Source organism: Pseudomonas sp. FA-1, assembly GCF_056856075.1.
Genome location: NZ_JBWXTH010000007.1, coordinates 228,671 through 285,647, shown reverse-complemented (window position 1 = coordinate 285,647; position 56,977 = coordinate 228,671). Strand labels below are relative to the sequence as shown.

The following is a 56,977-nucleotide window of genomic DNA, read 5'->3' as shown; positions in this document are numbered from 1 at the left end:
TGATCGGCCTGTTGCTGCGCGGCGTGCTGGAACCGGTACCGGGGCTGGGCAACTACGAACAGCTGTTCGCCAACTCGGCCTATACGCGGGTGTTGCTCAACACTTTTTCCGTGGCCGGCCTGGTGACCGTGATCAGCGTGCTGCTGGGCTTTCCACTGGCCTGGGCGATCACCCTGGTGCCACGAGGCTGGGGCCGCTGGTTGCTGAACATCGTGCTGTTGTCGATGTGGACCAGCCTGCTGGCCCGCACCTACTCCTGGCTGGTGCTGCTGCAGGCCTCGGGGGTGATCAACAAGGTGCTGATGGCGCTCGGCATCATCGATGCGCCGCTGGAGATGGTGCACAACCTCACCGGCGTGGTGATCGGCATGAGCTACATCATGATCCCGTTCATCGTGCTGCCGCTGCAGGCGACCATGCAGGCCATCGACCCGATGGTGCTGCAAGCCGGCTCCATCTGCGGTGCCAGCCCCTGGACCAATTTCTGGAAAGTGTTCATCCCGCTGTGCCGCTCGGGGCTGTTCTCCGGTGCGCTGATGGTGTTCGTCATGTCGCTTGGTTACTACGTGACGCCCGCCCTGCTCGGCGGCGCGCAGAACATGATGTTGCCTGAATTCATCGTCCAGCAGGTGCAGTCGTTCCTCAACTGGGGCCTGGCCAGCGCCGCCGCCGCGTTGCTGGTGCTGATCACCCTGGTGCTCTTCTACTTCTACCTGAAGCTGCAGCCGGAATCCCCGGTCGGCAACGCGAGGTAAATGCCATGCTCCTGACTCCCAACGCCATGGGCCGACCGCTGCGCACTGGCCTGTACCTGACCACCGGGTTGATCGCGGCCTTCCTGCTGCTGCCGATCCTGTTCATCGTGCTGCTGTCGTTCGGCTCGTCCCAGTGGCTGGTATTCCCGCCTCCGGGCTGGACCTTCAAATGGTACGAACAGTTCTTCGCCAACCCCGAGTGGATGGACGCCGCTCTGGCCAGCCTCAAGGTCGCCGTGCTCACCACCGTGTGCGCCGTGCTGCTGGGCCTGCCCACAGCCTTCGCCCTGGTACGCGGGCGTTTCCCGGGCCGCGAGTTGCTCTATGGCCTGTTCACCCTGCCGATGATCGTGCCGCTGGTGATCATCGCCGTAGCGGTGTATGCCCTGTTCCTCAAGCTCGGCTACACCGGCACGCTGTTTTCCTTCGTGGTCAGCCACGTGATCGTCGCCCTGCCGTTCACCATCATCTCGATCATCAACTCGCTGAAGCTGTTCGACCAATCGATCGAGGACGCTGCGGTGATCTGCGGCGCCTCGCGCTTTCAGGCGATCTTCAAGGTGACCTTCCCGGCGATCCGCCCGGGGATGATCGCCGGCGGCCTGTTCGCCTTCCTGGTCTCCTGGGACGAGGTGGTGCTCAGCGTGATGATGGCCAGCCCCACCCTGCAGACCCTGCCCGTGAAGATGTGGACCACCTTGCGCCAGGACCTGACCCCGGTGATCGCCGTCGCCTCGACGTTGCTGATCGGCCTGTCGGTCCTGGTCATGGTCATCGCCGCCGCCTTGCGCCGGCGCAACGAAGTCAGCGCCTGAGCGCTCGGAGACAATAACAATGAGTGCAGTGATCAAAGATGCCGCGCCCGCCAAGACCCTGGTCAGCCTGCGCAACCTGAACAAGCACTACGGTGACTTTGCCGCCGTGGACAACATCACCCTGGACATCCAGGACGGCGAGTTCCTGACCTTCCTAGGCTCCAGCGGCTCGGGCAAGTCCACTACCTTGTCGATGCTGGCCGGCTTCGAGACCCCCAGCAGCGGCGAGATTCTGGTCGACGGCCAGTCGCTGGTGAAGGTACCGCCGCACAAACGCGACATCGGCATGGTGTTCCAGCGCTACTCGCTGTTCCCGCACCTGTCGGTACGCGACAACATCGCCTTTCCCCTGGCGATCCGCAAGCACAGCGCCGCCGAGACGGCCAAGCGGGTCGACGCCATGCTCAAGCTGGTGCAGCTCGAGCAGTTCGCCCATCGCCGCCCCGCGCAGCTTTCCGGTGGCCAGCAGCAGCGTGTGGCCATTGCCCGGGCGCTGGTGTACGAGCCACGCATCCTGCTGATGGACGAACCCCTCGGCGCCCTGGACAAGAAACTGCGCGAAGACCTGCAGGACGAGCTGCGCCAACTGCACCGGCGCCTGGGCATCACCATCGTCTACGTGACCCACGACCAGGAAGAAGCCATGCGCCTTTCCCAGCGCATCGCGATCTTCAGCCATGGCAAGATCGTCGGCCTGGGCAGCGGCTTCGACCTGTATCAGAACCCACCGAATGCCTTCGTCGCCTCGTTCCTGGGCAATTCCAACTTCCTTCGGGTCAAGGCCACCAGCAACGGCGCGGCCAGCTTCGAGGGGCAATCGTTGGCGATCCGCCTGACCGCCGGGCTGACGGTCGGCCAGGATGCGCTGATCATGGTGCGCCCGGAGAAGGCCCTGGCCCTGACGGCCGACCAGGCCACGCGCGAGGTATTGCCGGCGGGTTGGAACGAGGTCTCGGCCAAGGTGGCGGAAGTCCTGTTCCTCGGCGAAAGCCAGACCTGCCATGTGGTGACCGCAGGAGGCACGGAAATGACCGTAAAGGCCCTGTCGGCGGCGGGAATGGCGATGCAGCCTGGCGATAGCGTGAAGGTGCGCTGGGCAGTGGCCGACGCCTGCACCTACACCGAGTGGGCCGAAAGCGACTTGAACAAGGCCGCGGGCGCCCATTGATCACATCGCCCCATCGCGGGACAAGCCCGCTCCCACAGGGGCAGCGCATTTCTTGAAGCTTGCGCTGCATTTTGTGGGAGCGGGCTTGTCCCGCGATGGAGCGGTGAAAGCAACGGAAAAACCAACTGCCTACGCAGGCAACCGATACCGCTCGGCAAAGTATTGCCGGAAGAATTCCACCGCCACCCGCACCTTGGCCGAGCCGGCCAGGGGTGAGGTGTACACCGCCCAGATATCCGCTGCCTGCTGGTAACCCTCCAACACATGCACCAGGCGCCCGTCGGCGATGTTGTCGTGCACGTCCCACCATGAACGCAGCAGGATGCCCCGCCCATCCAGGCACCATTGGTGCGCCACCTCGCCATGGTTGCTCGACAACGCGCCGGTCACCCGTACGCTCTCTTCGCCATCAGGGCCCTCCAGGTGCCACACACCGAAGGGGTGGTCACGTTCCTTGATCACCAGGCAGTCATGGCTGGCCAGGTCCGCCAGGCTTTTCGGCGTACCGCGCCGTGCCAGGTACCGAGGGGCCGCGCACAGCACCCGGCGGTTGCGTGCCAGGGGCTTGGCGATCAGGTTCGGGGCGATGACGTTGCCGACCCGGATGTCCAGGTCCACTCCTTCGGCGATCAGGTCCACCAGGCGGTCGTGCACATCCAGGCGGATGTCAAGCTTCGGGTAGCGCGCCGCCAGCTCCGACAGCGCTGGCGCCACGAAGCGCCGGCCCAGACCCAGGCTGCTGGCGATACGCAGTTGCCCGGCAGGTTCGCGCTGGCCGGCATTGAGGTCGTCGTCCATACGCTGCAGGGCTTCGAAGATCTGCTGCGCCCATTGGTACACCCGCTCGCCCTCCTCGCTCACCGTCACCCGTCGGGTGGTGCGGTGCAACAGGCGTACGCCGAGGTTTTCCTCGAGCAGGCGGATGCGCTTGCTGACGAAGGCCGCAGACATCCCCCGCTCATCCGCCACCGCGGCGAAGCTGGCGCGGCGCGCCACCTGCAGGAAGATATCGAGGTCGTCCAGGTTCGGCAGATTATTCACGATTCGTGCACCAAGAATTGATGAATCACCGGATTATCTCCGGAACACGTCCTTATAGCATGGCCTGCATCCGTTACCCAGAACAGCGAGTGCGCCCCATGAGCAAGACCTTCAAAATCGCCGCCATCCCCGGAGACGGCATCGGCAACGAAGTCCTCCCCGAAGGCATCCGCGTGGTCGAAGCGGCCGCGCGCAAGCACGGCCTGAACCTTGAGATCGAATACTTCGAGTGGGCCAGCTGCGACTACTACCTGGCCCACGGCAAGATGATGCCCGACGACTGGTTCGAGCAGCTCAAGGGCTTCGACGCCCTGTACTTCGGCGCTGTCGGCTGGCCGGACAAGGTACCTGACCATATCTCCCTGTGGGGCTCGCTGCTCAAGTTCCGCCGCGACTTCGACCAGTACGTGAACATCCGCCCGGTGCGCCTGTTCCCTGGCGTACCCTGCCCGCTGGCAAACAAGGCCCCTGGCGACATCGACTTCGTGGTGATTCGCGAAAACACCGAGGGCGAGTACTCGTCCCTGGGCGGCCGTATGTTCGAGAACACCGAGAACGAGTTCGTGCTGCAGGAGTCGGTGTTCACCCGCCGCGGTGTCGACCGCATCCTCAAGTACGCCTTCGACGTGGCCCAGACTCGCGAACGCAAGCACGTGACCTCGGCGACCAAGTCCAACGGCATGGCCGTGAGCATGCCTTACTGGGACGAACGCACCGCCGCGATGGCCGCACACTACCCAGAGATCAGCTGGGACAAGCAGCACATCGACATCCTCTGCGCCCGCTTCGTGCTGCAACCGGAGCGCTTCGACGTGGTGGTCGCCTCCAACCTGTTCGGCGACATCCTCTCCGACCTGGGCCCAGCCTGCGCCGGCACCATCGGCATCGCGCCGTCGGCCAACCTCAACCCCGAGCGCAAGTTCCCGTCGCTGTTCGAACCGGTCCATGGTTCGGCACCGGACATCTACGGCAAGAACATCGCCAACCCGATCGCCATGATCTGGTCCGGCGCACTGATGCTCGAGTTCCTCGGCAAGGACGGCGACGACACCCGCTACCAGGCCGCCCACGACGACATCCTCAAGGCCATCGAGACAGTCATCGCCAACGGCGACACCACCCGCGACATGGGCGGCAGCCGTTCGACAAAGGAAGTAGGTCAGGCCATTGCCGAACTGCTGGGCGCTTAATCGATAAACCTGGGCCGACTGTCAAGATTGTCAGACAGTCGGCTTGCAGTACGTGACAATTCAATGCACACTTCGTTAACCAAAAGATATGCGTTAACTTTTGGTTAACGAATGAGGAAAAAGCTATACCTGACAAGGATTTCCCAAGCGCTTAGCATTCCAAACGCTCCAGGAGACAATTGATGTCCCACAAGAATAAAAAGATTGATGTATTCCTGATCACTGTGAGCCTGATCGCCGTACTGCTCACCGTCATCGGCCTTGCTGCCTTCCCCGTGCAATCGGAAAGCATGGCCAACCAGTTGTTCGAACTGTCCACCCGTACCTTCGGCACCAGCGTCCAGGTGCTGGTCTTCGGCAGCTCCCTGGCCGTGCTGTACCTGGCGTTCAGCAAGTACGGCAATATCCGCCTGGGCGCCGGCAAGCCCGAATATTCCACCGCGACCTGGGTGTTCATGTTCATCTGCGCCGGCATGGGTTCCTCGACCCTGTACTGGGGCGTCATGGAATGGGCTTACTACTACCAGACGCCCGGCCTGAACATCGCGCCGATGTCGGCCCAGGCGCTGGAATACAGCGTCAGCTACTCCTTCTTCCATTGGGGCATCAGCGCCTGGTCGATCTATGCCCTGGCGTCCCTTGCCATGGCCTACCACTTCCATGTACGCAAGAAGAGCGGCCTGAACCTGGCCTCGATCATCGAGGCAGTCACCGGCTTCAAGGCCACCGGCCCCATCGGCCGCACCGTGGACCTGATCTTCCTGTTGACCATGATGGGCGCGCTGACCGTTTCCCTGGCGCTGACCGCCTCCACCCTGACCCGCGGCCTGTCGGACCTTGCCGGCACCCCCAATACCTTCACCGTGCAACTGATGGTGATCGGTGCGGTGGCGCTGCTGTTCTCGCTCAGCTCCTACATCGGTATCGACGGCGGCCTGCAACGCCTGTCGAAGATGGTCTGCGTGGGCGCCCTGCTGTTCGCCGTGGTAGTGCTGCTGGTCGGCCCGACCCAGTTCACCGTCAACAACACCGCCAATGCCATTGGCCTGATGATCCAGCAATACGTACACATGAGCCTGTTCACCGACCCTGCCGGCGATGGTGCCTTCACCCGTAACTGGACCGTTTTCTACTGGCTGTGGTGGGTGTCCTATGCACCGGGCGTGGCCATGTTCGTCGCCCGCGTGTCGCGCGGCCGGCAGATCAAGGAAGTGGTGTTCGCCCTGCTGATGGGTGGCAGCTTCGGGTGCTGGTTCTTCTTCGGCGCCCTGGAAAGCTACAGCATGCACCAATTCATCAATGGCCAGATCGATGTACCGAAGTTGCTCAGCACCGTCGGTGGCGAAGCAGCGGTGACCGACCTGTTGCTGGCCTTGCCATGGGGCACGCTGTTCCTGGCGGTGTACCTGTTCATCATGGCGGTGTTCTGCGCCTCGCACATGGACGCGGCGGCCTATGCTGTGGCGGCTACCAGCACCCGCAATCTGCGCGAAGGCGAGGACCCGAGCCCGACCCTGCGCCTGTTCTGGTGCATCGTGCTGACCCTGGTGCCGCTGGCCATGCTGTTCGCCAAGGCATCGTTGTCGACCATGAAGACCGCGGTGGTGCTCACCGCCATCCCCTTCATGCTGATCCTGCTGGTGAAGATCTACGGCTTCTTCAAGTGGCTGGCCGCCGACTACGGCCAGGTTCCGGCCTACCGGATCGAGGAAGAGGCCGCGCGCCTGGCTGGCGAGGAGCCGGCCGAGCAAGCACCACGCAGCACCGCTGCCGTGCATTAAGGGAAGTACCGCCCCCTATCGCCGGCAAGCCGGCTCCCACAGGGCCTCGGCACCCGCCACTCCTGTGGGAAGCAGGTGTCCTGTGGAAACTGGCTTGCCAGCGATAGGGTCAGTGCAGGCAAGACGTCGTTGCCCATAAAGCAGCCTGCAAGTTCCAAATTTTTTTGCCCGAACTGTTAACTAACAGATACGCGTTAACCAATAAGTAAAACCGAGATAGAGCCATGAACGATTTCAAACGCCTGCCCGCCGATTTCTGCGCCAACCCTGAAGTAGCCTTCACCCTTCCGGCCAATTTCTACACCCAGGCCGCGGTGTTCGAGCACGAGAAGGAGGCGATCTTCGCCAAGAGCTGGATCTGCGTCGGTCACCGCAGCGAAGTCGCTGAAAAGAACGCCTACATCACCCGTGAGGTGATCGGTGAAAGCATCATCGTCGTGCGTGGTCGCGATGACGTGCTGCGGGCCTTCTACAACGTCTGCCCGCACCGTGGCCACCAGTTGCTCGAAGGCAGCGGCAAGGCCAAGAACGTGATCACCTGCCCATACCACGCCTGGACCTTCAAACTCGACGGCGAACTGGCGCACGCCCGCAACTGCGAGAACGTCGCCAACTTCGACAAGGAAAACTCCACCCTGGTGCAGCTGCGCGTCGAAGAGTACGCAGGCTTCATCTTCATCAACATGGACATGGACGCCGGCAGCGTCGAAGACCAGCTGCCAGGCCTGCAGAAGCGCATGCGCGAAGCCTGCGGCGTGATCGACGACCTGCACCTGGCCGCGCGCTTCGTCAGCGACACCCCGGCCAACTGGAAGTCGATCGTCGACAACTACCTGGAGTGCTACCACTGCGCCCCGGCCCACCCAGGCTTCTCCGACTCGGTGGACGTCGGCCAGTACAACCACAGCCTGCATGGCAACTGGACCCTGCAGTACGGCCTGGCCAAGCCTTCGGAGCAGTCGTTCAAGTTCGACGAGTCGGTCAAGGACCCGTCCTTCGCCGGCTTCTGGGCTTGGCCGTGCACCATGTTCAACGTGCCGCCAGGGGCGAATTTCATGACCGTGATCTATGAATTCCCGGTCGATGCCGAAACCACCCTGCAACACTATGACATCTACTTCCTGAACAAGGACCTCACCGAAGAGCAGCTCAAGCTGATCGACTGGTACCGCGAAGTCTTCCGCCCGGAAGACCTGCGCCTGGTGGAAAGCGTTCAGAAGGGCCTCAAATCCCGCGGCTACCGCGGCCAGGGCCGGATCATGGTCGACCAGCAGCGCAGCGGTGTGAGCGAACACGGTATCGCCCACTTCCACAACCTGATTGCCGTCGCCCACCTGGACTGATGCACCCGGCCGCCGGCCCAACGGGCGGCGGCCTTCGGAGAGCCTTGCGTGAAACTTCAAGACAACAAGCTGTTCCGCCAGCAGGCCTATATCGCCGGGCGCTGGTGCGATGCCGACGGCCAGCAGACCCTGGCGGTCAACGACCCGGCCAGTGGCGAGCTGCTCGGCCATGTACCGCTGATGGGCGCCGCCGAAGCCGTGCGCGCCATCGAAGCGGCCGAGGCGGCCCTGGCCGACTGGCGTGGCCGTACGGCCAAGGAACGGGCGAACATTCTGCGCCGCTGGTACGAATTGCTGCTCGAGCACGAGCAGGACCTCGCCCTGCTGATGACCCGCGAACAGGGCAAGCCGTTGCATGAGGCTCTGGGCGAGATCCGCTACGCCGCCTCCTTCGTCGAGTGGTTCGCCGAAGAAGGCAAGCGCGTCTATGGCGATGTGATCCCAAGCCCTGCCAACGACAAGCGCTTGCTGGTGATCAAGCAAGGCATCGGCGTGTGCACCGCGATCACCCCATGGAACTTCCCGGCGGCGATGATCACCCGCAAGGTCGCCCCGGCCCTGGCCGCCGGATGCACCATCGTGGTCAAGCCGGCCAACGAAACCCCGTTCAGTGCCCTGGCCCTGGTCGAGCTGGCCGAGCGCGCCGGCATCCCGGCCGGCGTGTTCAGCGTGGTCACCGGCGATGCCCCTGCCATCGGCGCGCAATTCACCGGCCACCCGAGCGTGCGCAAGCTCAGCTTCACCGGCTCCACGCCGGTGGGCCGCCTGCTCATGGGCCAATGCGCAGAAACCATCAAGAAGGTCAGCCTGGAGCTGGGCGGCAATGCGCCGTTCATCGTCTTCGATGACGCCGACATCGACGCTGCGGTCGACGGCGCGCTGATCGCCAAGTACCGCAACGCCGGGCAGACCTGCGTGTGCGTCAACCGTTTCTATGTGCACGACAGCGTCTACGAGCGTTTCGCCCAGCGCTTCGTCGAGCGCGTGCGCGCCCTGGCGGTCGGCCACGGCAATGCCGAAGGCACGCAGATCGGCCCGCTGATCAGCGACAAGGCCGTGGCCAAGGTGCGCAGCCTGATCGACGACGCCGTTGGCAAAGGTGCCAGCGTGCTGCTCGGTGGCAAGGCCCACGGGCTGGGCGGGCAGTTCTTCGAGCCGACCGTGCTGGCCGACATCGCCCCCGGCATGGAGCTGCTGCAGGAAGAGATCTTCGGCCCGGTGGCCGCGCTGGTGCGCTTCACCACCGACGACGAAGTGATCGCGCTGGCCAACGCCACCCAATATGGCCTGGCGGCGTACTTCTACAGCCGCGACCTGGCCCGCGTGTTCCGCGTGGCCGAGCGCCTGGAGTACGGCATGGTCGGCATCAACACCGGGCTGATCTCCAACGAGGTCGCACCCTTCGGTGGCGTCAAGCAATCGGGCCTGGGCCGCGAAGGCTCCAAGTACGGCATCGAGGACTATCTGGAAATCAAGTACCTGTGCCTCGCCGTTTGAGCGGGCCAGTATCCGTGCCACGCGGCAGGGCCTGCCGCGTGCGCTGCAAGTCGAGGTGAACCATGGCCAAGCAATACGAAATGTTCAAGGTGCGAGTCACCGACGTGGAACAGGCCACGCCGCTGATCAAGCGCTTCACCCTGGCCCGCGAAGACGGCACCGCCCTGCCCGCCTTCACCGGCGGCAGCCACGTCATCGTGCAGATGCAGTCGGCCTGCGGCAACCAGTTCAGCAACGCCTATTCGCTGATGAGCGACCCGCGCGACCTCTCCCGCTACCAGATCGGTGTGCGCTTGGAGGAGCAGTCCAAGGGCGGCTCGGCGTTCATGCACAACCAGGTCGAGGTGGGCAGCGAGCTGACTATCTCCACCCCCAACAATCTGTTCGCCCTCGACCCGTCGGCTGGCCGCCATGTGCTGATCGCCGGCGGCATCGGCATCACCCCGTTCCTGGCGCAGTTGCATGAACTCGAAGGCAGCGATACCCCCTACGAACTGCACTACGCCTTCCGCGCGCCGGAACATGGTGCCTTCCAGGCTGACCTGGAAAACGGTCCCCATGCGCCAAGCACCCGTTTCTACATCGACAGCCTGGACTGTAAGCTGGACCTGGCCGGCCTATGTACGGGCCTGGCCGATAATGCGCACCTGTACGTGTGCGGGCCCAAGCCGCTGATCGATGCGGTGATCGCCACTGCCGCCGCCGCAGGCATCCACGAATCGCGCGTACACTGGGAACAGTTCGCCGCTGCAGCACCTGCCGCCGGTGCCGCCTTCACCGTGGTACTGGCCAAGTCCGGCACGGAACTCCAGGTCGAGGAAGGCATGACCATCCTCCAGGCCATCGAGAAGTCCAAGGCTGCCAAGGTCGAATGCCTGTGCCGTGAAGGCGTATGCGGCACCTGCGAGACGGCCATTCTCGAAGGCGAGGCCGAGCATTTCGACCAGTATCTGAGCGATGAGGAAAAAGCCTCGCAGCAAACCATGATGCTGTGCGTGTCCCGCGCCCGCAGCGCCCGCCTGGTGCTCGACCTGTAACACCAACTGCGCCGGTGCTCGCCTACGGGCCGGCACCGCGCGCAGTGGTCTAGGCTGTACCTCTTGACCACAAGGAAAAGAGGCCCAAGCCCATGCTTTTGTCACGCCCGCCCTATGCCATGGCCCTGGCGCTGTGCATCGCCTGCTCCCCGGCGCTCGCCGCCGAATCCTCCCCCCAGTACCTGCTCACGCAGGCCCAGGCCGAGCAACCGGCCTACCTCGCCACCCTCAAGACCCTGGTGTCGGTCGATACCGGTACCGGTACGCAAGCCGGCCTGGCCCAGATCGGCGCCGAACTGGCCAAGCGCCTGAAGGCGCTAGGTGCCGAGGTGCACACCAGCCCGGCCAAGCCGTCGGTGGGCGACAACATCGTCGGGACGTTCAAAGGCAACGGCAGCAAGGATTTTCTGCTGATGGTGCACTACGACACGGTGTTCGGCCCAGGCACCGTGGCCAAGCGACCGTTCCGGGTGGAAGGCGAGCGCGCCTATGGCCCGGGCGTCGCCGATGCCAAGGGCGGCGTGGCGATGATCCTGCATGCGCTCAAGCTGCTGCAGGACCAGCAGTTCAAGGGCTATCGCACCCTCACCGTGCTGTTCAACCCGGACGAGGAAATGGGCTCGGCAGGCTCGAAACAGCTCATCGCACAGCTCGCCCGCGAGCATGACTATGTCTTTTCCTACGAGCCGCCAGACAAAGACGCGGTGACCGTCGCCACCAACGGCATCAACCGCCTCAAGCTCGAAGTGAAAGGGCGCTCCTCGCATGCCGGCTCCGCCCCCGAGCAAGGTCGCAACGCCTTGACCGAACTGGCTCACCAGCTCCTCCAGCTCAAGGAGCTGGGCGATGCCAGCAAAGGCACCACAGTGAACTGGACCCTGGCCAAGGCTGGCGAGAAAGCCAACATCATCCCGGCCCTGGCGAGCGCGGAAGCGGACATGCGCTATTCGGACCTCAGCGAAACCGAGCGGGTGGCGGCCGATGCCAAGCGTATCGCACAAAAACACCTGGTCGAGGACACCCAGGCCACCGTGACCCTGGAAAAAGGCCGCCCGCCCCTGGCCCGCAACGAAGGCTCCCGCCAGTTGGCCGAAACGGCCCGGGAGCTGTATAGCCAGATCGACCACACCCTCGAACCCATCGCCATGCGCTTCGGCACCGACGCCGGCTATGCCTATGTGCCCGGCAGCGCCAAGCCGGCGGTGCTGGAGACCATGGGCGTGGTCGGTGCCGGGTTGCACGCCGAGGACGAATACATCGAGCTCGCCAGCATCGCCCCACGGCTGTACCTGACAGTGGCGATGATCCGGCGCCTGGCGCAGTGAGGGGCGTTGCCTAGCCGCCCAATCGCCGGCAAGCCGGCGCCCACCGGGGCCAGCGCTGCTTCAGAGCACCGCCGTACCTGTGGGCGCTGGCTTGCCAGCGATAGGGCCGGTACAGCCATGACAAGAACAAATCGGCGAACAACACATGAACATCCTCTACGACGACCGCCTCGATGGCCCGTTGCCCACGGTCGACAAGGCCCAACTGCTGGCCGAACTGCACAACACCCTGCCGGACCTTCAGGTCCTCCACCGCACCGAAGACCTCAAACCCTACGAGTGCGACGGTCTCTCGGCCTACCGCACCGTCCCGCTGCTGGTGGTACTGCCCGAGCGCATCGAACAGGTCCAGGCCCTGCTGCGCCTGTGCCACCGGCGCGGCGTCCCCGTGGTGGCGCGCGGCGCCGGCACGGGGCTGTCCGGCGGGGCCTTGCCCTTGGCGCAAGGCATCCTGCTGGTGATGGCGCGCTTCAATCGCATCCTCGAGGTCAACCCGCAAGGCCGCTACGCCAGGGTCCAGCCCGGTGTGCGCAACCTGGCCATTTCCCAGGCCGCCGCCCTACATGGCCTGTACTACGCGCCAGACCCCTCGTCGCAGATCGCCTGCTCGATCGGCGGTAACGTCGCGGAAAACGCCGGTGGCGTGCATTGCCTGAAATACGGCCTGACAGTCCATAACCTGCTCAAGGTCGACATCCTCACCCTCGAAGGCGAACATCTGACCCTGGGCAGCGACGCCCTGGACAGCCCCGGCTTCGACCTGCTGGCCCTGTTCACCGGCTCGGAGGGCATGCTCGGCATCGTCATCGAAGTCACCGTCAAGCTGTTGCCCAAACCCCAGGTGGCGCGGGTGCTGCTGGCCAGCTTCGACAAGGTCGAGGACGCCGGCCGCGCAGTGGCCGGCATCCTCGACGCCGGCATCATCCCCGCAGGCTTGGAAATGATGGACAATCTGGCGATCCGCGCCGCCGAGGACTTCATCCACGCAGGCTACCCGGTGGAAGCCGCGGCCATTCTGTTATGCGAACTGGACGGCGTCGAAGCCGACGTGCAGGACGATTGCCAACGGGTCGATGCCGTGCTGCGCCAGGCCGGTGCCCGTGACGTGCGCCTGGCCTGCGACGAGGCCGAACGCGCACGTTTCTGGGCCGGGCGCAAGAACGCCTTCCCTGCGGTAGGGCGTATCTCGCCTGACTACTACTGCATGGACGGCACCATCCCCCGTCGAGAACTGCCCAGGGTGCTCGAGGGCATCGCCGCATTGTCCGAGGCCTATGGCCTGCGGGTGGCCAACGTGTTCCATGCCGGCGACGGCAACATGCACCCGTTGATCCTGTTCGATGCCAACCTGCCCGGCGAGCTGGAGCGCGCCGAAGCGCTCGGTGGCAAGATCCTGGAGCTGTGCGTGGCGGTGGGCGGCAGCATCACCGGCGAGCACGGTGTCGGACGCGAGAAGATCAACCAGATGTGCGTGCAATTCAATGACGACGAAATCACCCTGTTCCATGCGGTGAAGGCGGCATTCGACCCCAACGGCTTGCTCAACCCAGGCAAGAACATCCCCACCCTGCACCGCTGCGCCGAATTCGGTGCGATGCACGTGCATCACGGGCAACTGCCCTTCCCCGACCTGGAGCGCTTCTGATGGACCAGGATCGTGACCTGAGCGAAAGCCTGCTGGAGCAGGTCAACCAGGCCCTGGCGATGGACACCCCGTTGCGCATCCAGGGGAGCAACAGCAAGGCCATGCTCGGCCGCCCGGTCGCCGGGGAGATACTCGACACCCGCGGGCACCGCGGCATCGTCCATTACGACCCTACCGAACTGGTGATCAGCGCCCGCACCGGCACGCCATTGCGTCAGATCGAAGCAGCGCTGCACGAAGCTGGGCAGATGCTGCCGTGCGAGCCCCCTCACCTGGGCCCCGACGCCACCCTGGGTGGAATGGTCGCGGCAGGCTTGTCGGGCCCTCGTCGGCCCTGGGCCGGTTCGGTACGGGACTATGTGCTGGGCACCCGGGTGATCACCGGCCATGGCAAACTGCTGCGCTTTGGTGGCGAGGTGATGAAGAACGTCGCTGGCTATGATGTGTCCCGGCTGTTGGCGGGAAGTTTCGGTTGCCTGGGCCTGCTGACCGAGGTGTCGTTGAAGGTGCTGCCGCGACCCCGTCAGTGCCTGAGCCTGCGCCTGCAGATGACGGTACACCAGGCCCTGGCCGAGTTGGCCGAATGGGGCCAGCAGCCGCTGCCGATCAGTGCCGCCTGCCACGACGGCCAGGCACTCTACCTGCGCCTGGAGGGGGGTGAAGGGTCGGTGCTGTCGGCAAGCCAGCGCTTGGGAGGCGAGACGGTTGCGAGCCAGTTCTGGACAGACCTGCGCGAGCAGCGGCTGCCGTTCTTCGACCACCCCACCCCGTTGTGGCGGCTATCGCTGCCGACCATCACCGACGAACTCGACCTGCCTGGCCTGCAGTTGATCGATTGGGGCGGCGCGCAGCGCTGGTTGAAATCTTCGGCCCCCGCGACGCTGATCCGCGAGCAGGTCGCCAAGGTCGGCGGCCATGCCACTGCCTACGCCCCCGGCGACGACAGCATGTCGCCCTTGCCCCCGGCCTTGATGCGCTACCACCGCGCCCTCAAGCACCAACTCGACCCCCAGGGGATCTTCAACCCAGGGCGCCTGTACCCGGACCTGTGAGGCGAAACCATGCAAACCAACCTGAGCGATGCCGCCAAGCGCCTGGCCCGTGCCGACGAAGCCGAGCGCATCCTGCGCAGTTGCGTGCACTGTGGCTTCTGCACCGCGACCTGCCCCACCTACCAGTTGCTGGGCGACGAGCTGGACGGGCCACGCGGGCGCATCTACCTGATCAAGCAAGTGCTCGAAGGCATGCCGGCCAGCGCCAGCACACAGTTGCACCTGGACCGCTGTCTGAGCTGTCGCAACTGCGAAACCACCTGCCCTTCGGGCGTGAGGTACCACGACCTGCTGGACATCGGCCGCTCCGTGGTGGAGCAACAGGCCGCGCGCCCCTTGGGCGAACGCCTGCTGCGCCAGGGCCTGCGTGCCGTGGTACCGCGTCCTGCGCTGTTCGCAGCGCTCGTTCGCGCTGGGCAGGCTCTGCGCCCACTGCTACCAGCAACGGTCGAGGCAAAGTTGCCGAGCCAGGTGCCCCACCCCGGTGAACGACCGGCACCGCGCCATGCCCGCCGCGTATTGCTGCTCGAAGGCTGCGTTCAGCCGACCTTGTCACCCAACACCAATGCCGCCGCGGCACGCCTGCTGGACCGCCTGGGCATCAGTGTCGAGCCGGCCCGGGACGCCGGTTGCTGCGGCGCCGTGGATTATCACCTCAATGCCCAGGCACGAGGGCTGGCACGTGCCCGCCGCAACATCGACGCCTGGTGGCCGGCGATCGAAGCCGGTGTCGAGGCGATCGTGCAGACGGCCAGCGGCTGCGGGGCGTTCGTCCGCGATTACGGCCACTTGCTGGAAAACGACCCACGCTACGCCGCCAAGGCTGCCCGGGTCAGTGCCCTGGCCCGGGACCTGGTGGAAGTGATACAGGCCGAGCCGGTCGAGCGCCTGGGCGTGTGCGCCGAACAGCGTCTGGCCTTCCATTGCCCCTGCACGCTCCAGCATGCCCTGAAGCTCGGCGGCGCGGTGGAGCAGTTGCTGACCCGCCTGGGCTTCACCGTGACGCCGGTTCCCGACGGCCACCTGTGTTGCGGCTCGGCAGGGACCTATTCGCTGACCCAGCCCACCCTGGCGCGCCAGCTGCGAGACGAGCGCCTCACAGCCCTGGAAAGCGGCCACCCCGAGGTCATCGCCACCGCCAACATCGGCTGCCAGGCACACCTGGGCAGTGCCGGGCGCACACAGGTGCGCCATTGGATCGAAATCGTCGAGGCTGCCCTTTGAACGACCGCCCAGTCCCGCCATGTCAGCGTGAGGCAGTCCTTTGGGAGCAGAACGGGAGTAGACCGGCCTCTTGCACCCAGGCCCGCAAAACCCGAAGCTTCGATCATCCTGCACTCCGGACACCCCTATGGAACTGCACATCCGCCTGCAAGGCCGCAAAGGCCTGGCCGACCAGCTCTACCAACAGTTACGTGCCGGCATCGACAGCGGCCACCTGGCCGCCGGCACCCAGTTGCCCCCCACCCGCTTGCTCGCCGAACAGCTGGGCGTGTCACGCAAGACCGTGGCCGAAGCCTATTCGCGCCTGACCTACGACAACCTGCTCAGCGGCGTGGTCGGCCGCGGTACCTTCATCACCCCGCGCAAGCCGTTGCAGGCCAGCGACGCCCAGCCCATCCCCCTGGCTGCCGCCGATACGCTGCAACACTGGCAGCAGCGCGCCACGGTGCTGGCCGGGCAGGCCCAGGATGCGCCCTCGCGCCATGACTTCGTCGGCGGCGCCTCGAGCAAGGCGCAGTTCCCCTTCGACCAGTGGCGCAGCTGCCTGCAATACGCCCTGCGGCGCAGCCAACGTCACCCCCAGCGGCACTTCCCCGCCCAGGGCCTGCCGGAATTGCGCGAAGCCATCGCCCACCACATCGCCTTCGCCCGGGGCGTGCACTGCAGTGCAGCGGATGTACTGGTGTGCAACGGCGCCCAACAGGCCCTGGACCTGATCGCCCGGGTGCTGATCGAACCAGGCTGCCAGGTGGCCATGGAGGACCCCGGCTACCCCCCGGCGCGCCAGCTGTTCCTGGCCTTGGGCGCGCACGTGCAAGCGGTGCCGGTGGACGATGAAGGCATGTGCGTGGAAGAGATCGCCGATGGCACGCGGCTGATCTACGTGACGCCCTCGCACCAGTTTCCTTTGGGCATGCCCATGAGCGAGCGGCGCCGCACCGCCTTGCTGGCCCGCGCGGCCGAGCTTGGGGCCCTGATCATCGAAGACGACTACGACTGTGAATTCCGCTACCAGGGGCCTGCCAGCGATGCCTTGCAGCGGCTCGACCGACACGGCCTGGTGGCGTATGTCGGAACCTTCTCCAAGACCTTGCTACCGGAGCTGCGCCTGGGCTATGCCGTGCTGCCGCCAAGCGTGTTGCGAGCGGCCTGTGCAGCCAAGCACCTGACCGACTGGCACAGCCCGCCGCTGCAGCAATGGGCATTGGCGCGTTTCATCAGCGAGGGGCACCTGAATAAACACATCCGCCGCTGCCATGAGGTGTACAGCGCCCGTCGCGAACGGATCCTGGCACGCCTGGGCAGCGACCTGGCGCCCTGGCTGACCGCGGTGCCGGCCAACGCAGGCTTTCACCTCAGTGCGCTGGCAAGGCCCGGGGTAGACGTGGAGCTGCTGGTAACCCTGGCGCGCAAGGTCGAAGTGGGTCTCTATTCACTGGCCCCGTTCTTCAGCGAAGCCCCGGTGCGCCCGGGGCTGCTGTTCGGCTTCGGGGCCATTGAACTGCTGGACATCGACCCGGCGCTGGACCGTGTCCGCGATACCTTGCAGGGCCTCAGCTGACCGTCGCCTGCACCGTTTGCCCAGGGCGGGCAATGGCGCTGGCATAGCCCCGAGGGACGAAGCGCACGGTCACCAGCAACATCGCTACCACGGTGATGGCCAGCAATGTCCAGGAGGCCTGGAAGTCCCCGGTCACATCACGCAGCCAACCGGTGATGTACGGCACGACACCGGTGATGATGAAACCGATGCCCTGGACGAACGCTGCCAGGCTGCCCGCTTGCGCGGGGTCCTTCTTCAGGTGCTCGAGGGTCAAGGTCAGGCTCAGGCTGAAGCACGCTCCCAGGCCAAGGCCGATCATCGCCACCCAGACGCCCATGGCCAGGGTCGGTGCCAGCAGCAGGCCAAGGAAGCCCAGCAACTGGATCGACAACGCCAGCCACAGCCCTGGGCGACGGTCCGCCAGGCTACGTAGCAACAGCGGCAGGCCCAGGGCGCCGGTGACCTGAAAGATGGTCATCAGGCCCACCAGCTCACCACCGCCTTGGGCGGTGCCGCCATGCTCGATATGGTAGGCCGGCAACCAGGCCACCATGCTGGTGTAGCCACCGTTGATCAGGCCGAAGTAGCTGGCCAGTAGCCAGGCCCGACGGTTGCCGAACCAATGCCCACCGCCGCCGCCGGCCAGCTTCGGCGTGTTGTGCCGTGGCCTGAGCACCAGCCAGGCCAGCACCGCCAACACAGCGGGCAGTGCCCAGACGCCCAGGCCGGCCTGCCAGCGGCCACTGGCCTCGCTGATCGAAGGCCCGAGCACCGCGGCCAGGCCGCCTCCACTCATCAAGGCTGCCGAATACAAGCCCATGGTGGTCGCCAAGCGCGTGGGGAACCAACGGTTGACCAGGCCCGGCATCATGCCCTGGACGACAGCTACCCCCAGCCCGGCCAACACCGCACTGGCGATCAGCGCCCAGGCGCTGTCGAGCTGCAGGCGCCACAGGCACGCCAGGGCGATCGCCACCAGCCCCATGAGCATGCCGCCATGCTCGCTCAGCCAGCGGCGCAACCACGGTTGCAGCAAGGGGATCAGGCCCATGCACAGCACCGGCAGCGCCGTCAGCAGGGCAGCCTGCTGGTAGCCAAGGCCGGTACTGGCGCGCATGGGTTCCAGCAGCGGGCCGATACTGGTGAGGATCGGCCGCAGGTTCAGTGCCAACAGCAGCACCAACAACAGGTTCAGTGCGCCTCTCATGCCTGGTGCGCCTGCTTCCATTGAAGGTACAGGTCGGTCTCGCCGGCAGGCTTGAGCGGCTTCAGGGGCAGGCTCTGCTGCTGAGGCGGGCGCGCCATCTGTGCGTATACGGCCGCCGTGGACAGGCCGTAGGGCTCGCCTTCGTCGTTGTCATAGGCGAACCAGGCCCGTTCGATGCCGCACAGGTGCATGGCGGCCAGGCACATCGGGCATGGGTGGCCGCTGGCATAGATCTCGGCGCCCTCCAGGCGGGGTTGACCCAGGGCCTGGGCAGCCTTGCGGATCGCCTGCATTTCGGCGTGGGTGGTCGGGTCCTGGGTGCTGTGGATCTCATTGACGGCACGTGCCAGCACCTTGCCTTGGTACACCAGCACGGCACCGAACGGGCGACCGCCGGCCTGGATGTTGGCGCGGGCCAGGTCGAGGGCTTCGCGCATGAAACGTTCATCGGACATCGTTGGACTCTCCGGGTGCAAGACCCGGTCATTATCCCGCCTTGGCCAAGCGCGCCAAAATGAAGAGATTGGATGCAGTTCAGTGGCCACCTGAATGGATCGATTGGTCCCCTGGCAAAACCGAAGATTGGCTATCGGGCGATCCATGGCCACGGCGCTAAGGTATGTCCCAGTGGGAGCGGGCTCGTCCCGCGATCGGTTGCAGCGCGGCCGAGAACACTATCCACCCTCACACCGGAGTCCACCATGCACGACCGTATCGAATGGGCCAAGCACGCCCCGCAAGCCTACAAAGCCATGATCGGCCTGGAGCAGGCCCTGGCCAACAGCGGCCTGGAAACCTCGCTGCTCGAACTGATCCGCCTGCGCGCCTCGCAGATCAACGGCTGCGCCTATTGCGTCAACATGCACGCCAACGATGCACGCAAGGCCGGGGAAACCGAAGCCCGTCTGCAGACTCTCTGCGCCTGGCGCGAGACCCAGTACTTCACCCCACGCGAACGCGCAGCCCTGGCCTGGGTGGAAAGCCTCACCCGTCTGCCCGAGCGGGGCGCGCCACAGGCCGAGTACGAAGCCCTGCAAGCGCACTTCGAACCGGCAGAGGTAGCCAACCTGACCCTGGCCATCGCCACCATCAATGCCTGGAACCGCTTCGGCGTGGGCTTTGCCATGGTGCCGGCCTGATGGCGCGCGCCCGGGCGCATCAAGGCCGTTGCGCCTAACGCCCGGCCAATCGCGCCCGATAGCTGCCCGGGCTGTACCCGGTCCACTTCTTGAAGGCTCGATGAAAGGCGCTGGGCTCCTGGAAGCCGGCCTGCTCGGCGATCTCGGCAATGCTCAGTACCCCTTCGCGCAAGCGCTCGAAGGCCATGGCCCGACGCACCTCGTCCTTGATCTGCTGGTACGAGCGCCCTTCCCGCTCCAACTGGCGACGGAATGTGCTGGCGCTGATGCCTTGCTGTTCGGCCATGGCCTGCAGGGTCGGCCACTGGCCGTAGCGCCGGGCACGCAGGTGGCGATAGACCACCGCCGCCAGGCCGTTCTGGTTGCGAAAGCGGATCACCAGCCCCTGGGGTGCACTGCGCAGGAAAGTCTTCAGGGCGGCCAGGTCCTGCACCACTGGCAGGCGCAGGTAGGCGCTGTCGAACTCCACCTCGGTACGCCCGCTGCCCAGGCGCAGGTCAGGCCCCCATAGCAGGCTGTCGTCCTCCTGGGCCGGACGGGCCACCGCAAGCTCGGTACGGTCGATGGCGATGCGCCGCCCGGCGAGCCAGCAGAGCAAGCCGACCACCAGCACCAGGAAGGTCTCCTCGGCGTACACCCGGGTCAGCGGGTCGGCGATGGTCGACTGCACGCTGATCACCACCCGGCCACCTCGCACCGAGAACGCGCCACGCAGGTCACGCATGAACAAGGCGAAATTGCCCAGGCACTGGCGCAGGGCCTTTTCCAGGGTGGGCTCCTGGATCAGGCCACGGCAGATCAGCGCGAAGCTGCCGATGGGCATACCGTGGCTGTCCAGATGGAAGAACTCGTCGTCCAGCACATGGATCAGCTCCAGCCACAGCTGAGCGAAGGCCTTGGCCGGCACCCGTGCCTGGGGCTGCGCGAGCACTGCCGGGTCGATGCCTACCGCGCGCAGGTAGGCATCGCGCTCGTCGGGGCGCTCGCGCAGGCTGTGCAGCATGGCATTGAGGAAATACACCGCGACCGAATCGCTATCGCGCATGGCTGGTTTTCACTGTCTATGCTGGGTGGCAAAAAATGCCAGGTTTACTGAACAGATCCGGCATAGGCCCGGCCCAGGCGTTTGCCTAGACTCGACCCATTCCGGGAACGCCGGCCATTCTCGCAGAGCCTGTGCCGGTCCCGCCATGCCTTTGCAATCGGAGCCTTCCATGAGCAACGCAGAGATCTACGTCGTAAGCGCAGTCCGTTCGGCCATCGGTGGTTTCGGTGGGTCACTCAAGGACCTGCCGCTGGCAGACCTGGCCAGCGCCATCAGCCGCGCCGCCATCGAGCGTTCGGGGGTGGCCGCCACCGACATCGGCCATGTGGTCATGGGTACCGTCATCCCCACCGAGCCGCGTGACGCCTACCTCAGCCGCGTCGCCTCGATGAATGCCGGCGTGCCCAAGGAAACCCCGGCCTTCAACGTCAACCGCCTGTGCGGCTCGGGCCTGCAGGCCATCGTCTCGGCGGCGCAGACGCTGCTGCTGGGCGACGCCGACGTGGCCCTGGCCGCTGGCGCCGAATCCATGAGCCGTGGCCCCTACCTACTGCCGCAAGCCCGCTGGGGCGCACGCATGGGCGACCTGCAAGGCATCGACTATACCGTGGGCGTGTTGCAGGACCCCTTCGAGCACTTCCACATGGGCATCACTGCCGAAAACGTCGCGGCCAAGCACGGCATCACCCGGGAAATGCAGGATGAGCTGGCCCTGACCAGCCAGCGCCGCGCCGCCCGCGCCATTGCCGAAGGCCGTTTCACCAGCCAGATCGTCCCTATCGAGCTGAAAACCCGCAAAGGCAGCGTGCAGTTCAGCACCGACGAGCACGTGCGCGCCGAGGTGACCGCCGAGCAACTTGCCGGCATGAAGCCGGTGTTCAAGAAGGACGGCAGCGTCACCGCCGGCAATGCCAGCGGTATCAACGACGGTGCAGCCGGCCTGGTCCTGGCCACCGGTGACGCCGTGCGTCGCCTGGGCCTCAAGCCCCTGGCGCGGCTGGTGGCCTACGCCCACGCTGGCGTCGAGCCGGAGCTGATGGGCCTGGGCCCGATCCCGGCCACGCGCAAGGTGCTGGAAAAGGCCGGTTTGGCCATTCATGACCTGGATGTGATCGAGTCCAACGAAGCCTTCGCCGCCCAGGCCTGTGCCGTGGCCCGCGCGCTGGACTTCGACCCGGAGAAGGTCAACCCGAACGGTTCGGGCATCTCCCTCGGCCACCCGGTCGGCGCCACTGGTGCGATCATCGCCACCAAGGCCATCCATGAACTGCACCGCACCCAGGGCCGCTATGCCCTGGCCACCATGTGCATCGGCGGCGGCCAAGGTATCGCCGTGGTCTTCGAGCGCGTTTGAGGAGCCTGGACGTGAACATTCAACAGATTGCCGTGATCGGCGCCGGAACCATGGGTAACGGCATCGCCCAGGTCTGCGCCGTGGCGGGCTACCAGGTGCTGCTGATCGATGTGTCCGAGGCGGCGCTGGAGCGCGGCGTGGCGACCCTGGGCAAGAGCCTGGAACGCCAGGTCAACAAAGGTACCCTGGAAGCCGACCAGGCCCAGGCGGCCAAGACGCGCATCCGCACCAGCACCGACTACACCGAGCTGGCCAGCACGCAGCTGGTGATCGAGGCAGCCACCGAGAACCTTGAGCTCAAGCAACGCATCCTCAAGCAGGTCGCCGCCCATGTGCGCAATGATTGCCTGATCGCCACCAATACCTCGTCGCTGTCGGTCACTGCCCTTGCCGCCAGCATCGAGCACCCGGAGCGCTTCATCGGCGTGCACTTCTTCAACCCGGTGCCGATGATGGCCCTGGTGGAGATCATCCGCGGCCTGCAGACCAGCGACGGCACCTATGCCCAGGCGCTGGTGGTGACCGAGAAGCTGGGCAAGACGCCCATCACCGCCGGCAACCGCCCAGGCTTCGTGGTCAACCGTATCCTGGTGCCGATGATCAACGAGGCGATCTTCGTACGCCAGGAAGGCCTGGCCAGTGCCGAGGACATCGACACCGGCATGCGCCTGGGCTGCAACCAGCCGATCGGCCCGCTGGCCCTGGCCGACCTGATCGGCCTGGATACCTTGCTGGCGATCATGGAGGCCTTCCACGAGGGTTTCAACGACAGCAAGTACCGCCCAGCCCCGCTGCTCAAGGAAATGGTCGCCGCCGGCTACCTGGGCCGTAAGAGCGGTCGCGGTTTCTTCAGCTACTGATCGGGAGTGCGTCATGCCAGTCACCGCCGCCCTACGCTGTGCGAACTTCGAAGAGCGCCGCGAGAAGGCCATGGCGCTCTTTGCCGAAAAAGGCTTTGGTCAGGTCAGCATGCGCGAGCTGGCGGCGCATGTGGGCCTGACCCCAGGTTCGCTGTATCACCATTTCCCCAGTAAACAGGACCTGTTGTACGACTTGATCGAGGAGCTCTACGAAGAGCTGCAAGCGACCCTTGATCAAGGCCGGCGCGCCCTCGCGCGCGGCCAGGCGGTGCTGCCTTGTTTGATTGCCGCACATTGGCAGTTGCACGAGGAGCGCCCCCTGCAGTTCCGCCTGGCCGAGCGGGATTTCTGCTGCCTGAACGAAGACCAGCAAGCCCGTCTGGCCAGTGCACGGGCGCGCTACGAGAAGGGCCTGCTGCACTTGATCGCGCCACAGGCCCGGTTGCAGGGCCAGGCCTTGGCAGCCACCGGGCATGTGCTGGCCACGCTGCTCAATCAGCTGCCCGGGCAGCTGAGCGGGCGTGGGCTGGACAGCGACCAAGGGCTGGCCTTGATGCAGAGCCTGTTGCTCGGCGCGCTGGAGCGTACGCTGGGCTAGACCGGCTCGCCTGGTGTCGAGAGCTGCCACTGCGACGCCTGTCGGCGCATCACCGCCTTGGTCAACGCCAGGCGCTGGTCGAGCCGCCATTGGTTCACTTGGGCCTGAAGCGCATCAAATTCCTGCCGGGTCCCACCGCGGCGGGACAACTCCTGCTCTTGCTTGCGGTATTCTCGAGGCAGCTTGAGTTTGGACCCATAGGCATGCTCCAGGTACTTGTTCCAGAAAGGCTGGTTGACCATCCACAATGAAAGCGTGTCCTCGTCCTGGCCTCCCAAAATGGTTTCGCGGGCGTTCTTGACGCCTTCCTCAATGTTGCCCACCACCTCTACGAAACGTATTTGACTGGGGTGGCCCGGCAGCTTCAGGTCCTTGTACAAACGAACCCGAAATGCGAGCACCACCTCGACCTCATCCACAGGACCAGGCATGCTTGCGGCAAAACGCCTGGCGTACTCCTCCAACGCGTTTTGCCGCCAAAGCTGTCCCCCCAAGCGCAACAGCCCAGGTTCTGGATCGATTTCGTACTCATTATGCTCGGCGTCCCACGCCAGCTTCCAGTTTTCCAGGTCGACGAAACGCAACAGGGCATTGTCACCACAGTTGGGTTCCTGAGCCAGTGCCAACAAATGCGCGTTCAGCGCTTCATCTTCGGCCATAGCGCCGAGCAGGGAGAAGATGCGGTCAGCCAGGTCGCGTGAGGCTTGGTCTAGGGCAAAGTCCTTGGATTGCACCAGGCGCTCCAACACCCGAACGAATTCCTCGGATTCGGGATCGCTTACCAGTAGATGCCAGCGATGCGCCATTTCGTCCCGGTTCTTGGCATCGATACGATCCAGCCAAAGCAAGCGCGCCGGAACCCTGCCGTCATCGGGCCGATACCAGGCACGTACTTGCTTCACCCAAAGCTCCAGCGCCTTACTTGAAAAACGTACCCTGCCTTTGTCCCACAGCGGCGACTCGCGAAGATTTTCAGGCACCACCAGAAGGTTATTGCCCATCATGTCCAGTTCGTACAGCGTTTGATGCGATTGCACACCAAGGGGCATTGAGTCCAGCTGGGCATCACGCAATATCAATGTTGTCAGCCTTGGCATTCCCGTAATTGAAAATGGGAGTTTCAGCGGGTTGCGTGACAGGTTCAGATATTCCAATGCTGTGCACTCGTTGATCAGCTTTACCTGCTCGGCATCCAGGCGGATCTTGTTGTCGGAGAGATCGAGAATTCGCAAGCGCCCCCGCAAACCAGTCATCTGCGGGAACCGCTTCAGCTTGCAATGGGTGATTTCCACCGAAAGCAGGTTCGGAAAAGCATTCAAGAAACCGTCGGGAAGCTGTTCAAGCGCCATCGAACGCAAGTCGATCGCGCTAACGTGTGGGAAACTGATTGGCTCGGGAAGCCCCGGCAAACGGCTCACATCCAGCCCCCTGAGGGAAAACCTGTAACGCAACTGATCTTCCAACGGTTTGGGCTGCTCGGGTATCAGTTGGCGCCAGCAACGGATCAGTTCCTTACGCATCAGGTAGCGCGCGTTGCGCTCATAGTGAAGGAGCCCCTCTCGCTGCCAGCTCGTCAGGGTAGTGGTGAGCAGTTCGTGCTGATCCTCCAGGTCGTTAAGCGCATCCTGTAGATTGTTGCCACCTTCCTGCATGGCTCGCAGCCATTCCTGGATATCCCTGTCACCGAAGCTGGGGTACAAGTACCGAAGCTTGGCCCTCAGCGACCGGGGGCTGCCGAAACCAAAGAGCCGCCGGCCTCCACTCAACGGATAACCGACCCGACCATCGTCCAGACGAAACGGCACCAGGAAGGAAGGCGTGGGCTGTTCACGCCCCATCAGTTCGGCCAGGTCCTGGCGGCGCGAGGCTACGTCCTTGGCCAACGCCTCGCGAAGCTGTTCGGCGAACGGCTCGCCAATATTCATCGCCTCTCGCTGCGCTTGGGTGAACACGTCTGCCAACACGTCGAACAACTCGCCGGGCTGGTCAAGCGGATGGCCACGCTCATCACGCAATACGAACATGCCGTCCTGGTGGCTGAGGTGGATCGTCTCGATGGCCCCGTTTGTAGACTGAGGCGCCAGCAGGCCGTCCCCCTCGAACAGCACCCAATGCCGGCCTTGAGGCGCCCCTGGCAAGGTATCGATCAGTTTGATGACGCCACGTGCCATATCGAGCGTCTGCGGTGTGTCGATGAAAAGCCCCTCGAACACCCGCGCCACCCGAATACGCAGCGCCCGTTGCCGGGCAGCCTGGGCCATCAGCAAGGGGATCCGCCCGGTCTGGGCCAACAGCTCACGGTCACCATCGCTTGCCTCACTCAGGAGCTGCTCGGCAGCAAGCCGATGCAGGCTGGGGAAATCCCGACGCAACGCTTGCACCGAAGCGTCCTCGATCGTATTGCTCTGGTCGTAAAGGCGCTGAAACAAAAACCGTCGCTGATCCCAGACCAACTCGGCCAGGGCTTCGCCTTCCAGCCCTGTCGCGCCTCGCAGGGCCAGTGCTTCGTGAAGCAGCGCCAGGTCCGTCACAGTTCCACCTCCCTGCAAGCGATCCCTGAGCTCAACGATGCGATTGGCCAGCACGAAGCGATGCACCGTATCGGTCAGTTCTGCCTCAGGGGCAGTGGCAAAGACATGCACGGCCCGCAGATGGTCCTCTTCCAGGCCATGGGCCAGCAGGGCCTGTCGGATCTGCTGATCGCTCAGGCGGCCGTACGTGGCACCGAACCTGCGAAACATACGTTCGGTGCCGCGCCATTCCGCAGGCCGTTCGCTCCACAGCCGCCAGGCACCGGCACCATTGTGTTCGAGCAGTGGCGCATGGTTCTCGTAAGACTCCAGGTACCAATCCTCGCTGTCCTGCGCTTGGTAGACCGGGTAGTAATGCCCCTCCATCTCGATCCAGGATTGCTCGCCCAGGCGATAGACCCCGCGTTCATCGACGATGGCCTGCGCAGGTGGCGGTTCGCTGACGTAAGGCGCCAGGTCCTGGTTCCAGAGTTTTTCGCTGCCATCTTCGAGCATCGCCGGTACCAGACCATCCACGATGATGCTGCGCGTCCACAGCGTCCGCGCCGCCGCGATCCCGGCAGTCGTAGCAGCCAGCAGGGCTATGTCCTTACCTACGTTCACCAGATGGTCCAGGGCCGCGTTGGTGTCCCCCTCCCGCCAGTCCTTGACCGACTGGAACACTTCGCTGAGCAGCTCCCAGGCCATCACCGCCAGCAAGGCCGCACCGACGGCCGGGATGAACAGCCCTGCAAGCGCCAACAGTGCCATTCCCTGCGCATGCCGGCGCTCGCTCTTGGCCAATGCAGTATCACCGTCGATCCTCGCGACGGGTGTAGCGAATACTGCCGCATCGTCCTTGATTTGCTGGATGCGCATCGTCGCCAGGTGCTCGAACAAGGGCGTCGGGTAGGCCTTCATGTGCTGGTCCAGCTCTCGCGTGGCCCAGTCGGCCACATCGCCCACCCGCTGTTTGACGCTGGCAAAGAATGCTGGGCGGTCGCGCTGGGGGACGAAACGCTCGAAGAACTGCCGGTAGTTCTCATCACGCAGGCGCTTGCCCAAGATCTTCCTGGCGAAGCTTTCCAGGTCCTTGGCGACGCACCAGGCACCTTGTCGATCCCCTGGGATATAAACCAGCACCCGCTTGCTGCTGTTGAGCAGCAGGCCTTCGTCGATCACGTCCAACACCACGATCTGCTGAAGGTGACAGTCGAATGCCTTGAGCTGCTTGGCGACCACCGGTGCGCCTTCGAGCCGCCCCAGCTTGCCGTCGGTATACAGACCGATGATCAATTCCAGCTCGGCGTCCCTGAGCACACCTTCGGCGTGAGCCTTGAAGGCATCCACCAAGAGGTTTGAGCGATATTGCATCTTCAGCAAGGCTTTGCAGTCCTGGACCTCCTGCTGTTCTTTGGCCTCGAGTACCGCTTCAAGGTGGCTCTGGTACTGCCCCCCCAGGTCCAGTTCCCGGCAAAACCTTGCAAACTCCATTACCGAGGGGGTCTCGACAGTGACACCTGGTCCATTGACCAGCGTGTTACGCACATGCTGCCCGCCTTCGGCAGCCTGGGCCTTGCTGAAGTTGGACATTGCCGCGCTGAGCAGTGACACGTCGAAGTAATCGCTCGCAGGCGTCGGGTAGTGGCTGGTGTAGTAACTGTGCTCAGGGCTCGTGTAGGTATACCACTGGCGCAGGAAGTGCTGTTTTGCATCCAGACCAGCGTCGAACTGCTCTTGCAGCGCAGTGTTCAAGCGCGTGATGCAGAAGCTGTCGAGGCTTTCGATCTTGCTCCAGCACTTGGCCAATCGCTGACGGCTTTGCAGCCCTTCGGCCAGCGCATCCCTCAATAGCGTGAAATCAGAAGTCCGGACCTTGCCCATCCAGTCGGGCAGACGCTTGGCGATCATTTGATCCTGGAACTGCTGCGCAATGGCCATCATGTCCATCGTCGTCGATTGCGCATTGTCACTGACGTTACCCATACCGCGAATCCCCCACCGAGAAATGAAGCGGTGAGGCTAGAGAGGTCGGTCCAGGGGCACGCGTTAAATAGTTACACCTGGCGAGCCCGCGACTACAGGCTCACACCCAACGCCTGACGCAATTGATCGGCACGTCCATCGTCGGCGGCGCCGACCAAGGCAAAGTTGTAAGCGCCATGGGACCAATAGCGCGCTTCGAGCTGCCCCTCCGTCCGCTGCCCGCTGGGCATGCGTGCAAACCGTTCGCTGGGCGAGCGCAGGAACAGGCTGATGCGCTTCCCCTTGTTGTCCTGAAACACCAGCAGCGCCGCCGGGCCCTGTTCGTTGCTCAGCAGCCGGGCGCCCACCGGTTGGAACCCGTAGACACCGAGGTCCGGCAACTGCCCTACGCGGTCGAAGTGGCGCTCGAGCCAAGCCTGCAGGCGCTGCGGGTCGCCGGCCTGGACATCCAGCGTGGCCGCCCCTGCAAACAGACGATGGGCCTGCACGGCGTCCGCCATCGGCAGGGTATCGACCACCAGCGTCGCTTCACGGGCTTGCCAGCCACCGAACCCACCCACGCCCAGCGCCAGAAGCAGCAGCGCAGCCGATGCCCACTGCCGCTGGCGACGCCGACGCAAGCGCCGCCTGAACTGGCCAAGGTCCAAGTCGGTAGTAGTGCTGTTCTGCTCGAAGCCGGCCAGGGCCGCGCGCAGGCGCCGGGCGTCGTTGCGCCACGCGTCCACCCGCGCCGACTCTTGTGGATTGGCTGCCAGCCAGGCCTGAACCTGGGCTCTGCGCACCGGGTCGAGCCGGTCATCGACGTAGGCATGCAGCTCATGTTCGGTGGGAATCAACAGGGTCATTTCAGTCTCCGCAAGGCCGGGGGCGTGGGCTGGCCCTCGGTCATGTCGCGCAGGGCGGCACGGGCACGCGACAGGCGCGACATGACCGTACCGATGGGGATGCCCAAGGCTTGGGCGGCCTCCTTGTAGCTCAACCCTTCGACACTCACCAGCAACAGCAACGCACGCTGTTCGGTGGACAGTCGGGCGAAGGCCGCAAGATCGGCATGGGCCAGGACGATGCGCTCGGTTTCGCCACCCACCGCGTCCTCCTGGCCACGCCCGAACCAGGCCAGCCAGCGGGCATGCAGGCGCTCGCGGCGCTTGCCGTCGAGAAACAGGCGATAGAGGATGGTGAACAGCCAGGCGCGCAGGCTGTCGGCGTCACGCTGCTGCCCGCTGCGGCGCAGGGCGCGCTCGACGGTGGCCTGGACCAGATCGTCGGCGCTGCCCGACTCACGGCACAGCCACAACGCGAAGCGGCGCAGCCGTTGCAGCAGTTCGCGCCACTGTTGTTCATCCAGGTCATGCATGGTCAGGTCCAGGGCCTTTGGGGGTCAGTCTAAAGGGGCAGACGCGCCCGCACGACATTTATTCCCACGGCGGGAATAAATCTCCGGCCAGCCCGTCGTACCGGCTCATTCACTGCGTGGAACCTGACCATGACCACTCCTCTGCACGGCCCGGCCAAGGCCTTGCGCCTGACGGCCATCGGCGCGGCCCTGCTGGCCCTGGGCGCCGGCTTCGCCTACGCCGCCGGCTGGATCGGCGCCCCGGCGCTGACGCCTCAGCGCATCATCGACACCTTCGAAGCCCAGGCCGGCCATTACCCTGGCTATCGCAAGAACCACGCCAAAGGCCTGTGCGTGAGCGGCTATTTCCAGAGCAGCGGGCTGGCCGAGCCGCTGTCCAGCGCGAGGGTGTTCAGCCAGCCTCGGGTGCCGGTCATTGGCCGATTTGCCATCGGTGGCGCCAACCCGTTCGCCCCGGACACCAGCATCCCGGTACGCAGCCTGGCCCTGCAGTTCAGCACCGATGACGGACACTTCTGGCGGACCGGCATGAACAACCCGCCAGTGCTCGCGATCGGCACGCCGCAAGCGTTCTACGAACAGGTCCTGGCCATGGCGCCGGATCCGGCCACTGGCAAACCGAACCCGGCAAAGTTGCAAGCCTTCTTCGCTGCGCATCCGGAGAGTGCGGCCTTCCGTCAGTGGGCCGCCAGCTACAAACCCAGCGACAGCTTCGCCAGCACCCAGTATCACAGCATCAATGCCTTCGTGCTCAGGGACGGCGGCGACAAGGCCCATCCGGTGCGCTGGCAGCTGGAGCCCCAGACCCCCTTCGCCCCGCTGCCAGCGCAGATCGACGACAAGCAGTTCCTGCAACACGATCTGCAACAGCGCCTGAGCCAGGGCCCGCTGCGCTGGAGCCTGATCCTGGTACTCGCCGAGCCGGGCGACCCGCAGGACGACGCCTCGCGCCCCTGGCCCGCCGCACGGCGCCGCGTCGATGCCGGCACCCTGGTCATCGAACAGGTCGACGCGCCCGAGCAAGGCGCCTGCCGCGACATCAACTTCGACCCGCTGATCCTGCCCCCGGGCATCACGCCTTCCGCCGACCCGATCCTGGCGGCCCGCTCGGCCGCGTACTCGGAGTCCTTCAATCGCCGCAGCCGCGAGTCCCTCGATACCGGAGCCCGTCCATGACCGTCACTGTCTTCCATCCCCTCGCCCGGCTGGTGCACTGGCTGATGGCCGTGCTGATCCTGGCAATGCTGTTCATCGGCGTGAGCATGGTCGGCGATCTGTCGCCCCGCCATCCACTGATGGTCGAGCTGCACAAGGCCACGGGCCTGGCCTTGCTGGTGCTGGTGGTGTTGCGCATCGCCCTGCGCCTGGCGCTGCCCCATCCCCCCTTGCCACATGACCTGCCGGCGATCCAACGCCTGGCAGCCGGTGCCTCGCACCTGCTGCTGTATGCCCTGATGCTGGCCATGCCGCTGCTGGGCTGGGCCATGCTGTCGGCCGGCGACTACCCGCGCCCGCTGCAACTGCCGGCCATCGCCCCGCACAACCTGCAACTGTACGCAGCGCTGCGTCAGGCCCACGGCTGGGCCGGCTACCTGCTGTTCGCCACCATTCTCGTACACCTGGGAGCGGCCTTGATGCATGCCTGGGTGCGCCGGGACGGCGTATTGCGTAGCATGTGGCCTGGCCCTGTGCGCCGCGGCGAATGAGCGTTGCGGGGCAAACTGGGCATCGACCTCCAACCGACTGGACTGCCCATGAGCGCTGCAAAGGACCCTGCTGTTCCAACGCCTCCTGCGACCCTGGACCTGCGCCCACTGCTGCTGATCAGCGGTGCGTGCACCCTGTCGATGATGGCCTTCGTGTCGTTGATCGGCCCGATCGCCCGCCAGCTGGGCATGGCCACCTGGCAGGCCGGCGCTGCGGTCACCGTTGCGGGCGTGGTCTGGGTGATGTTGGCCCAGCCTTGGGGGCGCGCCGCCGACCGCTACGGGCGCAGGCGCATCCTGCTGCTGGGCAGCGCGGGGTTCACGCTTTCATATTGGTCGCTGTGCCTCTTCATCGACGGCGCGCTGCGCTGGATGCCGGGGGCGACCCTGGCATTCGTCGGCCTGATGCTCACCCGCGGCCTGATCGGCGCCTTCTATGCTGCCTTGCCGGTCAGCGCCAATGCCCTGATCGCCGACCATGTCGAGCCGCAACGCCGGGTGTGCGCCATGGCCTCGCTGGGCGCTGCCAATGCCGTGGGGCTGGTGCTGGGCCCGGCACTGGCGGCGCTGCTGGCGCGCCACAGTTTGAGCATGCCCTTCTATGTGATGTCGCTGCTGCCAGCGGGTGCCTTCCTCGTGCTGCTGTTCAAGCTCAAGCCTCCACCCTTGGCGCATAGCCATGAGCCTAGCCCGGTACGGCTGGGTGACCGACGCCTACGCCGCCCCTTGTTGGTAGCCTTCAGCGCCATGCTCAGCGTGACGGTGTCGCAGATCACCGTCGGCTTCTTCGCGCTCGATCGCCTGCAACTGGGCCCGGCCGATGCCGCCCAGGCTGCCGGCATCGCCCTGACCATGGTCGGCGTGGCGCTGATACTGGTGCAAGTGCTGCTGCGGCGTTTGGAGTGGCCGCCGCTGAAGATGATCCGCATCGGTGCCAGCGTTTCGGCCCTGGGCTTCGCCTGTGCCGCACTGGCCGCCAGCGCACCCTGGCTGTGGGCTTCGTTCTTCGTCGCGGCTGGCGGCATGGGCTTTGTCTTCCCCGCCTTCTCGGCCTTGGCGGCCAATGCCATGCATGCCTCGGAACAAGGCGCGACCGCCGGTTCCGTTGGCGCCGCCCAGGGCATGGGCGCCGTGATCGGGCCGCTGGCCGGCACCTTGGTCTATGCCCTGGACCCACGCCTGCCCTTCCTGGCGGTGGGCATGCTGTTACTGGTGATCGGAGTGTGGCCGACGCCCACCGACCAACGCCACTGACAAGCACAGCGCGTTGCCGCCCAGAGTGTGCTTTAATGCGTCGCCCATTATTTTTGACACCTCTCTATCTAACAAGGCGGCTATGGACACGGGGACACGACTCAAACTGGTGCGTGAACGCAACAACCTCTCCCAACGGGAACTGGCCCGCCGCAGTGGCCTGACCAACTCGACGATCTCGCAGATCGAACAGAACCGTGTCAGCCCGTCGGTCAGTTCCCTGAAAAAGCTGCTCGAAGGGATCCCGATGTCCCTGGCCGAGTTCTTCAGTTTCGACGAGCCCGTGCGCGAAGAGCGCTACGTGTTCCGTGCCGGCGAACAACCGGACCTGGGCCGCAACGGCCTGCGCATGCTGCTGGTCGGTGCCAGCGTCGAAGGTCGTCAGATGCGCATGCTGCGCGAGCTCTATGCCCCGGGCGCCGATTCCGGCGAGCCGATCGTGCACTCCGAAGGCGAAGAATGCGGCCTGGTCACCCGTGGCACAGTAGAATTGTGGGTCGATGGGCATGTGAGCATTCTCAATTCCGGCGACGGGTACTACATCCCCACCACCTTGCCGCACAGTTTCAAGAACATCGGCCCTGACGAAGCCGAGATCATCAGCGCCAACACCCCGGCCAACTTCTGATCGGCGCCTGGGGCTGCTGCGCAGCCCAATCGCGGGCCAAGCCCGCTCCTACAGAATGGGGTCACACCGTGTAGAGCGCCCTGGTGCCACGAAAAGGAGGGCAACTCCCTCCTGGTTCCACGAAGCCGCCTCAGCCCAACGCCGCCTCGACGAACACGTCCTGTCGTGCTGTCATGGCGGCCCCGGGTTGAGACGATCATGAATAAACGAACGCTATGTTATTAGGGCCTTGCATGAAGCACGCTAGTCTCTTGTTCGGCCTCGTGCTCGCTCTTCCGGTATTCGCGCAAACCACCTGCCCACCGGGCCAGTACGAGGTGTGCCTGATGGGCTGCTTCTGCGCGCCGGTCGACCCCGGCCAGGCGGGCCAGATCCTCAAGGACATGGAAACCATGGCCTCCGGCAGCCTGGCCTTTGCCTTGCGCCAGGCCCGCGACGAGGCGACCGCCGCCGGCACCCAGCCGATCCCCCTGCACATCCGCGCCCAGCTCGAGCCCTGGTACGACTTCGCCGTGCTCGATGCGGCGCGTTATCGCGTAGGCAACGAACAGCAGATGAGCGCGGCCAATGCGGTGTTGCAAAACCCGGACGTGAACGCGGTGACCCTGATCGACACGATCATCTTCCGTCATGCGCAGGATGCCGAGGACAATGTCGCGCTCTGGGCCCATGAACTCAAGCACGTACAGCAGTACCAGGAACTGGGTGTCGAGGAATTCGCCCGACGGTATACACGCAACTACGATGACCTCGAGGCGCCTGCCTACAAGATCGAAGCGCAGGTGGCCAAGGCGTTGCGGCAGAACAGCGCCGGGCGAGCCCGATAGTGGAATTACGAGAGCGTAACTCAATGACTCTGGTTGCGCTGTTTGATCGTACGTCCTGCGCCATCGAAGACTTTGTAAGTCGCTAACTGTCTTCCCGGCTGGTCCGTGAACGGTCCCTTTTTACCGAAAATTCTCCTAAAAATAGATTTCTTTTCCGTCGGCAATGTAGTGCTGCAATGAAAAGGGCTTATATTCACTTTTTTCATGTATTGAGGTGCATTGACGAAAATGGTCTTCCGGTAGCCTCGGACCTGGTATTTCTTCAATGTTCTTGCAACTTCGCGGGCGGCACCGGTACTTCCTGCACTGCACGCCAACAGAATGAATTCCTTGCCCTCTTCGTAACCAATACCCTCCAGCCAGGGCTTGATATCCTTTTCTGCAACTTCACGTGCCGGCCGAGGCTCCCCCTGGGCATTCATCAAGCTTCCATCGTCGCCACCATGCGTCACGAACGCCGCGAGCCCCGTCCCCAGAAAATCTGCGTAGAACACCACGTCATTATCACCTTTTTTCCGTTCCCAGAGGATGATGGCATTGTTTTCTACCCTGCCTGCCCGCGTCGGTGGGGATGCAGCCGCTCCTTCCTGTAGGTTCAATTGCGCAAAAATGGCCTTTAACCCGTCTTCGGTGAAAGCGGGCACCGAAACAGGTTCCGCTTGCTCGGCCGGGTCAGTTTCCCGGGCCAGATAGTCGATGGCGGGCGTCCAAGGGTTTGTCGGCGGGTTGGCATGCTCCTCTACCAAGCCCTGTTTATCCACCAATGTCGTAGGGTTGTTGCTTACCATTCTGAATAGATTCAACCCGTCCACCGTACCGGCCGGATCCGCGCTCAACCAGCGCCCCGCCCAAGGCTGGTAATAGCGATAGCCGTAGTAGTACAGGCCTGTGGCATCTCGCTCCTTGCCTGAATAGCGCACGGTCTTGTAACTCGCCTCAATTTCATTACGCGCAACCCATACCGCCGTGCCGCCAAAGGGGTAGTACTCTTCCTGGCTGATCAGGTTACCGGCGCCATCGACTTCCAGCGCGCTGCTGCCCAACAGGTTGTCGTAGCTGTAGCGCAGTTGGTCGTTCGGTAGGTCGTCGGGTTTTCCTGCCTGCCAGTGCAATACCCGCACTTGCGCACGACCGGCCTCCCCGACCGTCATCACCTGCAAGTCTTGGGTGAGCGTGTCGCCATGGGTGTGGGTACGCAGCTCCAGCCCTGGCAGGTAGATCACCCGCTGGGCCTGGGTGCTTTTAGCCGTTTGCTGGGTACTGGCTTTCAGCACCCGTTGGCTACGGCTGTCATAGCGGTAGCTTTCACGATCGTCCGTAGCACCTTCGCGCTTCACCGACACGACCTGCTCGAGCTCGGCTCGCGAGGTCCAGGCCAGTGGTTGCCCCGGCAACAGCATGGCCTGCTGGCCGCCTGGGGTGAACAGCGCCTCGACAGCCGACGGGTCCTTCGTCAGGGTGCTCAACACGGCCCGGTTGCTATGGTCGCTGACGGTGAGGTCGGTGGTGTAGTTGTGGTTCGTGGCGGGAGCGCTGTGGCGGATCTGCAGCAGGTTGCCTGCGGTGTCGTAGCGGTACGTGCGGGTGTATGGGGTGTAGGTGGTGCTGTCGAAGGGGGTGACGTGCGGGAGGTGGCGACCTGGTTGGCCGGCGTTGGCCATTTCGCGGCCCGTGGCACTGGCCAGTTGGTAGAGGCTGTCGTAGCTGTAGGTGTTTTCCGGCACCACTTTCTGGTTGCGCCAAAAGCGGGTGGCCTCGGCGTCGTTGCGGATCTTCAGCACGTTGCCCACCGGGTCGTAGGCATAGCGCAGGTCCTGCAGCACCTTCGCGCCAGTGCCCTGGCGCTCGGTCTTGATCGACGACAGGCGCTGGGTGTCGGGCTCGTAGGTGTAGGTGGTCACCACACCGTTGCCATGCACCTCGCGCAGCTTCTGCCCGGCGGCGGAATAACTTACGGACTGGACGATCGCCTGCTCGGCCTTGCCCGCGATCGTCAACCAGCTGCCACTGAGCTGGCCGGCCACATCATAGGCCACCCGTTGCAGGTTGCCTGCGGCATCCAGGGTCGTCAGCATCGCGCCCGTGGCGTCTGCCGTGGTCTGGGTCGTATAGGCCTCGGAGGCCAGTCGAGTGTCCCATTCCGCCGCCTCTTCGCCCCGCCAGTCGGCGGCGATATCAGGATGGTCGGCATCCTTGAGCAGCTGCCGGGTCGTTGAGATCGGCACACCCGTCAGGGCAACGCTGTTCGCCTGCACCAGCCCCGCCGGGTCGTAATGGCGGGTCACCTGCCCGAGCAGATTATGGTCCCGTGCCTGTTGCGTAACCGGTGCCCAGACGAACCGCTCGGCAATCCGCGCCTCGCTGTCGGCCACCTGCTCCGTCACGCCCAGCGGTCGGCCGGCCTGGGACGGGGCCTCGTACTGCCAGGTACGGGTAACCGCCTGGCTCAGGTCGTCGTTACCCTCTTCGTCGGTAGCAATCTGAGCCACCTCCATGAAAGGGCGCCCGGCGGCATCCCTGAGGGTTATCGAAGTGCCCGCATCGACACTGCGGGTGCGCAATGCGGTACCGGCAAGATCCGTCCAGTAAGTGAAATTCGCCAATCCACGGGCATGCAGCCGTGGGTCAGCGCTCTGCACAAGGAAACTGCGCGCATCGTGTTGATGATGGGTGAGGCGCCTGTCCGTCGTTCTCGGTGAGTCGGGATGGCGGTGGAACTCGATATCTCGAACGGTCAAGCCGCGGTTATCGAAGACCTTGACCGTAGGCGTGCAACTGAAAAGCGATGTATCCATGAAGTTCTCCAGGACTGAATGCCAATCCTCGATCATCGCCCACACCCGTACTGCACACGTACAGGCATTCCTGATAGGAGGCCACCCAAGCATTGTGCAAGGCTTGGCTATAGATACCGCAAAGAGAGAAGACATCCGAGGTAGCGTTGGGCTCCGAGACCAGCCCGCATCTGCAAGACCCGCGTATGCCGGCCATGAGCCCCTATCGGCCCAAGCACAGCGCCATGAACCGCGCCGCCGCCCGCGAAGGTGTCGCGGCATGGGGCATCAGGATCGAGAAATGACGTGTCAGGGGCTGTGGCGCAATGCCCAGGCGGTGCAGGGCATTGTCTTCATGACGGATCGACATCGCTGACACAAAGCCTATACCCATCCCTGCCCTGACAGCCTCCTTCACTCCCTCCACCCCGGCGATCTCCAGCGCCACGCGCATCGCCACGCCCTCGCGGGCGAAGGCGCGCTCCACCAATTGCCGCACACCCGAACCGCTTTCGCGCAGCACCAATGGGTAAGCCCCCAGCACATCGAGCGGTTGCGTCTGGCCAGCGCTGGCCAAGGGGTGGTTGCTCGGGACGATGGCGACGATCTCATCTTCGCGCCAGGCCGTGACTTCGGTGCCCAACGCCAGCTCCTGGCCAGGGGGGCCTTCGATCAAGGCGATGTCGAGGGTTTCCAGCGCCGCAACGATTTCCGAGGTGTTGCCATTGGTGGTGGTGACCACCACATCCGGGTAGCGTCCATGGAAGTCCGCGAGCAGGTATGGCAGCAGGTAGCTGGCCGGCGTGGTGCTCGCACCAATGCGCAGCGTGCCGCGCTCAAGGCCGCGCATGGCATCACGCAGGGCCTGGGCCTGGCGGAAGGTGTCGCGCAGGCGCTCGGCATGCCCAAGCAACTGTTCACCGGCTGCGGTCAGGCGCACGCCACGGCCTGCACGTTGGTACAACGGCTCGCCGAAGGCTTCCTGCAACAGCTTGAGCTGGCCCGAGACGGCCGGCTGGGACAAATGCAGTGCGTTCGCGGCATGGCTGATGTTGCCGTGTTCGGCAACCGTGGCGAATGTTATCAGTTGCTCAGGGGTCATTTCGCAAAAGTATCAGCTAAACGGATACTTTGCATCTCAAAGTACGATTTTTTATAAGCTTATAACTGAATTAACGTAGACCTCATCTCGTCACCGTTCGGAGGTCCTACCATGGCCACGGCCCCTGCCACCCCGGCCCTTGAGCCCACCCACTCCACCCGTGGGCGGCTCAATGGCATCCTGTTCGTTGCGCTGTTCGCCTTCGCGGTCACCCAAGTGGCAGCCTTGCCCGCCATCGCCGGGCTGGGCATCAGCCCACTCATTGTCGGTATCGTCACGGGTGCCGTGTATGGCAATGCCTTGCGCCACGGCCTGCCAGCGAGTTGGGCGGCCGGCGTGAACTTTTCCGCGCGCAACCTGCTGCGCCTGGCGGTGGCCTTCTTCGGCCTGCGCGTCAGCCTGCAGGAAATCGCCCAGGTGGGCTGGTCGGGGCTCACCGTCTCGTTGTTGGTGGTCGTCAGCACGCTGCTGGTCGGCCTGTGGGTCGGCATGAAGGTAATGAAGCTGGACCGCGACACCGCCCTGCTCACAGCCGCCGGCAGCGCGATCTGCGGCGCGGCGGCAGTGCTGGCGTTCGAGTCGGCGCTGCGCTCGCAACCGCACAAGGCCGCCATGGCCGTGGGCAGCGTGGTGCTGTTCGGTACGCTGTCGATGTTCCTCTATCCGCTGATAGTGAACGCCGGCTGGGTACCGCTCGACACCCTGGGCGTGGGCCTGTTCTTCGGTGGCACCCTGCATGAGGTGGCCCAGGTCGTAGGTGCGGCCAGCAACGTGAGCCCACAAGCCACCCATATCGCCACCATCGTCAAGATGACCCGGGTCCTGCTGCTGGTGCCGGTGCTGCTGGTGGTCGGCGTGTGGATCAGCCGCTCGCGCAAACCAGGCCAGGCCCAGGGTGGCGGTCGTATCGCAGTGCCCTGGTTCGCCTTCGGTTTCCTGCTGCTGGTGCTGATCAACTCGTTGCAGGTACTGCCTGCGCCGCTGGTCACCTCGATCAACAGCCTGGATACCTTCGCCCTGACCATGGCCATGACGGCCCTGGGCATGGAAACCCGCCTCAGCCAGATCCGCCAGGCAGGCCCACGCGCCTTGCTCACCGGGGCGCTGCTGAACCTCTGGCTGATCGGCGGCGGCCTGGCGATCACCCTGGGTGTGCAACGTCTGCTTGGCTAGGCTTTTTCGGTGCCCCCCTCGTTGCCGCGCACATTTGTCGGTATGGTGGTATCCAAGTAGGAGTTTTACACGCACAGGAAAGACTTAGATGCCCCAACGCAATGTCATCAACGCATCCGTCAGCCCCAAAGGCAGCCTGGAGACGCTGTCGCAACGTGAAGTCCAGCAACTGAGCGAAGTCGGTACCGGCAGTCTGTACACCCTGTTCCGCCAGTGCGCCCTGGCCATTCTCAACACCGGCGCCCATGTCGACAATGCCAAGACCATCCTCGAGGCCTACCAGGACTTCGAGGTACGCATCCACCAGCAAGACCGTGGCGTGCGCCTGGAGCTGCTCAACGCCCCCGCCGACGCCTTCGTCGATGGCGAGATGATCGCCAGCACCCGCGAGATGCTCTTCAGCGCCCTGCGCGACATCGTCTACACCGAAAGCGAGCTGGCCAGCCAGCGTATCGACCTGGAGAGTTCCCAGGGCATCACCGACTATGTCTTCCACCTGCTGCGCAACGCCCGCACCCTGCGCCCAGGCGTCGAGCCGAAGATGGTGGTGTGCTGGGGTGGCCACTCGATCAGCAGCGAGGAATACCAGTACACCAAGAAGGTCGGCCACGAGCTGGGCCTGCGCAAGCTGGACGTCTGCACCGGTTGCGGCCCGGGCGTGATGAAAGGCCCGATGAAGGGTGCGACCATCGCCCACGCCAAGCAGCGCATGCATGGCAGCCGCTACCTGGGCCTGACCGAGCCGGGCATCATCGCCGCCGAGGCGCCCAACCCGATCGTCAACGAACTGGTGATCCTGCCGGACATCGAGAAGCGCCTGGAGGCCTTCGTGCGGGTCGGCCACGGCATCATCATCTTCCCCGGCGGCGCGGGTACCGCCGAGGAATTCCTGTACCTGCTGGGTATCCTCATGCACCCAGACAACCAGGACCTGCCCTTCCCGGTCATCCTCACCGGCCCACGCAGCGCCGAGGCCTACCTGCAACAGCTGCACGCCTTCGTCGGCGCTACCCTGGGCGAAACAGCCCAGCGCCACTACAAGATCATCATCGACGACCCGGCCGAGGTCGCCCGGCACATGGTCGAGGGGCTCATGGCGGTCAAGCAGTTCCGGCGCGAACGCAATGACGCCTTCCACTTCAACTGGCTGCTCAAGATCGAAGAGGGCTTCCAGCGCCCGTTCGACCCGACCCACGAAAACATGGCCAACCTGGACCTGCGCCGGGAGCTGCCACCCCATGAGCTGGCGGCCAACCTGCGCCGGGCGTTTTCCGGGGTGGTGGCGGGCAACGTCAAGGACAAGGGCATTCGCCTGATCGAGGAACACGGGCCGTACCAGATCCGCGGTGACAGCGCCGTGCTGGATCCGCTGGGCCGATTGCTGCAAGCGTTCGTCGACCAGCACCGGATGAAGTTGCCGGGTGGGGCGGCGTATGTGCCGTGCTATCAGGTCGTGACCTGAGGCCTTAGGCCATTCATAGGGGCAGCCTCGCCTGACTGCCTTCTTGCATCGCCGGCAAGCCGGCTCCCACAGGCAAGCGCTGCTTGAGAAGGCAGCGCAGGGCGGGTGGGAGCCGGCTTGCCGGCGATAGGGCCGGAACCGGCAACCCTTCGGTCCCCCCGCCGCAACATCCTGCAGACATTTCCTACACCAAGCAGTGAACCTGCTTCGATAAAAACGGTCTTTCGCTGACGGTCAAACCACCGACCGGTTCATCGGCCCAGTCACCGGGCCTTCTTTTGTCCTGTTTCAGCGAAGACCACCATGCCCGACTTCCGCCCTGCCTCCCCTGCCCTTGCCACCCTGTTCGCCGCCGCCCTGGTTGCCCTCGCCGGCCCCGTACATGCCGAAGAACCGGCCAGCGACGCGCGCTGGGTCAGCGACAGCCTGAGCACCTATGTGCGCAGCGGCCCGACCAACGGCCACCGCATCGTCGGCTCGGTCAAGGCCGGGCAGAAGGTCACTCTGGTCGACACCCAGGGCAACTACAGCCAGGTGCGAGGCCAGAACGGCGACCTGGTGTGGATCCTCACCAGCGACCTGCAGTCGGTACCCGGCCAGGCCGAGCGCCTGCCGGCACTGGATGCCAAGGTGGCGCAGCTGTCCGACCAGCTCAAGACCATCGATGACAGCTGGAAGAACCGCGTGCAAGGCATGCAGGAAACCCTCGACTCGCGCAAGGCACTGATCGACGAGCTGGAAGCGCGCAACAAGTCGCTCAACGAACAGCTCGACCAGGCCCAGTCGTCCCTGCGCGATACCCAGGCACGCCTGGGTGACGAGAACAAGCAGGTGATGATGCGCTACATGGTGTACGGCGGCAGCATCGCCGGTGCTGGCCTGCTCGCCGGCCTGATCCTGCCGGCCTTGACCCGCGGACGCAAACGCAACGACCGCTGGTTCTAAGGCCTCCCCGCGGGCCATACCACATCTGTGGGAGCGGGTTTACCCGCGAACCATTCGACTCGCTGGAGCACCGGCTCGGCCGGTGTTCGCAAAGCAAGCCTGCGCCCACAGAGTGCAGCCCGCCGCCTACCCGGTCTGGTTGGTGACGCCGAACGGGATGTGCACCGAAGGCACCACGGTGCGGGTACCCTTCAGGTGCCCGGACTGGTCGTCGAAGAAGATGTGCGGCTTGAGCACCTGCAGCACCCGGCGCTTTTCGATGCCGCCCAGGAAGAATGCATCGTTGGCCATCACGCCCCAGCTCTTGAGCGTGTTGAGGGCGCGCTCGTGGGATGGCGCGTTGCGGGCGGTGACAATGGAGACCCGCAGGCGGTTCTCGTAGCCCTCATGCTTGAGTTTGTACTGCTCTTCGATCGCCTGGATCCTCGCGATCCGCACGAAGAATTCCTTGAGCGGCCCTGGGTTGTGGGGCTGGGTGACATTGGTCACCTCGTGGGCATGAAAGCCCACCAGGCCATCGCGCTGCATCACGGCTTCCGACTCGTCACCGGCCAGCACGCCATCGAAGTCGAAGGCGATGCGCAGGCTGTCATCGCTTTCGTCATCGTCGAACTGCGAATCGAGTACCTGGCCAGCCGGGTAGCCAGCCTGGATCGCAGCATCCACATGTTTCTTGTCGGCAGAGAGGAACAGGGCGATGTTCAGCGCCGGGATATATTCATAAGGCGACCGCCCCTGCATGAAGATCGCCCGGGTCATGTTCAGACCGTAATGCTCGATGGTCTTCATCACCCGCAGGCCGGTGTCCGGGTCGTTCTGCGACAGCAATACCACCTCGACCAACGGGTCGTTGGGGTCTTCGCGCAAGTCATTGAGCGCCAACAGGCGCTTGATGAAGGGATAGGCGATGCCCTTGCCCAAGGGCGTGTGCAGGTGCTGCTCCTGGTACTTGCGGTACTGCGCCTCGCCCTCGCGGCGGAACACGGCGTCGGACTCGCTGAGGTCGAAAACCGCGCTGGACGCCACGCCGACCACCAGCCGATCATCCACATCATAGGCCACGGGCGGCTCCTTCCAGACGTGGGGCCCAGTCTTCGACCTGGCGTTGCTCGAGCAGGCAATCAAGGGCAAGGGTAGTCTGGGGCATGCGCAATCTCTTGGAGCTATCGCTGTAGCGCAAAGCTTACCCGAGACCAGGGCCATACCGGAACGCCCTGGCGCCCGGCTTCGCCCACCCCGCACGTGCACAGCACGAGTGAGGGGTGGCGAAACCAGAAGGATGCGCTATCTGCCTCGCGCCTTGTTGTAGATGGTCTTGGCGCGGTCGGCCGAAGCCTGGCATTTGATCATATCGCCGGCGGCCTGGGCATCCTTGGCCTGGGTGAGCAGTTTCTGGTAGTCCTGGGCCATGCCGCCATGCAAGGCCTGGCCATCGGTCCTGTGGATGTCCTCAAGTTCCTTGATCTTGGCGGCGCAGTTGGTTTCGGGGCCGGATTCGGCGTGGGCGGCAACGCTCAAGACAGTCGCGATCATCAGCAGTGTCATGGATTTCATGGAGCCTTCTCCTTTGGAAAAACCGGACTTCTGGCAAGCGCCTGGACGGCTCGACGCAGCGAAAAGCATAGCCGTCCACGAGGATTCGGCCAGACGCCAGGATCGCGCGCGGATGCACGCCGGCCTGGGTTAGACTGTGCACCCCGCGCTGTGCGGCGCGGCACGATTCGACCCTAGCTGGAGCTTGCCCGATGTTCATCCTCAGCCGTCTCGACGGCGTGCCCCCCGAATCCTTCCAGAACCAGATCCGTCAACTGGTGATCGATCATGTCGGCGAGCTGAGCAGCGTGGCCATCACCGCGGACAACCCGTTGTATCCGCTGTACCAGTACGGCGTCGGCCTGGAAGTGCACCAATACCTGCAGGCGCTGGACGGCACACGCGGCCTGGCGGTGGAGTTGACCCTCGCCCTGGATGCCGAAGCGCCGGACCAGTTGCTCGGTTTCGCCCTGGCCCTGCCCGCCCAGGACAATGACCAGGCGTGTGTCCTGACCTTCCTCGCCGTGCAGCCCAGCCATCGCCGCCAAGGCATCGCCCGTGCGCTGTTGGCCGACATCCAGGCACGCCACGCCTGTGTCGAGCTCAATGCCTTCGCAGGCCAGGTGCCTTGGTTCGAGGCGATGGGCCTGCAGGTCGTCGCCGCCGCGGGCTCCCAGGTATTGATGAGCAGTACCGGGCAGGCCAGCGGCGCCTTGGTCGGCCGCCTGGACATCGCACCGATCTACCGCACCACCGAGGTACGGCAGATCCACGCCTACCTGGTCAAGCAGCACGGCGACGAGGCCATGCTCGATGCGGAAAAACAGCGCGATGAACGCCTCGATGCTTTGGCCTTGCAGGCACAGGCCTGTGTGAAGCAACGCCAAACGGTGCATTGAATCGCGACTTGCCATACAGCCCCGGTAAATGGGTCTCAGCGTCTATCCTTAGGTGACCCTCCAAGGAAGATGCGCCCCACCGCCTATGAACCTGCTCCCCCGCCTCGCCCTGTCCCTGGCCATTCTCGCCCTGGTCGCGGCCTGTGCATTGCTTGCCTCGCCCTGGATGGGCCAAGGCTTCGAGCTGGCTGACCTGTCCACCGACAGCCAGCGCCGCCTCACCCGCCAGCTGGAAGACGGCAGCCTGCTGACCCTGGATGCCAGCTCCTCGGTGGATGTGGAGTTCGATGCCCAGCAGCGCCACCTGCAACTGCTCGCTGGCCAGGTGTTGCTGGAGGTGGCCCCAGGCGACCCGCGCCCGTTCCGGGTCGGCACACCCGAAGGTACCTTGCGCCCACTGGATGCCCGCCTGATCATCGAGCACCTGGGCAACGCCACCCAGGTCAGCGTGCTGCATGGCAGGGTCGAACTACTAGGAGCCGGGCGGCACCTGTCGCTGAGCCGTGGCCAGCAACTGCGCTTCAGCGCGGGCGAGCCCGGCACGCTGGAGGCGGTGGACACCGGCATGCTGCAAGCGGCCTGGCACCTGCAGCGCCTACCAGCGGCTGGCCAGCCCCTGGTCACTACCCTCGAGCGCCTGGCCCGCCATCGCCAGGGCGTACTGCTGTTCGACCGGGAGGCCCTGCAAGGCCTACGCGTTCCCTACGACCTCCCCCAGGACGACAGCGACCAGGCCCTGGCCGACCTGCAAGCCGACCTGCCGATCAGCGTGCATCGCTTTACCCGCTGGCTCACCGTGGTCAGCAAGGTCGACAGCCAGAAATGAAACGCGGCCGGGTCCCCAAGGGGAGCCGGCCGCGTTGTGCTACAGGACGCCTCAGTGGCGCTTGCTGGTACGGATCTGGTGGACCACGCCCATGGCCACCACGATAGCAGCCGCGATACCCGTGGAGATCACCAGGATCTGGTAATCAGGCATGAACGCCATCACCACAAGGCAGACCACGATGAAGGCGATCACCAGGTAGGTCAGCCAAGGGAACAGCCACATCTGCAGGCGGATCTCCTTGCCTTCGGCCTGCAGCTTGCGACGCATGCGCAACTGCGAGAAGGCGATCACCAGGTACACCAACAGGGCGATCATGCCGGTGGTGTTCATCAGCGTTTCCAGCACATCCTTCGGGCGCAGGGTTTCGCTGAAATTGATCAGGGCGCAGAAGATCGCTACCGCGCACGACCCCATGATCGCGTACACAGGCACACCGGTGCCGGCCCGGGTGATCTTGAAGAACGAAGGTGCGTCGCCACGCTGGCCCAGTGAGAACAACATGCGCGACGCGGTGTAGTGGCCGGAGATCAGGCAACTGCTTACCGAGGTCAGCACCACGAAGTTCATCAGCAGCTCGGCGTATGGCACACCCAGCAGCTCCAGGGTACGACGGTAGGCGCCATAGCCGGACTCGCCCAGGTGCGGGTCGTTCCATGGCACCAGGCAGACGATCAGGAAGATCGAGCCTACGTAGAACAGGCATACACGCCACACCACCGAGTTGGTGGCCTTGACGATCTGGGTGGAGGGGTCCTTGGATTCCGAGGCAGCGATGGTGACGATCTCGGCACCGAGGAAGGCGAACATCACCCCCAGCAGCGCGCCGATCACCGTGGTGATGCCATTGGGCATGAAACCTTCGGCCGTCAGGTGGCTGATGCCACGCACCTCACCGAATTGCCAGACATTGAATACCGCCGCGGTGCACACGATCAGGAAGCAGACGATGGCCACCACCTTGATCAAGGCGAACCAGAACTCGAACTCGCCATAGTGCTTGACGTTGAAGAAGTTGACCGTGATCAGCAGCAGTGTCGTGGCCAGCACGAACACGTTGACGCTGACACCCGGGAACCAGCCATGCAGGATCTTGCCCGCCACGTACGCTTCCCAGGCCATGAGGATGACCCAGTACCACCAGTACAGCCAGCCGATGGTGAAACCGGCCCAGCGCCCGATGGCGCGGTCGGCGTAGGTGGAGAACGAGCCGGTATCCGGCGAGGAAGTCGCCATCTCGCCCAGCATGCGCATGATCAGCACCACCAGGATGCCACCGGCCAGGTACGCCAGGACCGCGGCGGGGCCAGCGCTGTGGATCACGCTGCCGGAGCCGACGAACAAGGCGCCGCCAATGACCCCGGCGATCGACATCATCGTCAGGTGACGCGACTTGAGCGAGGCGCTGAGCTTGCTCTCGTGCTCGCCTTTCGCAGTGGTGGATGTGGATGTTGCGTCCATCAGTTATGTACCCCGTGCTTCTTTTTATCCAAGGAAAAACTGTGAAACCCCGATGGCTATCGGTCTCACCTGACATCAGTACTCAAGCGGGCAGGAGGTGTGCGCCAGGCACACGCAGGCCTTCCGTGGCGGCCTGCTTACGCGTCCGGAGGCAAACCTGCGGACGAACTGAACGGTATGCCGGCCGGGCTTCGGCGGCTCGGCGCGCCGCAATGAAGGTGCGAGGCGGACCTCGACGGTAAAGCAGCGAATTTATGATTGTGCATGACGCTGACAGGTATGCTGTGGCGATATCTGACACGTAATGTAAAAATGTCTGGCACACAGAGCCATGCACAGTGGCATGAAAAACGCACTGCACTGTACAGGCCGCCAATGCAATACACCTGCGACACCTTGCCGACGCCGGGGAGCTGAACGGTTGGTTCGCCACGCGAATCGACCGCACGCGCCACCTTGCGATACGCACACCTGAAGGCACCCCAATGCTCCAGCTACATCCGGACTCGTCCACCCCGCTGGTCAACCAGATCATCGACGGGTTGCGCGAGCTGATCGACAACCAGACCCTCAAGCCCGGCGCCAAGGTCCCATCGATCCGCGCCTTTGCCGCGACCTATTCGGTGAGCACCTTCACCGTGGTCGAGGCCTATGATCGCCTGGTCGCCCAAGGCCTGCTGGTCAGCCGCGGCAATGCGGGGTTCTTCGTCAATCGTGCGGCGGGCGAGCTGCTGGACACCCAGGGCCAAGCGCTTGGCACCACTCGGCCGACGTTCAATTCCGAGTGGTACCTGCAACAGATCTTCGAAACCCGCCAACTGCCGTTCAAGCCTGGCTGCGGCTGGCTGCCCAACGACTGGATGTACGAGGACGGGCTGCGCCGCGGCCTGCGCCAGGTGGCCGGCAGCCCGCTGGAGCTTTCCGGCTACGGCGACCCGATGGGCCTGCCGGAGCTGCGTGCCCTGACCGCACAGAACCTGCAACAGGAACTGTCGATCGTCGCCAATCCGGCGCAGTTGATGCTGACCCATGGCGCCAGCCAGGCCTTGGACCTGGCCGTGCGTACCCTGGTACGCCCAGGGGATGTGGTGCTGGTGGATGACCCCGGCTATCCCAACCTGATGAGCATCCTGCGCACCCAGGGCGCTACCTTGATGGGTGTGCCACGAACCCCGAGTGGGTACGACCTGGACCTGCTGGAGCGCCTGCTGGCCCATCACCGGCCCACGGTCTTCTTCACCCAGCCCCACCTGCACAGCCCGACGTGTTCGCGCACACCGCTGGCGCAACTGCATCGCCTGTTGCAACTGGCCACGCGGCACAACTTCCGCTTGGTGGAAAACAACCTCTACGCCGACATGATCGCCGAGCCACAGCCGTGCCTGGCCAGCCTCGACCCACTGCAACAGGTCGTTTACGTCGGCAGTTATTCCAAGAGCATTTCACCCAACGTACGGGTCGGCTACCTGCTGGCCAACGCCGACCTGATGCAGCAATTGCTGCACCTGAAGATGCGTTCGGGGCTCACCACCTCGCAGGTGATGGAGCGCGTGGTGTATGCGGCCATCATCGATGGCCGCTGGCGCAAGCACCTCAAGCGCCTGCGCCAGCGCCTGGCGCAGGCGCACCAGGACGTGGGCCGCCATCTGCACCGGTTGGGCTTCGAGTTGTTCATCGAGTCGGACGAAGGCATGTACATCTGGACCCGCCACCCTGCCCTGCCTGACAGTGCCGCGCTGCTGGACGATGCCCTGGAGCAAGGCATCATGCTGGGCCCCGGGCAGCTGTTCATGGTCGATACCCAGGCCACGGGCTGGATGCGCTTCAATGTGGCATTCAGTACCGACCCTGAGATGTGGGCGCTGCTGGAGAAGGTGTTGGTCAAGCATGTACGCCGAGGCGGGGCCCAGGCGCCGACTGTCGGCCCTGAGCCATGATCGACCCGCTTTCTGGTTACCCTTTCTACCAATAGCCCTACTTATCCTTCGCCATGCCCGACCGCCTGCTCACCGACCGCCTCGATTGGAACCTGCTGCGCACTTTCCGCGTGATCGGGCAAGAGCTGTCCATCAGCCGCGCCGCCGCGCGCCTGCACCTGACCCAGCCTGCCGTGAGCCAGGCGCTCAAGCGCCTCGAGGAGCAGCTCGGGCGCCAGCTCATCGCCCGCCGCGGGCCGCGCTTCGTGCTCACTGAGGTAGGCGAGCAACTGTTCCAGCTGGCCGGCGAGATATATGGCCAGATGGCGCAGATCGGCAGCCTGCTGGAACAACCGGCCACCGAGCTGGTGGGCAAGGTGCGCCTGCTGATGGTCAGCCGCGTGGTCGATGCCCGCTTCGACGAATGCCTGGCTCGGTTCCACCACCAATATCCCCGGGTCGAGCTCGAGATCGAGGTGATGCGCAGCGCCGACATCGTCGCGGCCCTGCAGGAGAAGACCGCCACCGCCGGCCTGAGCCTGAACCGGCGCCCGCAGCCACGCCTGGAGCAGCGGCTGTTCCATCGCCAGCGCTACGCCTTCTTCTGCGGCAAGCACCACCGGCTGTTCGGCCAGCTGGAGGGCGACCTGCAGCAAGAAAGCTTCGTCAGCTTCAGCAGCGACCAGATCGGCGGCATGCTCTCGCCGCTGACCATCTTCCGCGATCAACAGGGCTTCGCCGGGCGCGTCATCGCCTCCTCGCCAAGCCTCGAAGAAGTCCGCCGCCTGGTGATCGCAGGGTTCGGTATCGGCTGCCTGCCCGAGCATGTGGTAGCCCCGGATGTGGAGGCGGGGCTGCTGTGGAAGCTGCCGCCGCTGGAGGGCATCGCCGATGTGGACATCCACCTGCTGTGGAACCGTGAGCAGCGCATGAGCCGCGCAGAAGAAACCTTCATCGAGGCGCTGCAGGCAAGCCTGCAGTAACGCCCGCCTTGCGAGGCCAGCAGGAGAACCGTTGGCCTACCGGCGGGCAAGCCCATCGCCGCAGGCCCTGCGCCGCTGCCGGAAGCACACCGCCCCCAGCCCGAGCACAGCCACGACCAGCACGGCCAGTGCTGCTACCAGTTCCCGGCCATAGCGCCCGGCCCAGGCCGGAAAGCCGACGAACTCCCGGTAGATCTGCACATCGGCCGCGCCGCCGTCATGGCGGATGCTGATCCCGCCCTGACGGATCAGTGAATAGTCCGAGTCAAAATAGACCCACACCTTGCTCGCCCCCTCGCGCCTGATGGCGTCGATCTCGATCACGCTGGTCGGTGCCTGGACGATGGTATCGTTACCGGCATCGTCGCGAATCTGCACCAGCCCCTTGGCCGGCAGGCGGATCTGCACCTTCTTCAATGGGGTTTGGCCCTTGTTGCGCAATTCGATGAGCAGCCCGGTGCGATGGTCCACCAAGCCTGCTTCAAAAGGCTTGGCGAACAACTGCAGGTAAGGCGCCTGGGCCAGCTCGACGAGCTTGTCGACCTGTTGGTGGCTGAGCGCCCCCTTGCCGATGGCGCTCACCTGCTCGTGCAGGCGTTCGTACTTGAGCAGGTCATTGGTGGTACTGATGCGTTCGCTGAACTGGCTGGGGTAGGTCAGGTAGGCGTAGGTCAGGCGCGCCTCCAGACCAGCGTCGTCCTTGAGCAGCGCATAAAGCGCCGCGACCGAGGTCGCGACGACCAGCACGCCCACGAGGGCCTTCCCGACTTTTTCCCAGCTCACCTTGGCGGTTCCTTCTTTCGCTGTGTTGGCGACATGAATTGGCCGGCAAAGGGTGCCAAGAACGACCGGCTGTAGCAAGCGCAAGGGACTCCTGGTGCACCGGACCATAATGAATTCGGTGCACCCGGGAGGAATCGACACCGTGATGGCGCGACCGCCGGAAATGGCCGATTTCGACCCGGCGCAGGTCTACAAGGGCTTGCCGATCCCGCGTATCGGCCAGCCGGAAGAAGTCGCCAACCTGGTGCTGTTCCTGGCCAGCGACGAGTCCAGCTATTGCACGGGCTCGGAGTTCATCATCGACGGCGGCATGCTGGCGGGGACCACGTTCGGTTGACCTGCGGGGCGCCTGGCGAGAGCTGCCCCCTTGATCGCGGGACAAGCCCCACAGGGATTTCGCAAGTCTTGAGAGCGGCGCAATCTCAGTGAGAGCTGGCGACAGCCTGCGATGGGCTGCAAAGCAGCCCCAAGCCTTCAAACGCTGGAGCCCGTCCAGACTCAAGGGGCCGCTGCCCATCGCAGGCTGTCGCCAGCTCCTACCAAGCAAGCGGAGCCTGGGCCGTATTGGCACGGCCGAGAAGTATTAAACCAATCGAAGCCACTTTGAGCTTGTCCAGCACCATAGAATCTCCCACAGGTGTGGCGCTGCGCAGGCACACTGCGCGATGCCTGTGGGAGCGGGCTTGCCCCGCGATTGGGTCAACGCAAGGCGCCCTCGGTCAGTATGTCGGGCTGTTCGATGGGTACCTGGCGCGCCAGGTGGTTCGCCGCGATGTAGCCGAAGGTCATGGCCGGGCCGATGGTCGAGCCTGGGCCTGGGTAGGTCTTGCCCATCAGTGCCGCACTGGTGTTGCCGATAGCGTACAGGCCCTCGATCACCGAGCCGTCAGGGCGCAGCACGCGAGCATCGGCATCAGTGCACAGTCCCCCCTTGGTGCCCAGTTCACCGGCATCGATACGCAGCGCATAGAAAGGCGCCCGCTCCAGCGGTCCCAGGCAAGGGTTGGGCTTGCAGTTGCTGTCGCCGTAGTAACGGTCGAACAGGCTCGCGCCCTTGCCGAAGTCCTCGTCGACACCCTGGGCGGCCTGCTGGTTGAGGCGGTGTACGGTCTGCTCCAACCCCGCTGCATCCACCCCGATCTTGCCCGCCAATGCCGCCAGACTGTCGGCGCGGTAGATCACCTTGTCCAGCCAGCCCTCGGGGATCTTGCTGTCCGGCTGTACCGAGCCAGGCAACAGCACGCCGCAGGGGTAGCGCTTGCGGTACTCGGCATCGAAGATCAACCACGCCGGCACGTTGGCTCCGCTGAGCTGCTGGTCGGCGTACATCGCGTAGATGATATCCGGATAGGGCGCGGCCTCGTTGACGAACCGCCGGCCGTTGCCGTTGACCATGATGCAGCGGGGGAATGCCCGCTCGACGAACAGCGCGCGCTGCTTCTCCTCGCCCGGCACGTGCACGGTGGGTGCGCCCCAGGTATGGCTCATCAACGCCACTCCGGCGCCCTGCTCCAGGCCCGCGCGGATCCCGTCGCCATTGTTGATCGGCGGTGCCGCAGTCCATTCGGCACGGGTCGGGCCGGGCAGGTACTGCTCACGCATCAACTGGTTGGCCTCGAAACCACCGCACCCCAGGATGACGCCGAATGCGGCCCGCACATTCAGCGGCCTGCCCTGGCGTTCGACCAGCACGCCGCTGACCTTGCCGTCATGGCTGTGCAAGGCGCGCATCGGCGTCTGCAACCACAACTCGATACCCCGCGCCAGCATCGCCGCACGCAGGCTGGCGACCAAGGCGTTGCCCAGGGTCAGGCGTCGATCCCGGGGCGTGCGCCGGCGCCAACGCAGGTCGGCCATGTAGCCAAGGCCCAGGCGCGCGGTGAGCCAGAGCCAGCCGGGTTCCTTGGCCAGGATGGTATGGGCCTCCACCTGGGTCATGGCAATGCGCCCGGCGATCAAGGTCGCGGGCGACGGCGCACGCAGGCGTTGGAATTCCTCGCCCAGGCGCGCCGCATCGAAGCTGGCCGGCTCCATGGTGCGATAGCCAGGCTTGCCGCCCTCGAGCTCGGGGTAGTAATCAGGGTAGCGCGGCACTGCACGGAAGTAGGTCTGGGCCTGGGCGGCCAGGTAGCCGACCATCCTCGGCCCCTGCTCCAGGTAGGCCTCCATCCGCGCTGGGTCGTAATCCTCACCTACAGTCGCACGCAAGTAGGCTTGGGCTTCTTCCCGTGAGTCGCTGCCGCCGAGCCCTTCGATCTGGTCGTTGCACGGGATCCAGATACCCCCGCCGGAAATCGCCGTGGTGCCCCCGTACTCAGCCGCCTTTTCCACCATCAGTACCGACAGGCCCTGGTCATGGGCCCGTAGCGCCGCGGTCATGGCTCCGGCCCCAGAGCCGACCACGACCACGTCGTACACGGCATCCCAGTGCACGGCATGGGTGTTGTCATTGTTCATCGATGCACCTCCCCCGTTGGCGGCCACAGGGCCGCATAGCATTCCATGGAAAACCACTATGTCACATCATTTATAATTTGAGTCATTGTATGTCACAAAAATTTGCAGCCGTGCCATTTGCTGCGACAATCGCGGTCGATCGAGAACAGATGAAGGTGTGTCGCCATGACCCGACAACTGCGCTGGGGTGACGCCAGCCGCATGGACAGCGCCGAGCAAGGGCGCCAGCAGATCCTGGAATGCGCACTGGCTGCGATGATCGAACTGGGCCCAGACGGCTTCGCCATCGATGACGTGGCCCGCCGCGCGAATATTTCCCGGCGCACGCTGTACCGTTACTTCGCAAACAAGCACGAGCTGGTCCAGGCCGTGATCAGCAGCGAGAACGCCGCGTTCTTCAGCGCCATGCAGCAGCAATTGAGCGCCTTCGAAGACAACTTCGAGCGCTACCTGGAGGAATGCCTGTGCTTCGCCGTGCGCTACCGCGACCAGCATCGGGGTGGTTTTCACCAGGGCTACCTGGCCAAGGCGGCCAGCCCCGAGGTATTCGCCTACATCCTCGAGGACATCGCGCCGCTGTGGCAGCAGGTGCTGGCCGGACCGTTCGAGGCCTGTGCCGCCGGCCACGGCGGTGCTGCCAGCCTGGCCGACTGCGTTGCCCTGGTGAGCCGGCTATGCCTGGCCTATTGCCTGGTACCCGCCGAAGAAGCGCAGATCCGCAACCAGGTGCGCCTGCTGCTCCACCTCGCCGCCTGAGCGCTCAGGGCAGCAGGCGCATGGCGCTGGGCACCGGCATGTAGCAGGGCTGGAAGTTGGGCTGGCAGTAATAGGCCACGCTCAATGGCATGGGCAGGGGGCGTGTCAACGCAGCCACATAGATGGCAGCGAAGGCACACACGATCAGGGTCAGGCAGCATCTTGTTGTTGTTTTCATGGCCATTCCTCTACGCAGGAGGGGGACGTGTGAAGCCAGACTAGAATTGCCGCGCGCCGCCCGCCTCGTCCAAACGGACGAGGCGACAACGCTCAGTACAATGCCCGGCGGAGATCGGCGCAGGCGCCCTGCAAGGCACGGGCCGCCGCCTCGACGAACGGCGCCATGCTGACGAACCCATGCACCATGCCCTCGCAACGCGCCAGACGCACCGCAACACCTGCGGCCTGCAGGCGCTCGGCGAAGGCCTCGCCTTCATCGCGCAAGGGGTCGTACTCGGCGGTCAGCAAGGTGGTGGGCGGCAGCCCTTGCAGGTATTCATCGCGCAGGGGCGAAGCCAGGGGGTCGTCGCCCTGCCCGGGATGCTCCAGGTACTGCGCCCAGAACCAGCCCATCATGGCCCGGGACAGCAGGTAGCCTTCGGCGAAGTCGGCATAGGAAGGGCTGTCGCAGGCGGCGTCCGTGACCGGGTAGAACAAGCACTGATGACGGATGGCCGGCCCTCGTCGCTCACGGGCAAGACGGCTGACCGCGATGGCCAGGTTGCCCCCGGCGCTGTCACCGGCGAGCGCCACGCGGCTGCCATCCACGCCAAGGTCCTGGGCATGTTCCACCAGCCAGCGCGTCGCGGCGTAGCAGTCCTCCGGGGCTGCCGGAAAGCGTGCCTCCGGTGCCAGGCGATACGCCACCGACACCACCACAGCGCTGGTTTCCAGGGCCAGGGTACGACACAGGTTGTCGTGGGTATCCAGGTTGCCGATGACAAAGCCCCCGCCATGGAAAAACACCAGCAGCGGCAAGCCGTCCCGCGCCACCGGCCGATACAGGCGTGCCGCCAGCATGCCTGCGGCACCTGCGACCTGCAGCTCGCGGACCTCCGCCATGTCGGCCCCCGGCAACGGCGGCATCAGGTTGTCGGCATGCAGGCGATACTGACGGGCGTCGAGGCTGGCGTAGTCGGGCTCACCCTGGGCGGTGAAGCCCTGGAGCACGGCGGCAAGCTGGCTATCGAGCGGCATGGGTCTCTCCTTGTACATCGACCATGGCAAAAACTGGGTTGGTTTCCTCGAGGATGCTGCGCAGGCGCAGTTCCAGGGCGGGCTTGAAATCCTTGTGTGGGAGAATCCAGAAACGCTGCTGGGCGATCGCCTCGAACACCAGGGCGGCCAGCTCACGCGGCGCCATGCCGGCGCGGATGCTGGAGTCGAGCATGGCGTTCAGCGATGCCGCAGGGCCCTCGCCTGCCGAATCCGAGGCCATGATGGCGCTGGCCACCGGCCCCGGACACAGCACCGAGACCGACACCGGCGCCCCCAGTTGCAGCAGCTCGTAGTGCAAGGTCTCGGACAACGCCACCACCGCTTGCTTGGTCACGTTGTAGGGGCCGAGCATCGGGCTGCTGATCAGGCCGGCCAGCGAGGCGGTGTTGATCACATGGGCCGGGCGCCCCTGGGCCAGCAGCAGCGGCACGAAACAGCGCACGCCGTTGATCACCCCGCGCAGGTTGATGTCGAGCATGCGCTGCCACTGCGCAGCGTCGATTTCCCAGCTGTAGCCGGTCTGCATCACGCCGGCGTTATTGAACAACAGGTCGACGCCGCCGAAGCGCGCCACCGCCGCGTCGCGCAACCGCGCGACCTGTTCGGCATCGCCCACGTCGGTGACGCAGGCCAGCACGTCAGCCCCTTGTCCCTGCAGCGATGCGGCCAAGGCCACGAGGCTGCGCTCATCGACATCCGCCAGCACCAGGCGCAGGCCCAGCTGCGCCGCATGCTCGGCCAGGCCCCGGCCGATACCGCTGGCCGCGCCGGTGATCACTGCTACCTGTCCCGCCATCTTGTTCTCCTGCCCGTGGCTGATGGCTGCCAGTAGATCGGCCCGGCCGACGCCAGCCATCGTCCGTTCAGACGATGACCGCTACGCCATGGGCGGCAGAATCGACTTGGTACAGCCAGACATGTCGCCAGTGACCGCAATGGCGCGAAACAGTCGGCGGCCCCTACACAGCACGGAGAACAACAACATGAGCACGCTGCACCGTATCGAAGCCAAACTGCTGGAGGACCGCTACGCGCGCGGTTGGCACTGCCTGGGCCTGGCCGCCCAGTACCGCGATGGCAAGGCCCATCGCCTGGACGTGTTCGGCACCCGCCTGGTGGCCTTCCAGGGCGAGGACGGCCAACTGAACATCCTCGACGGCTATTGCCCGCACATGGGCGCCGACCTGAGCACCGGCTGCATCGAAGGCAACGCCATCCGCTGCCCCTTCCACAGCTGGCGCTGGAACGCCGAGGGCGTGTGCGATGACATCCCCTACGCCAAGCGCATCCCGCCACGGGCCAAGATCAAGCGCTGGCCGATCATGGAGCAGAACCACCTGTTGTTCGTCTGGAACGACCCGCAAGGCAACCCGCCGATCGCCGAACAGGCCATCCCGCGCATCGATGCCTGCTACGACGAAGCCTGGGCGCACTGGGAAATCGCCGAGCTGAAGATCGACACCAACTGCCGCGAGCTGATCGACAACGTGGCCGACATGGCGCACTTCGGCACCGTGCATGGCGCGCCGGTCGATGAGTTCAGCAACGTCTTCGAGGGCCACACCGCATCCCAGGTCATGCGCGCGCGCAGCGAGCGCCTGTCTGGCGACAGCGAGCTGAACACCGTGGCCACCTACTATGGCCCGGCCTACCAGATCACCGAAATGACCGGCGCCATGGGCGGCCAGCCGATCCATTCGATCCTGCTCAATTGCCACGTGCCGATCGACCTGAACAGCTTCACCCTGCGCTATGGCGTGCTGGTGAAGAAGATCCCGGGGCTGAGCGAGGAAGAGAACCAAGCCATCGCCAAGGCCTATGTGCAACAGGCCCAGGCGGCGTTCTATGAGGACGTGGCCATCTGGCACACCAAGACCCGCGTCGACAACCCGCTGCTGTGCGACGGCGACGGCCCGGTGTACCAGCTGCGCCGCTGGTACGAGCAGTTCTATACCGATGTCGAACTGCTGGCCGCGGACACCCGTGACAGCAAACAGTTCGTGGTACGCAGCGGCGAGCGCGCCTGACAGCGACACCCCTGGCACAGCCCGGCACAGTCGATTCCGACCGTTGGCCGGGCCTTGCAACATGACATTGCGCGCGGACAAGGACGCCGTTTATGCTCGCCGACGCCAATGCTAATAACAAGAAAATCGGTACCCACCCATGCAGAGTCTCACGCTCGAAGACTTCAGCGAGCTGGTCGGCCAGCTCTACCAGGGCCCCTTGGAGAACATCCCCTGGGTGACCTTCCTCACGCAGCTCAACAGCCTTCTGCACAGCAAGCACGTGACGTTCATCCTGCGCCCGCCCAGCAGCCAGGTCGATGGCCTGATGGTCAGCACCAACGGCACGTCCACGGAAGCCACCACCTCTTACAACAAGCATTTTTACGCCCTGGACCCGTTCGTCGGCCTGCCCAACCGCGAGGTGGTCGCCCTGGCCGACTACCTGCCGGATGCCGAGCTCAAGCAGTCGGAGTTCTTCCGCAACTTCCTGGAGCCGGTGGACGTGTTCCATATCCTGGGCGTGGACATCAATACCAGCGACGGCGCCCAATGCCGCCTGCGCATCAGCCGCGGGCGCGACGACCCAGCCTTCGTCGACACGGAGAAGCATTTGCTGGCGCGTTTCATCCCGCACCTGGAACGTTCGGTCAAGGTGCATATGCAGCTCAACCGCATCGAAACCGAACGCAACCTGTATGCCGGTGCCGTCGACCAGATGGCCGTGGGCACCATCATTCTCGACGAGACCGGCAAGGTTCTGCAGACCAACCAGGTGGCCGAACGGCTGCTGCAG

Annotated in this window: 50 protein-coding genes (2 of these 50 cut by a window edge); 33 read left to right on the top strand and 17 right to left on the bottom strand. The window is 64.6% G+C overall.

Annotated elements, in window-relative coordinates:
- The 3 genes in view from AC1MHZ_RS15195 to AC1MHZ_RS15185 are tightly spaced (at most 19 nt apart) and all read left to right on the top strand, a layout consistent with a single transcriptional unit that may run on beyond the window.
- Positions 1 to 755, top strand: the 3' portion of a protein-coding gene (locus AC1MHZ_RS15195; RefSeq protein ID WP_324817342.1) for an ABC transporter permease. It extends 163 nt beyond the left edge of the window; the window shows 755 of its 918 coding nt (coding positions 164–918); its start codon lies beyond the left edge, outside the window; the stop codon is at positions 753 to 755.
- Positions 756 to 760: 5 nt separating this feature from the next.
- Positions 761 to 1,570 (top strand): ABC transporter permease, encoded by an 810-nt coding sequence (locus AC1MHZ_RS15190; RefSeq protein WP_465001182.1) that lies wholly within the window; start codon positions 761 to 763, stop codon positions 1,568 to 1,570.
- A gap of 19 nt (positions 1,571 to 1,589) precedes the next feature.
- On the top strand, positions 1,590 to 2,738 hold the full coding sequence (locus AC1MHZ_RS15185; protein WP_482966573.1) for an ABC transporter ATP-binding protein: 1,149 nt from the start codon (positions 1,590 to 1,592) through the stop codon (positions 2,736 to 2,738).
- A 129-nt stretch (positions 2,739 to 2,867) separates the two neighbouring features.
- Here the strand turns inward: AC1MHZ_RS15185 and AC1MHZ_RS15180 are convergent, their stop codons facing one another.
- The gene (locus AC1MHZ_RS15180) at positions 2,868 to 3,779 is read right to left on the bottom strand and encodes a LysR family transcriptional regulator (protein ID WP_084853558.1); all 912 of its coding nucleotides are present in this window, start codon (positions 3,777 to 3,779) and stop codon (positions 2,868 to 2,870) included.
- Between the two features lie 98 nt (positions 3,780 to 3,877).
- Here AC1MHZ_RS15180 and AC1MHZ_RS15175 point away from each other — a divergent pair, with 98 nt between their 5' ends.
- The 10 genes from AC1MHZ_RS15175 to pdxR all read left to right on the top strand — a co-directional run bounded on the left by AC1MHZ_RS15175 (position 3,878) and on the right by pdxR (position 17,434).
- Complete coding sequence (locus AC1MHZ_RS15175) at positions 3,878 to 4,969, top strand: tartrate dehydrogenase (protein WP_084853559.1); 1,092 nt, start codon at positions 3,878 to 3,880, stop codon at positions 4,967 to 4,969.
- Positions 4,970 to 5,151: 182 nt separating this feature from the next.
- The gene (locus tag AC1MHZ_RS15170) at positions 5,152 to 6,750 is read left to right on the top strand and encodes a BCCT family transporter (protein ID WP_084853561.1); all 1,599 of its coding nucleotides are present in this window, start codon (positions 5,152 to 5,154) and stop codon (positions 6,748 to 6,750) included.
- A gap of 224 nt (positions 6,751 to 6,974) precedes the next feature.
- Positions 6,975 to 8,093, top strand: coding sequence for an aromatic ring-hydroxylating oxygenase subunit alpha (locus AC1MHZ_RS15165; RefSeq protein ID WP_084853563.1), 1,119 nt, complete (start codon positions 6,975 to 6,977; stop codon positions 8,091 to 8,093).
- Between the two features lie 48 nt (positions 8,094 to 8,141).
- A complete protein-coding gene (locus tag AC1MHZ_RS15160; RefSeq protein WP_324817332.1) occupies positions 8,142 to 9,590 on the top strand; it encodes an NAD-dependent succinate-semialdehyde dehydrogenase in 1,449 nt (482 codons plus the stop codon).
- Positions 9,591 to 9,652: 62 nt separating this feature from the next.
- Entirely contained in the window at positions 9,653 to 10,627 is a 975-nt protein-coding gene (locus AC1MHZ_RS15155) for a PDR/VanB family oxidoreductase (protein WP_324817329.1), read from the top strand.
- Between the two features lie 92 nt (positions 10,628 to 10,719).
- Positions 10,720 to 11,952, top strand: coding sequence for a M20/M25/M40 family metallo-hydrolase (locus AC1MHZ_RS15150; protein ID WP_482966572.1), 1,233 nt, complete (start codon positions 10,720 to 10,722; stop codon positions 11,950 to 11,952).
- 145 nt (positions 11,953 to 12,097) lie between these two features.
- Complete coding sequence (glcD, locus tag AC1MHZ_RS15145) at positions 12,098 to 13,597, top strand: glycolate oxidase subunit GlcD (RefSeq protein ID WP_368830216.1); 1,500 nt, start codon at positions 12,098 to 12,100, stop codon at positions 13,595 to 13,597.
- On the top strand, positions 13,597 to 14,649 hold the full coding sequence (gene glcE, locus AC1MHZ_RS15140) for a glycolate oxidase subunit GlcE (RefSeq protein WP_482966571.1): 1,053 nt from the start codon (positions 13,597 to 13,599) through the stop codon (positions 14,647 to 14,649). The genes glcD and glcE overlap by 1 nt, the downstream gene beginning before the upstream one ends.
- Before the next feature lie 9 nt (positions 14,650 to 14,658).
- The gene (gene glcF / locus AC1MHZ_RS15135; RefSeq protein ID WP_465001186.1) at positions 14,659 to 15,873 is read left to right on the top strand and encodes a glycolate oxidase subunit GlcF; all 1,215 of its coding nucleotides are present in this window, start codon (positions 14,659 to 14,661) and stop codon (positions 15,871 to 15,873) included.
- A gap of 127 nt (positions 15,874 to 16,000) precedes the next feature.
- Positions 16,001 to 17,434 (top strand): MocR-like pyridoxine biosynthesis transcription factor PdxR, encoded by a 1,434-nt coding sequence (gene pdxR / locus AC1MHZ_RS15130; protein ID WP_482966570.1) that lies wholly within the window; start codon positions 16,001 to 16,003, stop codon positions 17,432 to 17,434.
- Here pdxR and AC1MHZ_RS15125 read toward each other — a convergent pair.
- Positions 17,427 to 18,623: a CynX/NimT family MFS transporter gene (locus AC1MHZ_RS15125; protein ID WP_324817382.1), complete on the bottom strand. Its 1,197-nt coding sequence runs from the start codon at positions 18,621 to 18,623 to the stop codon at positions 17,427 to 17,429. The two genes, pdxR and AC1MHZ_RS15125, sit on opposite strands and share 8 nt — an antisense overlap.
- Entirely contained in the window at positions 18,620 to 19,078 is a 459-nt protein-coding gene (locus AC1MHZ_RS15120) for a nucleoside deaminase (RefSeq protein ID WP_480460043.1), read from the bottom strand. The genes AC1MHZ_RS15125 and AC1MHZ_RS15120 overlap by 4 nt, the downstream gene beginning before the upstream one ends.
- A gap of 246 nt (positions 19,079 to 19,324) precedes the next feature.
- Here AC1MHZ_RS15120 and AC1MHZ_RS15115 point away from each other — a divergent pair, with 246 nt between their 5' ends.
- Complete coding sequence (locus AC1MHZ_RS15115; RefSeq protein ID WP_482966569.1) at positions 19,325 to 19,762, top strand: carboxymuconolactone decarboxylase family protein; 438 nt, start codon at positions 19,325 to 19,327, stop codon at positions 19,760 to 19,762.
- 34 nt (positions 19,763 to 19,796) lie between these two features.
- Here AC1MHZ_RS15115 and AC1MHZ_RS15110 read toward each other — a convergent pair whose 3' ends face one another.
- On the bottom strand, positions 19,797 to 20,807 hold the full coding sequence (locus AC1MHZ_RS15110; RefSeq protein WP_084853582.1) for an AraC family transcriptional regulator: 1,011 nt from the start codon (positions 20,805 to 20,807) through the stop codon (positions 19,797 to 19,799).
- 169 nt (positions 20,808 to 20,976) lie between these two features.
- Here AC1MHZ_RS15110 and AC1MHZ_RS15105 point away from each other — a divergent pair, with 169 nt between their 5' ends.
- Genes AC1MHZ_RS15105 through AC1MHZ_RS15095 form a run of 3 tightly spaced genes read left to right on the top strand, consistent with a single transcriptional unit; the run spans position 20,977 to position 23,619 of the window.
- Entirely contained in the window at positions 20,977 to 22,161 is a 1,185-nt protein-coding gene (locus AC1MHZ_RS15105) for an acetyl-CoA C-acyltransferase family protein (protein ID WP_084853583.1), read from the top strand.
- Positions 22,162 to 22,172: 11 nt separating this feature from the next.
- Complete coding sequence (locus tag AC1MHZ_RS15100; protein ID WP_084853585.1) at positions 22,173 to 23,021, top strand: 3-hydroxybutyryl-CoA dehydrogenase; 849 nt, start codon at positions 22,173 to 22,175, stop codon at positions 23,019 to 23,021.
- A 13-nt stretch (positions 23,022 to 23,034) separates the two neighbouring features.
- The gene (locus AC1MHZ_RS15095) at positions 23,035 to 23,619 is read left to right on the top strand and encodes a TetR/AcrR family transcriptional regulator (protein WP_084853587.1); all 585 of its coding nucleotides are present in this window, start codon (positions 23,035 to 23,037) and stop codon (positions 23,617 to 23,619) included.
- Here AC1MHZ_RS15095 and AC1MHZ_RS15090 read toward each other — a convergent pair.
- The 3 genes from AC1MHZ_RS15090 to AC1MHZ_RS15080 all read right to left on the bottom strand — a co-directional run bounded on the left by AC1MHZ_RS15090 (position 23,616) and on the right by AC1MHZ_RS15080 (position 29,472).
- On the bottom strand, positions 23,616 to 28,115 hold the full coding sequence (locus tag AC1MHZ_RS15090; RefSeq protein ID WP_482966568.1) for an NEL-type E3 ubiquitin ligase domain-containing protein: 4,500 nt from the start codon (positions 28,113 to 28,115) through the stop codon (positions 23,616 to 23,618). The two genes, AC1MHZ_RS15095 and AC1MHZ_RS15090, sit on opposite strands and share 4 nt — an antisense overlap.
- 92 nt (positions 28,116 to 28,207) lie before the next feature.
- On the bottom strand, positions 28,208 to 28,960 hold the full coding sequence (locus AC1MHZ_RS15085; protein ID WP_368830221.1) for an anti-sigma factor family protein: 753 nt from the start codon (positions 28,958 to 28,960) through the stop codon (positions 28,208 to 28,210).
- Positions 28,957 to 29,472 (bottom strand): sigma-70 family RNA polymerase sigma factor, encoded by a 516-nt coding sequence (locus AC1MHZ_RS15080; RefSeq protein WP_084853595.1) that lies wholly within the window; start codon positions 29,470 to 29,472, stop codon positions 28,957 to 28,959. The genes AC1MHZ_RS15085 and AC1MHZ_RS15080 overlap by 4 nt, the downstream gene beginning before the upstream one ends.
- 123 nt (positions 29,473 to 29,595) lie before the next feature.
- Here AC1MHZ_RS15080 and AC1MHZ_RS15075 point away from each other — a divergent pair, with 123 nt between their 5' ends.
- From AC1MHZ_RS15075 to AC1MHZ_RS15055, 5 genes are all read left to right on the top strand, one after another.
- Positions 29,596 to 30,648: a catalase family peroxidase gene (locus AC1MHZ_RS15075; protein WP_482966577.1), complete on the top strand. Its 1,053-nt coding sequence runs from the start codon at positions 29,596 to 29,598 to the stop codon at positions 30,646 to 30,648.
- A complete protein-coding gene (locus tag AC1MHZ_RS15070; RefSeq protein WP_084853598.1) occupies positions 30,645 to 31,178 on the top strand; it encodes a cytochrome b in 534 nt (177 codons plus the stop codon). The genes AC1MHZ_RS15075 and AC1MHZ_RS15070 overlap by 4 nt, the downstream gene beginning before the upstream one ends.
- Positions 31,179 to 31,226: 48 nt before the next feature.
- Positions 31,227 to 32,432: an MFS transporter gene (locus AC1MHZ_RS15065; RefSeq protein WP_482966567.1), complete on the top strand. Its 1,206-nt coding sequence runs from the start codon at positions 31,227 to 31,229 to the stop codon at positions 32,430 to 32,432.
- Between the two features lie 82 nt (positions 32,433 to 32,514).
- Complete coding sequence (locus AC1MHZ_RS15060) at positions 32,515 to 33,060, top strand: cupin domain-containing protein (protein WP_196143115.1); 546 nt, start codon at positions 32,515 to 32,517, stop codon at positions 33,058 to 33,060.
- Positions 33,061 to 33,293: 233 nt separating this feature from the next.
- Positions 33,294 to 33,887 (top strand): eCIS core domain-containing protein, encoded by a 594-nt coding sequence (locus tag AC1MHZ_RS15055; RefSeq protein WP_324817356.1) that lies wholly within the window; start codon positions 33,294 to 33,296, stop codon positions 33,885 to 33,887.
- Positions 33,888 to 33,907: 20 nt separating this feature from the next.
- Here the strand turns inward: AC1MHZ_RS15055 and AC1MHZ_RS15050 are convergent, their stop codons facing one another.
- Positions 33,908 to 36,718 carry an RHS repeat-associated core domain-containing protein gene (locus AC1MHZ_RS15050; protein WP_482966566.1) on the bottom strand — a complete coding sequence of 937 codons (2,811 nt, stop codon included), beginning with the start codon at positions 36,716 to 36,718 and terminating at the stop codon, positions 33,908 to 33,910.
- Positions 36,719 to 36,884: 166 nt separating this feature from the next.
- Positions 36,885 to 37,763: a LysR family transcriptional regulator gene (locus tag AC1MHZ_RS15045; protein WP_084858806.1), complete on the bottom strand. Its 879-nt coding sequence runs from the start codon at positions 37,761 to 37,763 to the stop codon at positions 36,885 to 36,887.
- Between the two features lie 111 nt (positions 37,764 to 37,874).
- Between AC1MHZ_RS15045 and AC1MHZ_RS15040 the strand changes: the two genes are divergently transcribed.
- The 3 genes from AC1MHZ_RS15040 (at position 37,875) to AC1MHZ_RS15030 (ending at position 41,343) form a co-directional block, all read left to right on the top strand.
- Entirely contained in the window at positions 37,875 to 38,936 is a 1,062-nt protein-coding gene (locus AC1MHZ_RS15040; protein ID WP_324817350.1) for a YeiH family protein, read from the top strand.
- An 88-nt stretch (positions 38,937 to 39,024) separates the two neighbouring features.
- On the top strand, positions 39,025 to 40,398 hold the full coding sequence (gene ppnN, locus AC1MHZ_RS15035; RefSeq protein WP_084858808.1) for a nucleotide 5'-monophosphate nucleosidase PpnN: 1,374 nt from the start codon (positions 39,025 to 39,027) through the stop codon (positions 40,396 to 40,398).
- Positions 40,399 to 40,701: 303 nt separating this feature from the next.
- Positions 40,702 to 41,343, top strand: coding sequence for a TIGR04211 family SH3 domain-containing protein (locus AC1MHZ_RS15030; RefSeq protein ID WP_084858809.1), 642 nt, complete (start codon positions 40,702 to 40,704; stop codon positions 41,341 to 41,343).
- A gap of 126 nt (positions 41,344 to 41,469) precedes the next feature.
- Here the strand turns inward: AC1MHZ_RS15030 and AC1MHZ_RS15025 are convergent, their stop codons facing one another.
- Positions 41,470 to 42,405, bottom strand: coding sequence for a 5'-nucleotidase (locus tag AC1MHZ_RS15025; RefSeq protein ID WP_084858810.1), 936 nt, complete (start codon positions 42,403 to 42,405; stop codon positions 41,470 to 41,472).
- A 222-nt stretch (positions 42,406 to 42,627) separates the two neighbouring features.
- Positions 42,628 to 42,897, bottom strand: coding sequence for a hypothetical protein (locus tag AC1MHZ_RS15020; RefSeq protein ID WP_084858811.1), 270 nt, complete (start codon positions 42,895 to 42,897; stop codon positions 42,628 to 42,630).
- A gap of 191 nt (positions 42,898 to 43,088) precedes the next feature.
- Between AC1MHZ_RS15020 and AC1MHZ_RS15015 the strand changes: the two genes are divergently transcribed.
- A complete protein-coding gene (locus tag AC1MHZ_RS15015) occupies positions 43,089 to 43,775 on the top strand; it encodes a GNAT family N-acetyltransferase (protein WP_084858812.1) in 687 nt (228 codons plus the stop codon).
- Between the two features lie 85 nt (positions 43,776 to 43,860).
- The gene (locus AC1MHZ_RS15010; RefSeq protein WP_482966565.1) at positions 43,861 to 44,601 is read left to right on the top strand and encodes a FecR family protein; all 741 of its coding nucleotides are present in this window, start codon (positions 43,861 to 43,863) and stop codon (positions 44,599 to 44,601) included.
- A 51-nt stretch (positions 44,602 to 44,652) separates the two neighbouring features.
- Here AC1MHZ_RS15010 and AC1MHZ_RS15005 read toward each other — a convergent pair whose 3' ends face one another.
- Positions 44,653 to 46,062 (bottom strand): amino acid permease, encoded by a 1,410-nt coding sequence (locus AC1MHZ_RS15005; RefSeq protein WP_084858814.1) that lies wholly within the window; start codon positions 46,060 to 46,062, stop codon positions 44,653 to 44,655.
- A 485-nt stretch (positions 46,063 to 46,547) separates the two neighbouring features.
- Here AC1MHZ_RS15005 and AC1MHZ_RS15000 point away from each other — a divergent pair, with 485 nt between their 5' ends.
- A complete protein-coding gene (locus AC1MHZ_RS15000; RefSeq protein WP_324818089.1) occupies positions 46,548 to 47,999 on the top strand; it encodes an aminotransferase-like domain-containing protein in 1,452 nt (483 codons plus the stop codon).
- Positions 48,000 to 48,052: 53 nt separating this feature from the next.
- A complete protein-coding gene (locus tag AC1MHZ_RS14995) occupies positions 48,053 to 48,961 on the top strand; it encodes a LysR family transcriptional regulator (protein WP_084858816.1) in 909 nt (302 codons plus the stop codon).
- A 36-nt stretch (positions 48,962 to 48,997) separates the two neighbouring features.
- Here AC1MHZ_RS14995 and AC1MHZ_RS14990 read toward each other — a convergent pair whose 3' ends face one another.
- A complete protein-coding gene (locus AC1MHZ_RS14990) occupies positions 48,998 to 49,744 on the bottom strand; it encodes a hypothetical protein (RefSeq protein ID WP_084858817.1) in 747 nt (248 codons plus the stop codon).
- A 94-nt stretch (positions 49,745 to 49,838) separates the two neighbouring features.
- On the opposite strand from AC1MHZ_RS14990, the gene AC1MHZ_RS14985 reads away from it, so the two are divergent.
- A complete protein-coding gene (locus AC1MHZ_RS14985; RefSeq protein WP_324818084.1) occupies positions 49,839 to 50,081 on the top strand; it encodes an SDR family oxidoreductase in 243 nt (80 codons plus the stop codon).
- A gap of 362 nt (positions 50,082 to 50,443) precedes the next feature.
- Here the strand turns inward: AC1MHZ_RS14985 and AC1MHZ_RS14980 are convergent, their stop codons facing one another.
- Positions 50,444 to 52,201, bottom strand: a complete 1,758-nt coding sequence (locus tag AC1MHZ_RS14980; protein WP_084858819.1) for an FAD-dependent oxidoreductase — start codon at positions 52,199 to 52,201, stop codon at positions 50,444 to 50,446.
- A gap of 165 nt (positions 52,202 to 52,366) precedes the next feature.
- Here AC1MHZ_RS14980 and AC1MHZ_RS14975 point away from each other — a divergent pair, with 165 nt between their 5' ends.
- Positions 52,367 to 52,957 carry a TetR/AcrR family transcriptional regulator gene (locus AC1MHZ_RS14975; RefSeq protein ID WP_084858820.1) on the top strand — a complete coding sequence of 197 codons (591 nt, stop codon included), beginning with the start codon at positions 52,367 to 52,369 and terminating at the stop codon, positions 52,955 to 52,957.
- Positions 52,958 to 52,961: 4 nt separating this feature from the next.
- On the opposite strand, the gene AC1MHZ_RS14970 is transcribed toward AC1MHZ_RS14975, so the two are convergent.
- From AC1MHZ_RS14970 to AC1MHZ_RS14960, 3 genes are all read right to left on the bottom strand, one after another.
- On the bottom strand, positions 52,962 to 53,135 hold the full coding sequence (locus tag AC1MHZ_RS14970; protein WP_172403065.1) for a hypothetical protein: 174 nt from the start codon (positions 53,133 to 53,135) through the stop codon (positions 52,962 to 52,964).
- Positions 53,136 to 53,227: 92 nt separating this feature from the next.
- Positions 53,228 to 54,154: an alpha/beta hydrolase gene (locus AC1MHZ_RS14965; protein ID WP_368829275.1), complete on the bottom strand. Its 927-nt coding sequence runs from the start codon at positions 54,152 to 54,154 to the stop codon at positions 53,228 to 53,230.
- Positions 54,141 to 54,971, bottom strand: a complete 831-nt coding sequence (locus AC1MHZ_RS14960; protein ID WP_084858910.1) for an SDR family NAD(P)-dependent oxidoreductase — start codon at positions 54,969 to 54,971, stop codon at positions 54,141 to 54,143. Before AC1MHZ_RS14960 ends, AC1MHZ_RS14965 begins: the two co-directional genes overlap by 14 nt.
- Positions 54,972 to 55,158: 187 nt before the next feature.
- Here AC1MHZ_RS14960 and AC1MHZ_RS14955 point away from each other — a divergent pair, with 187 nt between their 5' ends.
- A complete protein-coding gene (locus AC1MHZ_RS14955) occupies positions 55,159 to 56,202 on the top strand; it encodes a 3-ketosteroid-9-alpha-monooxygenase, oxygenase component (protein WP_224456137.1) in 1,044 nt (347 codons plus the stop codon).
- A 139-nt stretch (positions 56,203 to 56,341) separates the two neighbouring features.
- On the top strand, positions 56,342 to 56,977 hold the 5' portion of the coding sequence (locus AC1MHZ_RS14950; RefSeq protein WP_084858823.1) for a helix-turn-helix transcriptional regulator. It continues 492 nt past the right edge of the window; only the first 636 of its 1,128 coding nucleotides appear in the window; its start codon is at positions 56,342 to 56,344; the stop codon falls past the right edge of the window.

Coding starts and splice junctions, on each gene's coding strand:
- AC1MHZ_RS15190 (WP_465001182.1), top strand. CDS start 761: ATGCTCCTGACTCCCAACGCCATGGGCCGACCGCTGCGCACTGGCCTG.
- AC1MHZ_RS15185 (WP_482966573.1), top strand. CDS start 1,590: ATGAGTGCAGTGATCAAAGATGCCGCGCCCGCCAAGACCCTGGTCAGC.
- AC1MHZ_RS15175 (WP_084853559.1), top strand. CDS start 3,878: ATGAGCAAGACCTTCAAAATCGCCGCCATCCCCGGAGACGGCATCGGC.
- AC1MHZ_RS15170 (WP_084853561.1), top strand. CDS start 5,152: ATGTCCCACAAGAATAAAAAGATTGATGTATTCCTGATCACTGTGAGC.
- AC1MHZ_RS15165 (WP_084853563.1), top strand. CDS start 6,975: ATGAACGATTTCAAACGCCTGCCCGCCGATTTCTGCGCCAACCCTGAA.
- AC1MHZ_RS15155 (WP_324817329.1), top strand. CDS start 9,653: ATGGCCAAGCAATACGAAATGTTCAAGGTGCGAGTCACCGACGTGGAA.
- AC1MHZ_RS15150 (WP_482966572.1), top strand. CDS start 10,720: ATGCTTTTGTCACGCCCGCCCTATGCCATGGCCCTGGCGCTGTGCATC.
- glcD (WP_368830216.1), top strand. CDS start 12,098: ATGAACATCCTCTACGACGACCGCCTCGATGGCCCGTTGCCCACGGTC.
- glcE (WP_482966571.1), top strand. CDS start 13,597: ATGGACCAGGATCGTGACCTGAGCGAAAGCCTGCTGGAGCAGGTCAAC.
- glcF (WP_465001186.1), top strand. CDS start 14,659: ATGCAAACCAACCTGAGCGATGCCGCCAAGCGCCTGGCCCGTGCCGAC.
- pdxR (WP_482966570.1), top strand. CDS start 16,001: ATGGAACTGCACATCCGCCTGCAAGGCCGCAAAGGCCTGGCCGACCAG.
- AC1MHZ_RS15125 (WP_324817382.1), bottom strand. CDS start 18,623: ATGAGAGGCGCACTGAACCTGTTGTTGGTGCTGCTGTTGGCACTGAAC.
- AC1MHZ_RS15120 (WP_480460043.1), bottom strand. CDS start 19,078: ATGTCCGATGAACGTTTCATGCGCGAAGCCCTCGACCTGGCCCGCGCC.
- AC1MHZ_RS15115 (WP_482966569.1), top strand. CDS start 19,325: ATGCACGACCGTATCGAATGGGCCAAGCACGCCCCGCAAGCCTACAAA.
- AC1MHZ_RS15110 (WP_084853582.1), bottom strand. CDS start 20,807: ATGCGCGATAGCGATTCGGTCGCGGTGTATTTCCTCAATGCCATGCTG.
- AC1MHZ_RS15105 (WP_084853583.1), top strand. CDS start 20,977: ATGAGCAACGCAGAGATCTACGTCGTAAGCGCAGTCCGTTCGGCCATC.
- AC1MHZ_RS15095 (WP_084853587.1), top strand. CDS start 23,035: ATGCCAGTCACCGCCGCCCTACGCTGTGCGAACTTCGAAGAGCGCCGC.
- AC1MHZ_RS15090 (WP_482966568.1), bottom strand. CDS start 28,115: ATGGGTAACGTCAGTGACAATGCGCAATCGACGACGATGGACATGATG.
- AC1MHZ_RS15085 (WP_368830221.1), bottom strand. CDS start 28,960: ATGACCCTGTTGATTCCCACCGAACATGAGCTGCATGCCTACGTCGAT.
- AC1MHZ_RS15080 (WP_084853595.1), bottom strand. CDS start 29,472: ATGCATGACCTGGATGAACAACAGTGGCGCGAACTGCTGCAACGGCTG.
- AC1MHZ_RS15070 (WP_084853598.1), top strand. CDS start 30,645: ATGACCGTCACTGTCTTCCATCCCCTCGCCCGGCTGGTGCACTGGCTG.
- AC1MHZ_RS15065 (WP_482966567.1), top strand. CDS start 31,227: ATGAGCGCTGCAAAGGACCCTGCTGTTCCAACGCCTCCTGCGACCCTG.
- AC1MHZ_RS15060 (WP_196143115.1), top strand. CDS start 32,515: ATGGACACGGGGACACGACTCAAACTGGTGCGTGAACGCAACAACCTC.
- AC1MHZ_RS15055 (WP_324817356.1), top strand. CDS start 33,294: ATGAAGCACGCTAGTCTCTTGTTCGGCCTCGTGCTCGCTCTTCCGGTA.
- AC1MHZ_RS15050 (WP_482966566.1), bottom strand. CDS start 36,718: ATGATCGAGGATTGGCATTCAGTCCTGGAGAACTTCATGGATACATCG.
- AC1MHZ_RS15045 (WP_084858806.1), bottom strand. CDS start 37,763: ATGACCCCTGAGCAACTGATAACATTCGCCACGGTTGCCGAACACGGC.
- AC1MHZ_RS15040 (WP_324817350.1), top strand. CDS start 37,875: ATGGCCACGGCCCCTGCCACCCCGGCCCTTGAGCCCACCCACTCCACC.
- ppnN (WP_084858808.1), top strand. CDS start 39,025: ATGCCCCAACGCAATGTCATCAACGCATCCGTCAGCCCCAAAGGCAGC.
- AC1MHZ_RS15030 (WP_084858809.1), top strand. CDS start 40,702: ATGCCCGACTTCCGCCCTGCCTCCCCTGCCCTTGCCACCCTGTTCGCC.
- AC1MHZ_RS15020 (WP_084858811.1), bottom strand. CDS start 42,897: ATGAAATCCATGACACTGCTGATGATCGCGACTGTCTTGAGCGTTGCC.
- AC1MHZ_RS15015 (WP_084858812.1), top strand. CDS start 43,089: ATGTTCATCCTCAGCCGTCTCGACGGCGTGCCCCCCGAATCCTTCCAG.
- AC1MHZ_RS15010 (WP_482966565.1), top strand. CDS start 43,861: ATGAACCTGCTCCCCCGCCTCGCCCTGTCCCTGGCCATTCTCGCCCTG.
- AC1MHZ_RS15005 (WP_084858814.1), bottom strand. CDS start 46,062: ATGGACGCAACATCCACATCCACCACTGCGAAAGGCGAGCACGAGAGC.
- AC1MHZ_RS15000 (WP_324818089.1), top strand. CDS start 46,548: ATGCTCCAGCTACATCCGGACTCGTCCACCCCGCTGGTCAACCAGATC.
- AC1MHZ_RS14995 (WP_084858816.1), top strand. CDS start 48,053: ATGCCCGACCGCCTGCTCACCGACCGCCTCGATTGGAACCTGCTGCGC.
- AC1MHZ_RS14980 (WP_084858819.1), bottom strand. CDS start 52,201: ATGAACAATGACAACACCCATGCCGTGCACTGGGATGCCGTGTACGAC.
- AC1MHZ_RS14975 (WP_084858820.1), top strand. CDS start 52,367: ATGACCCGACAACTGCGCTGGGGTGACGCCAGCCGCATGGACAGCGCC.
- AC1MHZ_RS14970 (WP_172403065.1), bottom strand. CDS start 53,135: ATGAAAACAACAACAAGATGCTGCCTGACCCTGATCGTGTGTGCCTTC.
- AC1MHZ_RS14965 (WP_368829275.1), bottom strand. CDS start 54,154: ATGCCGCTCGATAGCCAGCTTGCCGCCGTGCTCCAGGGCTTCACCGCC.
- AC1MHZ_RS14960 (WP_084858910.1), bottom strand. CDS start 54,971: ATGGCGGGACAGGTAGCAGTGATCACCGGCGCGGCCAGCGGTATCGGC.
- AC1MHZ_RS14955 (WP_224456137.1), top strand. CDS start 55,159: ATGAGCACGCTGCACCGTATCGAAGCCAAACTGCTGGAGGACCGCTAC.